Below are 57,671 nucleotides of genomic sequence, written 5' to 3'. Positions count from 1 at the left end.
AGCAGCGGCTGCGCTGCCCCGTGACGGCCTACTCCACCGGCGGCCCCGGCACCATCAGCGTCCAGCGCCTGGACCGCGTGCAGGGCAAGGTGATGGGCACGTACCTGCTGGAGGCCCTGGGCCACCACATCCTCAAGGCGGGCGCGGACATCGAGCGGATGAGCTTCTACAACAACCGCGCGCGCACCGGCGGCACGCCCTGGCAGGAGTGCACCGGCGGCGACTGCTTCTTCAGCCTCAACCAGTACGGCTACCTGGCGGGCCCGGACCTGCCGGTGTTCCTGCCCAGCAAGGAGGGCACCTCCACGTCCACCACCGTGGGCGGCTTCCTCCAGGACAGCTGGTCCGTCATGGACAAGGTCACCGTCAACGTGGGCCTGCGCTACGACGTGCAGACCATCTACGGCCTGGACGGCGAGGTGGGCCTGCACCTGCCCAACCAGTGGTCCCCGCGCCTGGGCGTCATCTACGACCCGACGCAGAGTGGCCGCGCCAAGCTCTTCGCCAACTACGCGCGCTTCTTCGAGAACGTCCCCCTGGACATGGCGGACCTGTCCTTCCCGCAGCAGCAGCTGCTCTCCGCCACCTACGACTCGCCCCCGTGCGTGCCCTCCCGTGAGGATTCGCTGCTCGGGGACTGCACCCAGAACGCCAACCGCCAGCCCATTGGCAACCGCGAGAGCCCCAACCAGCTGTGGGACGCGCAGGGCGGCGACCGCGTGCCGGTGGACCCCCAGATTCGCGCGCAGTCCGCGGACGAGTTCGTGGTGGGCGGTGAGTACGAGCTCTTCGCCGCGAGCCGCCTGGGCGCCACGTACACCCGGCGCTACCTCAATGACGTCATCGAGGACATGAGCCGCGACGACGGCAGCACCTTCTTCCTGGGCAACCCGGGCAAGGGCTACTCCACGGACTTCCCGCTGGCCCGGCGCGAGTACGACGCGGTGAACCTCTACTTCCAGCGCGCCTTCACCAACGGGTGGCTGGCCCAGGCCAGCTACACCTGGGCCAACCTGCGCGGGAACTACTCCGGCCTGTTCCGCGCGGACACCGGCCAGCTGTCCCCCAACCTCACGCGCGACTTCGACCTGGTGTCGCTCACCGTCAACCGCGAGGGCCAGCTGCCCGGGGACCGCACGCATTCCTTCAAGGTGTTCGCCGCGAAGGAGCTGGTGCTGGGGCCTCGCACCAGCATCAACGTGGGCGGCAACTACCGGGCGCGCTCCGGCACGCCGCTCAACTACCTGGGCGCGCACCCGCGCCGCAGCGGCTCGGAGACGTTCATCCTGCCGCGCGGCAGCGCGGGCCGGCTGCCCTGGGTGCACGGCGTGGACGGGCACCTGGGCCTCAACCAGCGGCTGGTGAAGGACTACGTCCTCACGGTGTCCCTGGACGTGTTCAACCTCTTCAACTTCCAGCAGTACACGGACGTGGACCAGACCTTCACCACCACGCGCGTGTACGCCATCGAGCAGGGCGGCAAGCCGGACGACCTCACCGCCTGCCTCACCGCCGGCAACCCGAACTGCAAGGTCATCTCCACCGCCACGAACCAGCCCATTGGCGAGGCGGACATCAACCCCAACTTCAAGCGGCCCACCGCCTACCAGGCCCCGCGCTCCATCCGCCTGGGCGCGAAGCTCAGCTTCTAGGCCTTGAAGCCATGAGGACTCCCACGATGAAGCTTCGTTGGATGGCAGTGAGTGCAGGGCTCGCGGCGGCGGCCGTCGCCGTGGGTGCTTGCGGCAGTGAACCGGAGCCCGAGTGCGTCGTGGCTCGCGCCGTGTCGGACGGCTCCACCGGCTCGTTCGCCGCGACGTATCAGCTCAAGCCCGGGCAGAACCCGGACACCGTCTGCGCGCGGCTCAAGCCGGAGCCGCTGGGGCTGCAGAAGTTCTTCAGTGAAGACCCGGCCGCGCCCGACACCGTGGGCGTGCGCAGCGCGCGGCTGGGCAAGCTGCTGGAGGACTTCGCGTCCCGGCTGAGCGAGGACTCGAAGGCGTCCGCCACCGCGGTGGGCCCGTTCGCCTCCGCGACGCCGGGGGCGGACCACTTCTGCTCCGTGCCGACGCTGACGCCCACGCGGCTGGAGGTGCCCGCGTCCACGGCGCCGGACGGCGGCGCGCTGCCCGCGCAGGACTACGGCTACGCGTGGAGCAACCTGCGCATCTACAACACGCCGGAGATTCCGGGCACGCAGTTCACCGCGGACCTGGTCTACGCGGAGAACGGCTGCAGCGCCGAGTACACCGTCAAGGGCATCTGGCCGGTGGTGAAGTGCCAGAACAGCAAGACGAAGCTGCCGGACGACACGCTGTGCGACCCGTACGCGGACTACGACGCGGGGCGGCTGCGCGGCTCCGGCATCAACCCGCTGTTCCCCGTGAAGTGCGACCCGGACGCGCTCATCTGCGTGCTCACGGGTGAGGTGCCGTCGGCGCCGTGAGGCCGTGGCTTCCGGGACGCAGCGCCTGCGGCAGGTCCCGGAAGTCCTTCACCAGCCAGTCCGGCTGCTCACGCACCAGGACCTCGCGCGGGAACGACGTGGCGACGGCGACACACGCCGCGCCCGCCGCCCGCGCGGCCCTCAGCCCCGCCACCGCGTCCTCGAACACCACGCACGCGTGCGGCGCGACGCCCAGCGCGGCGGAGGCCTTGAGGTACACCTCGGGATCCGGCTTGCCCCGTGACACGTCCGTGGACGTCACCCGCACGGGGAACAGGTGCTCCAGCCCCACGCGCTCCAGGGCCCGCTCCGCGTTCTGGGCCAGGGCGCTCGTGCCCAGGGCCCAGGGCACGCCCGCCTGCTTGAGGGACATCAGGTAGGCGCCCACGCCCGGGACGGGCGACACCGGCTCGTGGTCGAGCAGCCGGTGGAAGGCCCGCTCCCGGTCGTCGGTGAGCACGGCCACCTGCTCGTCATCCAGCTCCGCGCCGAACCATGCGCGCAGCGTCTCCCCGGCCCGCCGGCCGTTGGTGGCGAGCAGCTGCTCGCGCGTGGGCACGTAGCCCCGCTCGCGGGCGAACTCCTCCCAGACACGGTAGTGCAGCTCGGTCGTGTCGATGACCACGCCATCCAGGTCGAAGAGGACGGCGCCGAAGGCGGTGATGTTCGAGGTCGATGGAGTCATGGAGGTCGCGCTCTCTCTCGAAAATCCACACGGGACGCGTCACAAACCTATTCATCGGATGGGGCGCGGGCGTGGCCTCCGCCCCTACCGCCAATGCCCACCGTGCGAGCAGCCGTGGGGACGGTTCCCAGAGAACGCCGCCTGCCAGGCCCCGGGGCAGCCAGCCCGTTGTAGGCTGCCGGGGACGTCCATGCCGCCCAAGAACCCCACGGATTTCTCCACCACCGCCGTCCGCACCCAGGGCACGCCGTCACAGGCCGCCCAGGTGATGCCGGCGTTGACGCTCATTGGCCACGCCCAGCCCCAGCGCATCGGGGAGCGGCTGCTGCTGGACGGGCTGCTGTCCGGAGAGCGCGCGGTGGCGCTGTCCCGCAACGCGCCGGACTTCAGCCGTCCGGGCGCGGTGCTGGCGCTGCCCCTGGGGGACCCCTTCCTCAGCCGGACCCCCGTGCGCTTCGAGGCGGGGACGGACGGGAGCGTGCGGCTGCGGGTGCCGGAGGGCGGGACGCCGGTGTGGGTGGGCAGCGAGCCGGTGCGCGGCGGGCGGGAGTTCCCCAAGGAGGCGCTGGTGGCGGGCGTGCCGCTGGTGCTCGCCGGGCGCGTGGCGCTGCTGCTGCACCAGGCCACCGTGCGCGGCGCGGGTGCCCAGGCGGAGCTGGCGGGGCTGGGCATGGTGGGCGACAGCGAGGGCATCGTCCGCGTGCGCGAGGACGTGCTGCGCGTGGCCGACCTCCAGGTCCCCGTGCTGGTGCGGGGCGAGACGGGCACGGGCAAGGAGCTGGTGGCCAGAGCGCTCCATGCGCGGAGCCCTCGCCGCGCGGGCCCCTTCGTCAGCGTCAACCTGGGCGCCCTGGCGAAGGACCTCATCGCCGCGGAGCTGTTCGGCGCCGTGCGGGGTGCGTTCACCGGCGCCGCGCGCGACCGGGAGGGCTTCTTCCGCGCCGCCCACGGCGGCACGCTCTTCCTGGATGAAGTGGCGGAGGCCCCTCCGGAGGTCCAGGCGGCGCTGCTGCGCGTGCTGGAGACGCAGGAGGTCTATCCCGTGGGCGCGCAGACCCCGGTGCGCGTGGACGTGCGGCTCGTCACCGCCACGGACGCGGACCTGGAGGCGCGCATCCACGACGGCCACTTCAAGGCCCCGCTGCTGCACCGGCTGGCGGGCTTCGAAATCACCGTGCCCCCGCTGCGCGAGCGCCGCGAGGACATCGCGACGCTGTTCCTCCACTTCGCGCGCCAGGAGCTGGAGTCCACGGGCGAGGCGGGGCGGCTGAGCTCCTCGGACGCGAGGGCGGAGCCGTGGATTCCCGCGGCGCTCGCCGCGCGGCTGGTGCGCTCCGCGTGGCCCGGCAACGTGCGCCAGCTTCGCAATGTCGCGCGGCAGCTCGTGATTGGGAGCCGGGGCCTGCCCGGGCTGCGCGTGGATGCGCGGCTGGAGCAGTCGCTGGACGCCGACGCGCTGCCCATCCCCGGGCACCCCCTGGGCGAGCACGCGCCCGCCCCTGCCTCGGAGGACACGCCCGTGCCTTCGGCGACGCGCGCACCCGCGCGGCGCAAGCCGTCGGAGGTGAGCGAGCAGGAGGTGCTGGAGGCCCTGCGCGCCTGCGCGTGGGACTTGAAGGCCACGGCGGACTGGCTGGGCATCCCGCGCTCCTCCGTGTACGTGCTCATCGACAAGAGCTCGCTCCTGCGGACCGCGCGCGACCTGAGCCCGGAGGAGATCACCCGCTGCTTCCATGAGTGCGAGGGCGACCTGGACCGCATGGTGCAGAAGCTGGAGGTCTCCCGCCGCGCGCTCCATCGCCGGGTGCGTGAGCTGGGATTGGACGCGAACTGAGCTGGTATGGCGTCTGCAATGGCGGCGGGCACCATGCCCACCATCACCATCGACGTCTCCACGACCCCTGTCACCTACAACCCCAGCCCCGAGGTGAAGCACGGCGACACGGTGGTCTTCACGTTGGGCAATGCGCTCAGCGCCACCGCCACCATCACGTTCCCCAACGGCACCTGCCTCACCACGTCTGGCCCGTACACGCTCGGGGGCCCCACGATGGCGACCGCGCCCCTGACCGTCGCCCTGACGGCGGCGCGCGGGGTCTATACCTTCGACGTGGACTTCAACAGCGGGCAGGAGTCCCTGGCCCGCAAGGGCCACGAGTGGGACCGGAAGAACGGCGGCATCGACGTGAACAACGACCCGCCGAAGGAGCTGCTCCGGTAGGCGCCGGACACGTCAGCTCCCGGCCCCGGACGTGTCATTGACGCGTCCGGGAAGGCGCGGCCGTGAAACATCCGGGCGCAGCTTCAAGACATGCATGTTGGTACAGGGGCTGCAATGCTATGCGGACCTATGGCCACCATCACAGTCGACCTCTCCACGGTTCCCATCAGCTACGACCCCGGCCCGGAAGTGAAACACGGCGACACGGTTGTCTTCTCGATGGGCAGCTACCCTGTCTCCTACACCGCCACCATCACGTTCCCCCACGGGAACTGCCTCACCGTCTCCGCCACGAATCCGTACCCGTACGAGCTCGGAGGGCTCCACGCGCTGGCGACCTCCCCGCTGACCGTCTCCATGACGGCGCCGAAGCGGGTCTACGAATTCGACGCCGTCATCGACGATGGGTCGAGCCCCCGGAGCGCGGACAAGGTCGGTCCGCCGCTCGACCTGGACCGGAAGAACGGCGGCATCGACGTGAACAACGACCCGCCGGAGACCGTCTGACCGACGGACACGTCAGCCCCGGACCGTGCCATTGACGCGTCCGGGGCCCTGTCCCGTGTCGCGGCCGTGAACCCTCCCAGGCTCCGCCGGTAGCGCCCTCAGGGCGTGGGGACGTCAGCCACGCTCTCCGGGCTCGGGACACGCGCTCCCGCGCGGAGGGCCAGCAGCCCCTCCCGCACCTCGCGCGCATGGGCCCACCGGGGACGGGCCGTCACCACCGCGTCGGCCAGCGCCAGTCCCCGCGTCAGCCCGGCCGCCGCGTCCTGCCCTTCACGGATGCGCCACCGCGCCCACGCGCCGTGGAGCTCCGCCGCCGCGAGCCGGTACTCCAGCCTGGGGTCGAGCTGCATCGCCTGCTCGAAGGCCTGCGCCGCGCGCGTGAACTCGCCCTCCGCCGCGCCGTGGCCCCGCGCCATCCAACGCGCCCGGACGCCGGAGGCCTCCGCCAGATAGCGCCAGGCATTGCCCAGGCGCGGGTTCTGCGCGCGCGCCCGGTCCAGCGCCGCCTCCGCCTTCGTCAGGTCCGCCGCCGGGTCTCGCGCCTGTGACAGCGTCCACGCCGCGCGGCGCACCCAGGCCTTGCCCAGGTTCGCCAGCAGGTCCGCGTCGTCCGGCAGCCGCTTCAGCGCCTCCGTGTAGTCCTCCACCGCGGCGCGCAGCGCGACGCTCGGGTCCTCGCCCTTCGCGAGCTGGAGCTCCGCGCGGAAGACCTCCCACTCGCCCAGGTTGTTGAAGGCGAAGCCTTGCGTGGGCGCCAGGGCGCGGGCCTTCTCGAACGACGCCTTCGCTTCGTCGAGCAGCGCCTTCGTGTCGCCGCCCTCCTCTGCCCGCAGCTCCGCCTGCCAGAACACCGCGGAGCCCAGCGCGTTGTGGAGCGCGGGCGGCTTCGCGTTGAGCGCCAGCCCCTGCCGGTACAGCGTCAGGGCGCGCTCCAGGTCCACGCTGACGTCCTCGCCCTTCAGGTAGCGGGCTCGCGCGAGCTGCTCCGCCACCTCCGCGCCGTTGAAGCACGCGACGAAGTTGTCCGGGTTGAGGGACAGGGCCCGCGTGAGCGCGCTGTTCGCGCGGCGCAGGTCGCCCGTCGCGTCCGGCGCACCCGGGGCGCCCGCCCGCTTGCGGTACGCGACGCCCAGGTTGATCCACGACAACGGCTGCTGCTCGCTCAGCTGGAGCGCCGCCTGGTACCCGGCGATGGCCTTGTCCAACAGCGGCAGCGGGTCCCCGCCGCGCGCGGCCTCCGCGTCCGCCTGTCCCTGCCAGGTCAGGCCCAGGTTGTCGTGGAACGCGAAGTCGCGGTCCTCCGGACGCAGCTGTTCGAAGGAGGCAATCGCGAGCTGCAGCTGTCCGCGCGGGTCCTCCCCGTGCAGCTGCTGGTGGCGCGCCCACTGGCGATGCGTGAGGGCCCGCTCCAGCGGGATGCGGTCGCTCGGCGTGGCCACGGACTCCGCGGTGCGCAGCGCGGCCAGGGACTTCTCCAGCAGCGGAGCCACGCCTTCGCCGCCCTGGTTCGCGCGATGCTGCGCGAGCCGGCGGTGGAAGCGCGCCACCAGCACCAGCGAGCGGGCATGGTCCGGAGCCGCGGCGAGCGCGTGCGACAGCGCCTCCAGGCCTCGCTCGTAGTGCGGCAGCACGTTGCCCTCGCCGTACAGCTCCATCACCAGCGCGGCCAGCTCCAGCCGCCCCAGCACCGAGTGCACCCCGGGCTGACTCTCCGCCGTGGCGACGGCGGCGGTATATGCCTCGCGGCTCAGCGCCAGGTCCGCCTGCGAACCCGCGCGGTCCCCGCCGCTCCAGCGCCGCGTGGCCCGCGCGAGCAGGATGTCGCCACGCAAGAGCGGCGCCTCGTAGAACCACGGCGACGCCATGCCCGGCGCGTCCAGCAGCGCCAGCGCGTCCTCCGGCCGGTCCTCGTAGAAGGCGAACAGGGCCTTCACGAACGACGGCGGCGCGGGGACATCCGGCCCTTCCGCCTGGCGCAGGTACGCGAGCGCCGGGTCGCGGTAGCGCCCGTTCAGCTCCTTGAGCCGGGCCTCTCGCTGCGCGGGGGCGCGGCGCTCCACGTCCAGCAGCAGCTGCTCGCGGTACAGGTGGCCCAGCGTCTGCGCCAGCGCCCACGCCACGCGCGGCTCGCGGTAGCCGTGCGCCCACGCGGACTCCAGCTTCGCGCGCGCGCCGTCCAGGTCGTCCAGCGCGAACAGGGCGCGGCCCAGCGCGTACTCACCGGGGCCCACCGCCTGCGCGCCCGCGCGGGAAATCTCCTGCTCCAGCGCGGCCATGCTCGCGCGCAAGGCCTCGCGGTCCTTGCGCGTGTCGTGCAGGCGCGACAGGGCGGAGTAGCGCGCCGAGGACTCGATGCGCTCCACGCGCTCGGTGAAGGCGCGGGCCAGCCGCTCGCGTTCAGCCACCTCGCCGCGCGCGAGCCGAGCCTGCGTGAGCGCGCCGGCCACCACCGCCACCACCGTGCCGCCCAGCGCCAGCGCCGCGCGGTGCTTGCGGACCTTCTTGCCCAGCCAGTAGCGCGCGCCGTGGCGGGCCCTCACCGGCTCGCCGGCCAGGAAGCGCTCCAGGTCGTCCGTGAAGGAGCGCACGGAGTCGTAGCGGAGCGGCCGCTCCTTCTCCAGGCACTTGAGGACGACGGCCTCCAGGTCCTCCGGGATGTCCGGCTCCAGCGCGCGCGGACGCGGCGGCGGCTCCGCCTGGAGCTTCGCGAGCACCTCCTTCTCCGTGCCGCCGGTGAAGGGAGGCTGCCCGGTGAGCAGCGCATATAATGTCGCGCCCAGCGCGTAGACGTCCGCGCGGCGGTCCAGGCGGTGGCCCTCGCCGCGGGCCTGCTCGGGCGGCATGTAGTGCGGCGTGCCCAGCACCGCGTTCGGGGTGGTGCTGTCCTCTCGCCAGTCCCGCGCCAGGCCAAAGTCCATCACGAAGGGGTTGAAGCCTCCGTCCTCCGTGCGCTCCACCAGGATGTTGCCGGGCTTCAGGTCGCGGTGGACCAGCCCCACGCGGTGCGCGGCGTGCACGCCCTCCGCGGCCTGGCACAGCACCCAGACGCGCTGCTCCAGCGTGAGCGAGTGGGAGAGCTGCCCCAGCGACGGGCCCTCCACGTAGCGCATGGCGATGAAGGCGTGCCCGCGCACCTCGCCCACTTCGTAGACCTCGCACACGCGCTCGTGGCGCACGCGGGCCTGGGCGCGGGCCTCCGACAGGAAGCGGCGGGCCAGCTCCGGGTCCCCGTCCCGCACGAACTTGAGGGCCACGTTGCGGCGCAGCAGCGGGTCATAGGCCAGGAACACCTGCCCCATGCCGCCCTGCCCCAGGAAGCGCACGGGTTCGTAGCGGTCCCAGCCGGGCACCGGAAAGGAGGGCACGCCCTCCACGGCCAGCGAGGACGGAATCGCCGTGCCCAGCGTGGCGGCCTCCTGGATGGGGACTTCCCCCCGGTCCGTGCAGCCGCGAGCCAGGTCCTGCCGCAAGAGGTCCAGGGTGTCCTCCGTCAGCCGGCCCCGGTCCTTCAACAGCTCCAGGGGCCCGCGGTGCAGGCGGAGGGCCTCCTCGCGCAGGGCGGCCGCCTCCTCGGAGGACAGCAGCCCCTCGTCCAGCGCGAGCAGGACCTCCTCCTCGTAAGACTCTTGCGGACCTGCCCCGGGCACGGACGAAGCATACGGGGAAGGCCGGGGGACGCGGGAGCGCCGCCGGAAGGGCGCCATGAGAGGGAGCGAGGGGGCGCTCCCGGGAAGGGGGAAGGCCGGCCCCTCCGGCGGGCTCCGCGAGGCTGCTATGCGGCGCGGCGCTGACGGCGGCGCAGCCCCGGCACTCCCATCAGGCCCAGCAGGGCCAGCCAGGAGGCATCCGGCGCGGTGCTGCACCCGCCGCCCGCGAAGGCGCGCGTGTTCACCACCGTCCAGGTGTACTCCGCCGGGGTCGCATCCGTGTTGCCGCTGCCGTCCACCGCGCGGACGCGCAGGACGTGGTCCCCGCTGCCGACGGTGTAGCTGCCCTGGCACGGGCCCCAGGCGCCGCCGTCGAGGCTGCACTCGAACGTGGAGCCCTCTTCCGTGGAGGCGTACTCGAAGTCCGCCGTGCGGCTGGAGGTGGTCGGCTCCGGGCCCTTCACGATGGAGGTGTCCGGGGCCTGGTTGTCCGGAACCACGCTGTCCACCACGAAGGGGACCGCGGTGGACGGGGGGCTGGTGACGCCCGCGGGAGACTCGGCCGTGGCCGTCACGCTGTGCGGGCCATCCGTCAGCGGCGCGGTGGGCACGCAGCTCCACTTGCCGGCCGCGTCCACGGTGGCGGTGCACAGGACGGTGGTGCCCTCGCGCACCGTCACCGTCGCGCCGGGCTCGCCGGTGCCGGTGATGGCGGGCGTGCCGGTGGTGACGGTGGTGTTCGCCTCCGGGCCGGTGATGACCGGGGCCGGGACCTCGGTGTCCACGATGAAGGGGACGGCGTTGGACGCGGGGCTGGGGCTGCTCGTGGGCGTCTGGGCCGTGGCCGTCACGGTGTGCGGGCCATCCACCAGCGGCGTCGTGGGCGTGCAGGTCCAGTTGCGGCTCGCGTCGACGGTGGCCGTGCAGACCACGGTGGTGCCCTCTCGCACCGTCACCTGCGCGCCGGGCTCACCGGTGCCGGAGATGGGAGGCGTGCCGGTGGTCACGGTGGAGTTCGCCGCGGGGCCGGTGATGACCGGGGCCGGCGTCACGGGCCCGGGCTCCTGCGCCACGCACTTCTGGGAGACCGGGTCGCAGTACGCCTCGCAGACGTTGGACGCGGTGCACGTCTGGCCCACCTCCAGCAGGCAGCGCGGCGAGCAGGTGTCGCCGCCCACCAGGTTGCCGTCGTCGCATACCTCGGCGCCCGCGCGGATGCCGTCGCCGCACGTGGTGCCGCAGGTGCTGGGCGCGCCGTTGCAGCTGTAGCCCGGCTCCACGGCGCAGGTGGCGTTGCAGCCGTCGCCCGTCACCGTATTGCCGTCGTCGCACTGCTCACCGGCCTCCAGCGTGCCGCTGCCGCAGGTGTTGAGGCACGCGGTGCCAGGGACGGGGCAGCTGTAGCCCGGCTCCACGGCGCAGGTGGCGTCGCAGCCATCGCCCGACACGGAATTGCCGTCGTCGCACGACTCGGCGCCCGCGCGGATGCCGTCGCCACAGAGGGTGACGCAGGCGCTGGGCTGACCCGAGCAGCTGTAGCCCGTCTCCACGCGGCAGCCATTGGAGCAGCCGTCGCCGGACGCCTCGTCCGCGTCGTCGCAGGTCTCGTTCGGATCCAGGGCGCCGTTGCCGCACGACTGGACGCACACGGAGGGGCCGTTGGACGGCGTGGAGCAGGCATAGCCGCCCTCCACCCGGCACTCGGTGGCGCAGCCGTCACCGGAGGTCAGGTTGCCGTCGTCGCACTGCTCGCCCGGGTCCATGTTGCCGTTGCCGCACGTCTTCGCGCAGGGCTGGCCCGGCGTGGCGCACGCGTAGCCCAGCTCCAGGGTGCAGGCGTTGGAGCAGCCGTCGTTCAGGTTCGTGTTGCCGTCGTCGCACAGCTCGCCGGCGTTGAGCACGCCGTTGCCGCACAGCGGGGCGCAGACGGACGGGGCGCCGTTGCAGGAGTAGCCCGTCTCGATGCGGCACGCCGCGGAGCAGCCGTCGGAGCTGAACACGTTGCCGTCGTCGCACTGCTCTCCCGCGTTGATGACGCCGTTGCCGCAGGAGGCCACGCAGGCCTGGCCCGGCGCGGGGCAGGCGTAGCCGTCCTCCACGCGGCAGCTGGCGTTGCAGCCGTCGTTGGCGGTGGTGTTGCCGTCGTCGCACTGCTCGCCGGGGTTCAGGTTGCCGTTGCCGCACGTCTTGGCGCAGGTGCTGGGCGCACCGGCGCAGCCGAAGCCGGGCTCGATGCCGCAGGTGGCGCTGCAGCCGTCGCCGTTGCCGGTGTTGCCGTCGTCGCACTCTTCGCGCGGGGAGATGGCGCCGTCACCGCAGCGGTCGTCGTAGGCGTCCACGAAGAGGTAGCGGAAGGCGTTCGGCGGGCTGGCGGCGTTCTCGTTGCACAGCTCGATGCGGTTGAGGCCGGGGCGCCAGGCCGCCTGGGTGCCGAACTCGCGGAAGATGTTCTTCTGCCAGGGCTGGCCGGGCGGGTCGTTCACGGTGACGGGCGTGATGGCCACGCCGTTCACGCTCGCGCCGTCGAACTGGTTGTCATTGAAGGTGGCCAGGCGCAGGCGGAACTGGCCGATGTTCGTCGTCGAGGGGATGAGGAAGTCCTGGTACACGCACGTCTGCGCGCCCTGGGGCGCCATGAAGCGCGCGGTCTGCATCTCCAGCGGCCAGTCGTTCGCGTTGCGCACGCCGGTGTCCGCGCCGGTGGTGGTGCCGGCGTAGAACCAGTGCGGATCCACCGCGCCCGTGGGCAGGCGGCGGTTCTGCGCGTCCACGCCGGTGTTGAACACCGCCACGCCCGCCTTCACGCAGCGGCTGGGGCTGCCCGCGCAGGCGAAGCCGGGCTCCACCTCGCACTGGCGGCTGCACCCGTCGCCCTCGAAGCGGTTGCCGTCGTCGCAGACCTCCTGCGCGTAGGACGGGTACTGCCGGTTGTCGAACGCGCCGTTGCCACACAGCGACAAGTCACACGTGGCCGAACAGCCGTTGCCGTCGTTGGTGGTGTTGCCGTCGTCGCACAGCTCGCCGGGGTTCACCGTGTTGTTGCCGCACAGGCTGGCCAGCGAGCACGCGTTGCCGGGCACGTGGCACAGGTAGCCCGCCTCCACGGTGCCGGTGGCCGAACAGCCGTCGCCGCTCACCGTGTTGCCGTCGTCGCACTGCTCGCCGGGCTGGAGCCGGCCGTCCCCCACGAGCGCGGACGACTGGCTCGTGAGCACGGGTTCGGGAGTGGAGGAGCGCGCTTCGCAGCCGGCGAGGAGGAACAGCGAACACAGGGCCAGCATGTGCAGGCCCGTGCGCAGGGCCATGCGGGATGAATCTCCCCGGAGGGAATGCATCAGGGTCTTGAGCATGAACGGTCTGCCTTACTTCTGAAGGGTGTCGGGGGAAGAGGAGGAGGCCGGCGCCGTCTGCACGCCATCGGCCTCTCCGACGATCTTGAACTCGACGCGGCGGTTCTTCGCGCGGCCGTCCGCCTTCGCGTTGTCCGCGATGGGCTGCTCGGGGCCGAAGCCCTGCGCCACCAACCGCTCGCGCTGCACGCCCTTGCTCACGAGGTAGTCCACCACCGCCTCGGCGCGCCGCTGGGACAGGTCCCGGTTGTAGTCGGCCTTGCCGGTGTTGTCGGTGTGGCCCTCCACGCGGACCTTCTCGATGTCCGGGTGGGACACGAGGATGGCCGCGACCTTGTCGAGCACCGCGTTGCTGCGCTTCTGGATGACGGCCTGGTTGTTCTCGAAGAACACGGCCTCCATGATGCGGATGCTGCCGGAGTCGATGCGCGCGACAGGCGCCTCCTTGCAGCCGCCGTTGGCCTCGGTGCCGGGCTCGTCGGGGCAGTTGTCCAGGCGGTCCACGATGCCGTCACCGTCGCGGTCGGGCTCCACGTCCGGGCAGCCGTCCTGGTCCTTGTAGCGGTTGAACGTCTCCGGCTCCTTCGGGCACTGGTCCTTGGAGTCCACGATGCCGTCCCCGTCGGAGTCGGGGTCGTCCGGGCAGCCGTCCTCGTCCTGGAAGCCGTTCTTGTTCTCCGCCTGGGTGGGGCACTGGTCCGCCAGGTTGGGGATGCCGTCCTGGTCGTCGTCCTTGTCCGGGCAGCCCTGGAGCTGCGCCAGGCCCGCCGTCGTGGGGCACTGGTCATCGCGGTTCTTCACGCCGTCGCCGTCGGCATCCAGGTCGGGACACTCGGCGGCCACGTGGGGCTGGCCCGCGATACAGACGGGGCCCTTGGGCGCGGGCGGCGTGCCGAAGGACACCCCGGCGAGCAGGCGGAAGCGCGGCGTGCCAGGCGTCTGGCCAAAGCCCGGGCCGCCCATGACGTACACCTCGGTGCCGTCCGCGGTGGGGACGCGCAGGCCCAGGAGCGCCTCCAGCGAGCTGGGCGAGTCCTGCGTGGGGATGATGCCGCGCACGATGACCTCTTCGCGCAGGCCCCAGAGGCCGGCGGACAGGTTGACGCCGCCGTTGAGCTCCACGCCCATCTCGTCGAGGTAGGGCTGCGTCTGCGGCGTCAGCGCGTACGTCTTCGTGCGCACGAGCGCGCCGACGTCCGCGCCCACGCGGAAGGTGCCGCCCAGCTGCTTGCCGGCGCCCAGGCGAGGGGAGAAGGTGAAGCCCTCGTCGCGGGTGAGGGCGGCCTTGCTGCCCAGGGGAAGGGCCACGCCCAGGTGCAGCCCCAAATCCAGCGGTCCGCCCCGGCTCTCGGAGAGGAAGCCCACGCGGGCCTGGACCCACGGCGTGCCGAGCGCGCTGGTGGTGGGACGGGACACGCCATTCGACGCGGTCTCCGGGCCCCACTGGGCGACGATGGGCACCTGCGCGCCCAGCTCCAGCCAGTTCGTGAGGGAGTACGCCGCGCTGATGTGCGCCGTCACGCGGTTGGAGATGATGTCGGCCTGCCGCTCGTCGTTCTCCACCAGGACGAGGGGCCGGTTCTCGTAGTGCGCCGTCAACCCGATGCGGTACTGGCCCGCGGGGAGCAGGTCACCGGTGGACAGCACGAGGCTGTCACGCATGCCGGGGTTGAGCTGCAGGCGCTCCAGTTCGATGCCCGGGATGCTGCTCTGGGCCTGGGCGCTGAAGGCGCAGAGGACAGCCAGCCCTCCGAGCCCCAGGTGATGCCTTCGTGCGAACAAGCGTTCCTCCACATGCACACACGGGCGTGAGAGGTGCCCGCGGCCCTTCGCCAGGCGAGGGGTACGCAGGCGATTGCACGCCCGGGGCCAGGAGGTGTCCGGAAGACAACGTCGAACAATCGCGCGGGGATGCGGCGGGGGCTGGCATTCCCGGGGTGGGCATGACGCGTCAGCGAGGAACGCGGACACGGCGCTGACGCGTCATGGGAGGACGCTGGGCCTACAGGTGGAAGTGGCCCGCGGCCTCCGGCTGGTAGGGCACGGCGACGATGCGCAGGCGGCGGGTGCGGCCATGGGGGAGGGGCCACTCCACGGTCTGGCCCACGGACAGGCCCAGGAGGGCGCTGCCCACGGGGGCGAGGATGGAGATGCGGCCGGCGTCGCTGTTGGCGTCCTTGGGATAGACGAGCGTGACTTCGCGCGTCTCGCCGGCCTCCCCGTCTTCAAAGACGACGGTGCTGTTCATGGTGACGACGTCGCGGGGAATGGAGTCGGAGGACGTGACGACGGCGCGGGCGAGCTCGGACTCCAGCTGCTCCACGAGCTCCGCGTTGCGGGCGTTGCCGTACTGTTCGACGACGCGCTCCAGGCGCTGGAGGTCGGTGTCGGTGACGATGAGGGGGTGGTCGTGGGTCATGGCGATTGCCTCCGGTGGGAAGGGGATGGGGACGGCACGCACACCTGGAAAGGTGGGGGTGCGTGGCGCGAAGGTTCAGTGGGGGTGGAGCGGACGCCGTCCGTCGTGAGCTACGCGAGACGGGCGGCGTGGGTGACAAGCCAGGCGGTGGCTCGGCCGTGCGCGGGCAGCGTCCGGCGCACGGAAATCCGGCGCGGAGCACGCTGCAGGCAGGCTGTGAGCGAAACCGTCATCTGACGAGGGACCCGGGGGTTGCGGCTGCGGTGAAGTGCTGAATGTAGCCGGGCCCACCCTGATTGCAACCCGGCGCACGGGAACAAGCAGCCTGGCGGACAGACGCCGTGACGCACGGAGGCGGGGAAATCAGCGGAGCGGGGACACGTCCTGGAACCACACGCCCGTGGCGCCGATGGCTTCCAGCGCGAGTTTGATGTCCTCGGAGACGATGAGCGCGATGAGCCAGCCCCAGGTGCGGAAGACCTTCGCGTCCCCGGTCCTGGTCGGGTCGATGCGCAGCCGATGAACCGCTTGGTAGGTGCCGACCCGCTCGGGCCGTCCATCCTCCGGCGCCCAGTAGCGCACCTCGCCCGAGGCGGTGTCGTCGATGCACTTCACGACGCGCACGACGTTGACGAGGAAGTATGTGTCCGGGGAGTCGTCCATCGTAACGGGGAACAGCTCCACGTCCCCCGGAGCCAGTCGGGACAGCACCTCCGCGACCCGTTGGGAGACGACAGGGACAGCGCCCGCATCCGCGAGCGAGAAGTCGAGCGCCCTTCCCCGCGAGTAGGACGGAACGCGCAGCGCGCTCTCCACCCGCGCGGGAGTCCCCTGCATGAACAGCCACGAGCCGTGCTCCTGCCCCTGGGCGTCCACGGGCGTTCCAAGCTCCCATCGGCCGGGCAGTGTCACGTCGTCGGTGAGCTTGAAGTACCGGGGCGTCACGCAGGCATCCTGCCTCATCCACCACTCCGGGTGACCAGCTTGTTGAGCCAGGTGTTCTCCGTCGCGAGTTCCTTCGCGAGGATCCGCAGCGCCTGTGTCAGGTCGACCCGGCACTGCTGAATTGTCCGGCATGTGCTGGTCGCGAGCCTCAACCGCTCAAAGACCTCCGCGTGGTACTCCTGCGGATGCGGCCCCTTGTGCCCCGGAACGTGGACCTGGTTCTCCGGATCGTTCAGGGACATGCCTGCCTTGTCGAAGAGTTGTTGATAACGCGGCGTCCACGGGCCTCCGTTCGCGGTGGACGTACTGAACTTGTCGGAAGCGATGTGGTGCTTGGGTCCTGGCACCTCCACGGGCCCGCCCGTCGCCACCGCGCCCGGCGCCAGGGTGATCAGGATGTCACCCGTCGTGGACACGGCGACGGACTCCACCTGAGCGACCGCGCCCAGCCGGAAGCCGCCCTCCGCCGCGGCCACGAGTGACGCCTGCGCCGAACCGGGCAGCGTGGGCACCTTCGCCGCGAACGTCTCCGCCGTACTGCCCAGCGCCGCCGTGGCCAGCATCACGAAGGCCCGCGCGGCGTTCTGGCCCATCACCTCGCCGTACTGCTCGCCCGCGTCCCGGAGCTCATCGAAGGTCGTGGCCTCCGCCACCGCATCCGCGAGCCGCATCCATCCGTGGATGAGGCTCCACACCGTGTCGATGCCCAGGTAGGCGATGAGCACCGCCGTCATCGTCGCCGCGACGCCCTTCGACACAGGCTCGGGCAACAGCCACAGGCCCAGATACAGGGCGCTCGTCGTGACGATCATGGAGAGCACGGCCTCGCGATCCGTCATGCCGCGCAGCGCGTCCTCCGTCTCGTCCCACACCGAGTCCAACGCGATGGAGAAGGCCAGCGTCCGCTTGCCGTCCTCGTCCAGCGTGGGCCCGCGCTCCAACAGGTGGAGACAATCCCCAGTGAGCGCCTTGCGCTTGCACCACCGGCCATACGCCGCCGCCAGCTCCGCATCCGGTGCATCGTTGAGCCGGAGGTGTCCACGCCCAGGCTCCTGCACGGAGACGAGCCCCAGATGCCCACGCACGTGGGCATAGGGCCGTGACGGAAGCGAGGCCGCCAGCAGCCGGCGGGCCGCCTCCATGGAGTGCGAGGAGACAGCTGCGGTGCGTGCGAGCCCCGCGACCGTGGCCGCGAAGGCGTCTTCGTCCAGCTCCACGGGCCGGAGGTCCCGTTGCGGCGTGTGGACACGGGTGGGTCCCCGGCCCGTACCGAGCCGCACGTTTCGGGACGCCGCGCAGCCGGTCCCCACGAGCAGCATCCACGCGATGACGGCCATGTGCGTCATCCGGACAGTGACACTGGATCCGAAAGAGCGGTGCGGTTTACCCGGGGCGTGGGGCTGTGGCATGGGGGAAGAGAGTCTACCCGCCATGAAACGCCGCCCTGAGTTCGACAGCCTGCGCGGAGTGCTGCTCATCCTGATGACGCTGACGCACCTGCCCACCCGGCTGAGTGTCCTTGGCAATCAGCCGTTCGGCTTCGTGTCCGCCGCCGAGGGCTTCGTGTTCCTCTCCGCGTTCCTCGTGGGCGTGGTGCACGCGAAGAAGGCGGGCACGGCCGCGATGTTCAAGAGCCTCTGGAGCCGCGCCCTCAAGGTGTACGGCTACCACGTCGCCCTGCTCTTCTTCGCGTTCACCATCATCGCCGCGCTGGGCGTCGCCGCGCGCAGGCCCGCCATCCACAACCTGATTGGCTTCTTCCATCAGGATCCGTTCACCGCCCTGTGGAGCAGCCTGTTCCTCCTCTACTGTCCCCCGCTGCTCGACATCCTTCCGCTCTATGTCGTGCTGCTGCTGCTCACCCCCGCCGTGCTGCTCGGTGCGCGGAAGGAGGGCTGGTCGCGGGTGCTGGGGCTGAGCGCTCTCATCTGGGTCTGGGCGCAGGTGGGCCTCAAGCGCGCCATCTACGACCTGCTCGTCGCCATCCCCGTGCTGCCCTGGCCGCCGTTGAGCATCGACCTGTCGGGCGCGTTCGACCTGTTCGCGTGGCAGTTCCTCTGGGTGCTCGGAGTGTGGATGGGTGTGGCCCGAGCCACCGCGCCGGAGCAGCGCGAGCCCGTGTCCCGCCGGCTCCTCACGGGCGCCATCGTCGTCAGCCTGGGGTTCTTCGTCGTGCGCCACCTCGATGTGGACCTGGGCGCCGCGGGGGTGCTGTTCGACAAGTGGTCGCTCGCGCCGCTGCGGCTCGTGAACTTCCTGGCCGTGGCCCTCTTGGCGAGCTGGCTCGCGCCCCGCCTGTTCCAGTGGCTGCGTCCCAAGGTGCTGGAGGCGCTGGGACAGGCGTCGCTGCCCGTGTTCGCCGTGCACGTGGTGCTGTGCCTGCTCAGCCTATCGCTGCTGGATGAGAACGAGGACCCGCTGGACTACTGGGATGAAGTCGCGGTCCTCGTGGCCACGTTCTGCAGCATGTACTTCGTGGCGCTGCGCCAGCGCATCGCGGGCCGGAGCATGGGCCCGCCGTCGACGTCCTGAGTCAGCCGCGCACGGCGGACAGCGCGGCGCCGGTCTCCGCCACCAGGGCGCGCACCAGGTCCGCCGCCGGGCCCTCTCGCGAGAGGCCAATGCCCTGCCCTGCCCACAGGGCCATGAAGCGCGTGTCGTTCTGCTTCGACGACGCGGCCCTCAGCGTGCGAGTGGCCCCGTGCTGCTGCGGGAACGGCAGGATGGCACCGGCCTCCTCCAGCGTGGTCGTCAGCTCGTTGGGGATCGCGCGGGCCGGGCGACCAGAGAAGGCGCGGGTGATGCGTGACGACTCATCCCGGGCCTCGCGCAACAGCGCCTTGTGGGCCGCCGCGGCGCTGGACTCCTGGCACCGCAGGAACGCCGTGCCCAGCTGCACGGCCGCCGCGCCCAGCATCCGGGCCGCCGCGATGCCGCGTCCGTCCATGATGCCGCCGCTGGCGATGACCGGCACCCGCACGGCGTCCACCATCTGCGGCACGAGCGCCATCGTGCCCACCATGCCTGCATCAAACGAACCGCCGAAGGAGCCCCGGTGGCCCCCCGCCTCCGAGCCCTGCGCGACAATCGCATCCACGCCCGCGGCCTCCAGTGCCTGGGCCTCACGCACGTTCGTCGCCGTGCCCACGACGAGGATGCCGCGCGACCGGAACGCCTCCAGCACCGGCGCGGGCGGAATGCCGAAGGTGAAGCTGAACACCGTGGGCGCCGCGTCGAGCACGGCCTCCACCTGCTTCGAGAAGTCCGGCATCGCCGCCGCCGGAATCACGGGAGGGGTCAGCCCCAGCGCGGCATGGAAGCGCTCGAGGATGGCGAGCGTGGGCCCCGGATCCGCCGGGGCCACCGAGGGCTGTGGAGCAAAGAGGTTGATGGCGTAGGGCCGCGAGGTGAGCGAACGCACCGCGCGGGCCTGTTGGACGATGTCCTCCGGCTGTACGTACGCGGCGCCCAGTGAGCCCAGACCGCCGGCTTCCGACACCGCCGCGACCAGCTCCGGCGGCGTCAGGCCCCCTGCCATCGGCGCCTGGATGATCGAATGCTCCACCCGGAGCCGCTCCGAGAACCTGCGCCACGCCTGCGGATCCATCATGGCTGCACCTCCCCGTGATTCACGTCGGACAGCATTAACGGCCCGGCTTCACATGGGAGCGCCGCGCGCTCCGGAGGCATCAGTCCTACTTTCACGCTCCATGCCAGGCACGAGGCGCCATGTCCGCCCGCGTCAGTCCAAGAGGGTTCCGGCATGACAGCCACCTCCCGGCCGGGCCGGTCCCAAACCTGTCCGACAGTCGGACAGGTTTCCGCCGTCCGAACCTGTCCGCCTGTCGGACAGCCTTCCGCCATGTGCCATCCGGTCAGGCTGTCGGACAGGTTTTCGTCGCGCGGTCCCGATGGGTCCGACTGTCCGACAGGTTCCCATTGCCCGAACCGGTCCGACTGTCCGACAGGTTTCCGCCGCGCGGCCCCGGCCTGTCCGACTGTCCGACAGGTCTTCGCCATCAGGACCTGTCCGACAGTCGGACAGGTTTTCGCGGTCCGCCTCCGGCGGGGAGCCCTGACGGGTTTCTCACCTTCTCATTCGCAGTCGTAGTTCGGCGCGGGGGCCCCGGGTTCCAACACGATGGGAGCAGGGCCGCCTGCCCGGGCCAGGGCCTCTCCGCAGTCCAGCGCCGCGTCCTTCGCCAGGTGCCGGTACAGGACACACGACGCGCGCTCCACGAAGAACGCCTGCTTCGGCCAGTCCGGTCCTCGCGAGGCCAGGATGGCCACTGCGTACCGGCCTCCGTCCGGCAGCGTCACCAGCCCCACCTCGTTGAGCACGTTGTAGCGCGCGTCATCCCCACAGCATCCCGGCGGCAGCCACCCGCCCTTGTGCTGGAGCGACGCGCGGGCGCTCACCGGCAGGCGCGTTCCCAGCCAACCACCGCAGCCCTCCCGAGGCGTCAACTCCATCCACTTCAGCAGTTGCGCAGTGGGCTCCGGCTCCAACAACTCCCGCCGGTCCAACCGCGCCAGGAACGACACCATGTCGTCCGCGCAGAAGTAGTTGTCCCGCCCCATCACCCGCGGAGAGTTCGTCGCCCAGCGCTCCCGGCCGTAGTTCCACTTCGTCAGCGCCGTGTGCTCCAGGCCCAGGCCGCGAAGATAGACATTGATGGCATCCGGCCCGCCCACCAGGTCGATCACCTCGCCGGAGGCCTCGTTGTCCGACGTGCGGAACACCTTCTCCGCGAGCGGTGTCACCGTCGCCAGATCCCGCTGCCCCAACGCCGCCGCCACCCAGAACACCTTCGCGGAGCTGGCGGAGATGTGCGGCTCCAGGCCGGAGACGCTCGCCGTCTCCCCCGTGCGCAGGTCCATCACCGCGAGCGACAGGTCCGTCCCCGGCGACAGGCGCGTGGCCTCGCCCGCCAGCGACTCCACCACCGCCTTCAGGGACTCACGTGGAGGCGCGCCCGCCTCCGGCTTCGTCGCGCAACCACTCATCGCCAACAGCCCCGCCCAGAGCAGCACCGTCCGCATCCGCGACTCCCCTCAGTGAATCAGCTGGTGCACCTGCTCCAGCATCAGCGCCGTCACCAGCCCGCAGTACGTCCCCAGCACGTACCCCAGCACCGCGAGCAGCACGCCCACCGGCGCGAGCGCGGGATGGAAGGCCGCCGCCACCACGGACGCGGAGGCCGTGCCGCCCACGTTCGCCTGCGACCCCACCGCCGCGAAGAACACCGGCGCCTTCAGCCACCGCCGAGCGCCCATCGTCACCGCCGCGTGGATGCACATCCACAGCGCCCCCACCGCCACCAGCGCGGGCGCGTCCCACAGCCGCCGGAACTCCGCCTGCGCGCCAATCGTCGCCACCAGCAGGTACAGGAACAGCGAGCCCAGCCGGCTCGCCCCCGCGCCCTCCAGCCTGCGCACCGGCGTGAACGACAGCACCACGCCCACCGTCGTCACCAGCAGCACCACCCACGTGAAGCCCGTCACCACGTTGCCCAGGTCCGGCAGCAGCTTCGCCAGCGCCGTGCACACCACCGTCACGCCGAACGCCACCGCCAGCATCGACAACAAATCCGACAGGCTCGCGGGCCGGGCGGACGCCGCCTGGATGCGCGCGGACTCCTCGCGCACGTGGTCCAGCGCGGTCCGGTCCGCGCCGATGCTCGCGTCCATCGCCTTCTCCCGCCCGGCGAAGGACAGCAGCACCGCCGTCCACACGTTGGACACGCCCACGTCCACCACCACCATCATGCTCAAGGTGCTGTCCAGCGTGCCCACGCTCTGGCCAATGGCCACGAAGTTCGCGCTGCCGCCAATCCACGACCCGCTGAGCGCCGCCAACCCCTTCCACGCCTGGTCCCCCAGCTCCGCCGGCACCAGCCACCCCAGCGCCAGGTACGCGAGCGGCCCGCCCACCATGATGCCCACCGTGCCCGCCAGGAACACGCCCACCGCGCTGCGCCCCAGCCTCGCGATGGCCGGCAGGTCCACCGACAGCACCAGCAACACCAGGCTCGCGGGCAGCAGGTACACGCGCGTGAAGCGGTACAGCTCCGACTGCGTAGGGATGACTCCCGTGTTCGACAGCAGCGTCGGCACGAAGTACGCGAACACCAGCAGCGGCACCACGTTGAAGAACCGCGCCACCACCGGGTAGCGCTGCAACGCATACAACCCCGCCAGCACCGCGAGCAGCACGGCGAGCACCGCCATGGGGTCCTGGATGAGCGGTGGCGTCACCGGGGCTCCACGCCCAGGCCCGCGCCCGCGCCCAGCTGGATGCGCCCCTGCACCACCGGGTGCGCGCGGTACGGGTCCTCCGCGAGCAGCAGGTTGCCATCCAGGTCCACCCAGTCCACCAGCGGCGCCAGGTGCGCTCCCGCCGCGATGCCCAGCCCCGTCTCCACCATGCAGCCCAGCATCACCTTCAGGCCGCACGCTCGCGCCGTCTCGATGATGCGCAGTGCCTCTCGGATGCCGCCGCTCTTCTGGAGCTTCACGTTGATGCCGTGGAAGCCCTCCGCCAGCTTCGGCACGTCCGACGCCTTCGTCAGCGACTCGTCCGCCACCAGCGGCAGCGGCGAGCGCGCGCGCAGCCACTTCGCGCCCTCCACGTCCGCCGCGGGCAGCGGCTGCTCCACCAGCTCCACGCCCTGCGTGGACAGCCACTGGATGTGGGCCAGCGCCTCGTCCGGCTTCCACGCCTCGTTCGCGTCCACGCGGATGGTCTGCGCCGTCAGCGCGCGCACCGTGCCGAACACCTCCTGCACGCGGTCCGCGCCCAGCTTCACCTTCAGCACCGGGAAGTCCGCCGCCTCGCGCACCTTCACGGCCAGCGTCTCCGGCACGTCGATGCCAATGGACATGGACGTCACCGGCTGCCGCGCGGGGTCCACCCCCAGCATCCGGTACAGCGGCACGCCCATCACCTTGCCCGCCCAGTCATGCAGCGCCAGGTCCACCGCCGCCTTCGCCGCGGGGTTGTCCGGCAGCGCCGCGTCCACGGCCTCGGACACGTCGCGGAAGTGGCGCAGGTCGCGGCCCTCCAGCACGGGGGCCAACTGGTGGAGCGCGGCCTCCACCGTCTCCCATGACTCGCCGTAGCGCACGTTGGGCGCGGCCTCGCCGTAGCCCACGTGTCCTTCCGAGCGCACCTCCACGAACACGTTGCGCTTCACCGTGCTCGTGCCCCGGGCGATGGTCCAGGCGTGACGCAGCGGCAGTTCCACGGTGCGAAAGCTCAACGGCGAGGCCATGGCGGAATCCCTCCAGGGCCCTTCCCTTAACACGGCACTCCTCGCAACCACCGCTTCCGTTGCCTTCCCGGGCCGGAAGGCGCGAGCCTCTCCACCATGCGCCTTCTGCCCCTCGTCATCGCCTTGTTCGCGCTGGGTCCAAGCCACGCCGCGTCATCCCGTCCCGCGCCGAAGGACGAGCTGCGGACGCTGCTCGCGGAGCTCGTCGCCGCGGACACCTCCAACCCGCCCGGCAACGAGACGGCCGCGGCCCAGGTGGCTGCGAAGTGGCTGCGTGAGGCGGGTATCGAAGCGGAGCTCATCGAGCCCTCGCCCGGTCGCGGCAACCTGCTGGTGCGCTTGAAGGGCAGCGGCAAGGGCCGGCCGGTGCTCGTGCTCGCGCACCTGGACACGGTGCCCGCCGTGAAGGCCGAGTGGGTCAGCGACCCGTGGACGCTCACGGAGAGGGACGGCCTGCTCTACGGGCGCGGGGTGCAGGACAACAAGGGCATGGCGGCGGCGAGCATCCTCGCGCTGCGCCGGCTGAAGCGGGAGGGCGGCGCGCGCTCGCGCGACATCCTGCTGTACCTGGGCGCGGATGAAGAGGTGGGCTCCGGCCAGGGACTGGACTGGATGATGGAGCACCGTCCGGAGCTGAAGGAGGCGGAGTTCGCGCTCAACGAGGGCGGCCTCACGGAGCTGTCGCCGGACCGCGAGGAGGTGCGCTTCGTGGCGCTCCAGGCCGCGGAGCGCGTGTCCCGCAACGTGACGCTCAAGGCCACCGGCCCCGGAGGCCACTCCTCCGCGCCGCCCGTGGACGCGGGGCCGCTGGTGCGGGTGGCCGCGGCGGTGGCGCGCGTGGGCGCCCTCACCTTCCCCGCGCACCTGACGCCCGCCGCCCGGCTCCACGTGCAGGGCCGCGCACAGGCGACTCCCGGTGAGCTGGGTGAAGCGCTGCGCCGCATCGCCGCCTCACCAGACGCGCCACCCGAGGACGCGGTGTCCACCGTGGCACGGCTGGAGCCCGCGCTGGGCGCCGTGCTGCGCACCACCTGCGTGCCAACGGTGTTCAAGGCAGGCACGAAGTCCAACGTCATCCCCGCCACCGCCGAGGCCACCGTGAACTGCCGCCTGCTGCCGGACGCGGACCCGAAGGCCGTGCGCGAGCGCATCGTCGCGGCCGTGAACGACACGGAGGTCCAGGTGGAGATGGACGTGTCGCCGCCGGACTCGCCCATGTCCCCCGTGGGGGACAACGCCATGTTCCGCGCGGTGAAGGCCGCCTCGGCGAAGGTGTGGCCGAAGGCGCCGGTGATTCCGCGCATGTCCACCGGCACCACCGAGTCCGCCACGCTGCGCCGCGCGGGCATCCACGCCTACGGCATCGACCTCTTCGCGCTGACCCCGGACGACGCGCGCACCGCGCACGCCCCCAACGAGCGCGTGCCGGTGGCGTCCCTCCAGCCCGGCGCGGAGTTCGTCTATCTCACCCTGAAGCACTTGACGCGCTGACACCCCGGCACCACCTCCTCACGGGCCCAGGCGCCACGCCCTGGCGGTCCGCGCGGTTCCAGGATCGTCAAGCCGCTGTCACGGAGCTCCGCGGGCGCCCGGGCTATTTGCGCGTGAGTTCTTCGATTCGCTGAATGACCGCCGCGCGCATCTGGCTGGAGACCGAGCGGTGCTCGAGCATGTCCGACATCCACAACCCGTCGATCGCCAGACGGCAGAGCGTGAGCTCCGGCGACTCCTGCTCCTGGGGGCTGAGCTGCTCCTCCCGCGCCTCGTCCCAGATGGAGCTCCAGAGCTCCCGGACCTCCGGGTCGAAGAGCATGAGCCCGATGAGCGAGCGCATGACGTGGGCCTCGGCGTCATCGGCGGGAGCGGCGAGCGTCACCCGGAGGTACGCGCGGGTTCCCCTGCCGTTGGCGTCCGGGTCCTTCGCCATCTCGGCGGCGACGGCCCCGGCGAAGCGCTGGGTCACGTCGTCGAACAGCGCATCGAGCAGGATGGGCTTGGTCTGGAAGTGCTCCAGGAGCTCCCCCTTCGGGACGCCTGCCCGCCCGGCGATGGCGTCGAGCGTCACGGCCTGAAGCCCCTGAGCCAGGATGAGGTCCGCGGCCGCCCGAAGAAGCTTCTCGCGGGTCACGTCAGGCTCCTTGTTCCTCCACTGGTCCATCGCCATCACCTCTCGCAACGGGAACGCCGTCGCCCCTATTTCCCAGTTAATCACGAGTGACGCCGGGCAGGCTCGGAGTCGTATCCGACCTTCCCGTGTCAGGGGGATGCGATGGGACCTGGAAGGTATTGCTGGAGCCAGACCTTCTCGAGGCCCCAGGTGAAGAGCATCCAATGGCAGACATGGCCGCTGAAGCCTTCCGCCTGGATGGGACGGGTGACGGTGATGATGCGCGTGCCGGGGGCGCAGGTGCGCAGGTGCGCGACGAGCCGGGCCTTCGTCTCCGGACTGAACGCCACCCAGTTGCAGAAGATGTGGGTCGCGTCTCCCAGGGGCTCGCGGGTCATGTCGCCCACGGTGAACGTGACGCCCGCAGGCCCAAGCCAGGGTGCCACGCGCGTCACGTGGTCCGCGATCAGCTCCACGCCATGCGCCCCAGCGCCCCACCAGCGCGCGGCGAGCAGCACGCGCCCTCGCCCCGCGCCCAGGTCCACCACCCGGCTGCTTCGCCCCACGCCCGCCCTCTTGAGGAACCACAGCGCCGTCACCAGCGGCGTCTCGCCGTACATCAGCTCGCGGAACGACTGGCCCGTGGTCTGGAGCGCCCGCGTCATCTCGAAGGTGCGCCGCCAGCGGTAGGGCGTCCACAGGATGCGCTGCCACCACAGCCCCATGTACGGCTTCAGGAGCCGGGGGCGGAAGAGGAGCAGCAGCAGGTCGGTGCCGCGCAGCACGAACGCGATGACGACGCCCAGCAGCTGGAGCGACAGCCGCTGGAAGAACGGCAGGTCGAAGTCGCCCATCGTGTCGTCGCGGCGCGGTGGGGGCGCGGGAGGAGGAGCGGGAGCCGTCATGCGCCGCGGAGGCTGTCCGGATTCCGGACGCCACGCAATGGCTCCGCGTCGGACCGGGACGCGCCTGCCTCCCGTCCGGACGCGCGAGAGGACCCACCGCGGCAGGCCTCCGCGCAATCCCCTGGAATTTGGCGGGTTCCTGCTTTCGCCGGGTGTTGGTGCGCGACGTGCAATGGCATCCAGGCATCGTGGAACGCGCCCACCTTCGTGGGAGGAATTGGCTTCCACGCAGCGTGAGGACCGCCCATGTGCACCGACTTCCTGATCACCGGCGACAACACCCGCGTCGCCTCCGGGCCCATCGCCGTCAATGGCCGCAGCATGGAGTTCGGGCTGGAGCTGAACTCGCAGCTGATGGTCCACGCCGCGGGTGAGTCCTTCCAGTCCGTGGCCCCCACCGGCAAGCCCGGCCTGAAGTGGACGTCGACGTACGGCTTCGTCGGCCTCACCGCCCTCACGGACAAGATCATCGTGGACGGGCTCAACACGCAGGGCCTGTCCGTAGGCGCGCTGTGGCTGCCGGGCAGCAACTATCCCAAGGTGAGCCAGCCGTCGCAGGCCCTGGCGCTGGTGGACTTCGTGAGCTGGGCGCTGGGCACGTGCGGGAGCGTGGCGGACGTGCAGGCCGCGCTGACGAGCGGCAACGTGCAGGTCTGGGAGGGTGACCTGATGGCGAAGCTGCTCCCGCTGCACTTCCCCATCCACGACGCCAAGGGCAACAGCATCGTGGTGGAGTTCACCCACGGGCAGCTCAACGTCTACGAGAACCCGGTGGGAGTGTGCACCAACGACCCGCCGTTCCCCCAGCAGCTTCAGAACCTGGGCGGCTACGCCAACCTCACGCCCTGGGACGCGAAGCCCACGGAGCTGGGCTCCGGGTCGTTCGCGCCCGCCGGCCACGGCAGCGGCATGCGCGGCCTGCCGGGAGACTCGACGCCGCCCGCGCGCTTCGTGCGCGCCGCGTACCTCAAGCAGTACTCGCAGCCGCTCATCACGGCGGCGGACGCCACCACGCTCGCCTTCCACCTGCTCAACACGGTGGACATCCCGGCGGGCACCAGCCGCTCCGTGAGCAAGACGGGCAAGGACGAGCTGGACTACACGCAGTGGGTCGTCGTGAAGGACCTGGTCGCGCTCACCCTGTCCGTGCGCTTCTACGCCAACCCCCTGGTGTACTCGGTCAACCTGAAGACGCTCGACTTCAGCGGCGCGGCCGGGAAGCCCTTCCCCGTGCCGGCCTCGCCCACCAGCATCGACCTCACCGCGAAGCTGGCGAGCTGAGCGTCACAGGAGCTTCTTCGCCGCCTTGGCCAGGGCCCTGTCCCCGGCCACGGCGGGAAGCTCCATGAGGCGCGCGGCCACGACCTTGCCCACCGCGGGGTTCACGGCCGCGACCTTGAGGTACGCCTCCGCGCGCTTGAGCAGGTCCACGTGCATGCTGGACCTGACCACGCGGGCGAGCAGCTCCTTCGCCAGGAGGGACGGGTCGAAGGCCTCGAAGAGGCCGCGCAGCGCCTGCCGCTCCAACTGCTCCGGACGATCCTCCGCCAGGTTCAGCGCAGGCCGCAGCATCGCCAGCCCCAGCGTGCGCATGGCCTCCGCGACGACGCCGGGCTTCCACCCGTCCGCGAACGCCAGCAGCAGGGCCTCCGCGCCGCGCACGTCGCCCAGCATGCCCAGCGCGTACACGGCGTGCTTGGCCTCCACGTCGTCATGGCCGCGGCCCTGCACCATGTCGACGAACCGGCCGAGCACGTCCGCGTCCCCCATCCGCGCCAGCGCCTCCGCCGCCTCGCGCCGCACCTCGCGCGCCGGGTCCGTGTTCAGCACCTGGCGCAGCACGGGCATCGCCACGGTGCCCAGGTCCGCCAGCATGGCCACGGCCGCCCCGCGCGCGTCCTTCGTCGTCTCGGACAGCGCCGCCTGCATCAGCGGCACCGCCTTGTCCTTGCGGCGCCGCGCCAGCTCCGCCACGGCCTTCTCCCCCGCCTCCCGGGCCTGCACGTCCTCCAGCGTCTCCCGGGCGAACAGGCGCAGGCCCAGGTCGTGCCCCGCGCGCGTCAACGCGTCCAGCTCGCGCCGCGCCTGCACCCCGCCCATCGCGCCCAGCACGCGGATGGCGGTGCGGCGCACCATGCGGCTGTGGCGCTCGTTCAGCGCGCCCCGCACGACCCCCAGCGCTTCCTCACCGCGCGCCGCCACCGCGCGCGCCACGAAGGCGCTCGCCGAGCCGTCGCTCCACGCCGGGTAGAGTTCCCGCATCAGCGCGTCCGGCCCCAGGTCCGCGTAGTAGCGCGCCGCGTGCGCCGCCGCCTCGTAGCGCGTCAGCTCCCCGAGCGCCCGGCGCACCAGCGCCGTGCCCGGGCTCAGCACCTCCTCCGGGCGGTGCACGTGGATGCTGGGGTGCGTGGGCACGGACTCCAATCCGGCCATGTCCACCTGCACCGCGCCCGCCAGCCGCACCAGCGCGATGCCCAGCACCTGGTACACCTTGATGAAGTCGTCCAGCCGCTCCGCCGGATCCGCCCGCTGCGCCAGCGCCTCCAGCAGCGCGCCCGGCTTCTCCAGCCCCAGCTCCTTCAGCCGGGACACCAGCGGCTCCACCGCGCGGGGGCTCACCGCCGACAGGCCGCTGGCGAACGCGTCCGCCAGCTCGTCGCGCACCTCCGCGAGCGCGATGGCCGCCCGCGACGCACCCGCCGCCCGCGCCGCGTCCGCCCACCCGCTGCGGGGCAGCGCGCTCGGCGTCGCGGGGGCCCGGACCCGGCCGCGCCGCCGGGGCGACACGGGCACGTCCGAGGCGCGCGTCAGCGGACGCAGGTCCAACCCTTCCGGCGTCCGCACCACGACGGCCGAGGGGAACAACGTCGGCAGCGCCGCCTCCAGGCCCACGTCCCCCAGCACCGCCAGGAGCTTCGCGTCCTCCAGCGCGCTCGCCAGCGGCTCCTCCAGCGACGGGTCCGCGGGCAGGAAGAGTCCGCGCCCCGTGCCATCCACGAACCGCGAGCGGGCCCCGCTGGCGAGCAGCGTCTCCACCCGCACGGACACCGGCAGCAGGTCCGGCGCGAACACGTCCTTGCGGTGCTCCTGGAAGGCCGTCATCACCGCGCCCACGTCCGGCAGCGCCACCTCCACCAGCCGCTCCAGCGCCGCCCCGTCCACTGACGGCGCGTCCTTCCACGACTCCAGGTCCAGCCGGTGCGGCGCGAAGCCCGGGTACTGTCCGCCGTGCGCGCCCTGGAGCACCGCGCCCGCGTGGCTGTTCTTCGGCGCCACCGTCTTGAGGTTCGCGGGGAGGATCTGCTTCTCGCTGTAGTGCGTGCCCGACCCCAGGTCCACGAAGCGGCTCTCGCGGACCATGAACCGGTCCGGCGTCACCTTGGAGGAGAACGCGTACTCCACCAGTTCGAGCCCCTCGACGGGCGCGCGGTCCTTCTTCGTCCACGTCTTGCCGATGAGCTCCTCGACATGGCGGGGCTCCAGCGCCTCACCGCCCAGGTGCTTCTCCACCTTGCGCGCGGTGAGCAGCATGTCCGCCACCAGGTCCGCGTACGCCGGCGCCTCGAAGGTGCCCGTGCGAGCCGCCGCCGCGTCCAGCAGGCCCGCCAGCTCCACCGCCCGCGCGGACAACCGCCGCAGGCCGTTGGCCCGGAGCGCTTCCCCCAGCGCGCGCACCTGCTCCGGCCGCTCCGCGCCCAGCGACGCCACGCCGGACAGGCCCAGCTCGCGCACCAGCGTGGACACCTGCGCCACGCCCGCCTTCATCAGGTCGCCGGCTTCCGCCTTGCCCTTCTTCACGCTCTTCTTCGCGCCGCCAGAGCCCGCGGGCGCGGCCGGGGCCGACTCCGCCGTCACGAAGGCCTGCGGGGCCCGGGCCCACGCCACCAGCAGCGCCGCCGCGTGCTTGCAGAAGGGGCGCGAGCGCGCCGCCATGCACGAGCACCGCCCCTTCACGTCCGAGCGCGCCTCGCCGAACACCAGCGACACCTTGTACGGCGTCGCCCCGGAGCCCGCCGCGTCCGCGAAGAGCCGGTTCTCGAAGCGCGACAGGTTGCTGAGCTGCTTGCCGTCGAACAACTCCGCGCCCTTGGCCAGCTCCGCCTTGTCGCTGATGATCTCCGTCATTCCGCCCATCCCGATGACGGGCCGCACCTCAGCCATGACGCTCCCCCTTCTTGTCGCCGGACGCGAGCAGCGGCGCCAGGTCCTGGTTGCGCATCACCCGCTCCACCACGTCCACCAGCTTGCGGGGCGTGCACCCGAAGCACGGAATCCCCAGCGCGGTGAGCTGCTCCGCCATCGCGTGGTCATACGAAGGCCGCCCGCTGCCCGACAGCGCCAGCAGGCACAGCACCTTGGAGCGTGAGTCCACCAGCTGCCTCAAGCGGGCCACCAGCTCCTCGGCGTTGCCCCCCTCGTACAGGTCGGTGATGAGGATGAAGAGCGTCTTCTCCGGCCGGCGCACGTAGTGCTCCTGCGCGTACGCCACCGCCCGGTTGATGTCCGTGCCGCCGCCCAGCTGCGCGGAGAAGAGCACCTCCACCGGGTCCGCCAGCACGGGCGTCATGTCGACGATCTCCGTGTCGAACAGCACCAGGCTGGTCCTCAGCACGTCCAGCGACGCGAAGATGGCCGCCATCACGGAGCTGTACACCACGCTCTCCGCCATGGAGCCGGACTGGTCCACCACCAGCGTCACGTCCCACTCGTGGTGACGGCGCTGGTTGGGCCAGAAGTAGAAGCGCTCCGGGATGAGGCGCTTTCGCTCCGCGTCCCAGCCCTTCAGGTTGGAGCGGATGGTGCGGCGCCAGTCGATGTTGCGCGCGATGGGGATGGGGCTCGTCCTGTCGCGCCGGAGCGCCCCCAGCACCGCCGTGCGCAGCGGGGACTCCAGCTTCTTGCGCAGGTCCTCCACCACCTCGCGGATGATGGCGCGCGCGGTGTCCTTGGCCTGCTCCGGGATGAGCCCCCGGGCGCTCACCAGCGTCGTCACCAGCTCCAGGTTCTTGTCCAGGAAGGGCAGCGTCTCCGGCTCGAAGAGCAGCTGGGTGAGCCCCTTCTTCTCGATGGCGTCCTTCTGCACCAGCGCGATGACGTCGTCCTGGAAGAAGTCGCGCAGCGCGCCCAGCCACTTGGGCAGGTACGGCTTCGAACCGCCACGCCCCGCCGAGCGCTCGCCGTAGACGAAGGAGAGCGCGTCATCCAGGCCCTCCAGGTCGTCGCCCTTGAGGTCCACCGTGTCCGCGCTGGCGCCCAGCTCGCCCAGGGAAGGGCACGAGCCCGTCTTCTCCGCCTCCGGTCCCAGCGCCAGCCGCCAGCGCAGGAGCGCGTCGCGGTCCTTCGGGTCCAGGTCCTTGGGGTCCACGCTCATAGCAGGTCATCCAGGTCGTCGAGCGCCTTGCCCAGGTCCGCGCTCAGGTCCTTCAGCGTCGCCTTGTCCTTCTCCTCCAGCACCGCCTTCACCGCGCGGCCCTTGTCCTTCAGCTGGCGCACGCCCATCACGTTCTCCATCAGGTAGCGGCGCTCGGTGGCCCCCAGCGCGCCCAGCGCCCGGCGCAGCACCGGCAGCGTCTGCCGGAAGCGCTCCGGCTCCATGCTGGTGAGGAAGTCATCCAGCGCCTTCACCACGTCGCGGCTCTTCACCAGCACCAGCGCGTTCACCTGCAGGAAGCCCTCCAGGTACGCCGCCGCGTCCGAGGGCTCCACCGCCGCGGACAGCCGCCGCCCCACCTCCAGCGCCACCTCCGCCTCCGGCAGCTCGCGAGCCAGGTACAGCAGGCCCGTGGCCAGGCCCGACGTCGCCGGGTGCACCGCGTGGCTCTCCATCAACCCGCGCGCCTCCGCGAGCCAGCCCTCCTTGTCCGCGCGCGGCTGGGACAGCGCCACCTCGTGCAGCGTGCGCAGCGCCTCCAGCACCGAGGGCACGCCTTCCGGAGCGCAGGCGCTGGCCTCGCGCACGCGCAGGAGCGCCCGACCAAAGGTCTTCTCCCCCAGGGCCGCCACCGCCTCGTCGCCCACGGCCGAGTGCGCGCGAGAGGTGCCATAGGCCATCAACCCCGACAGCGCCCTAGCAGCGCTCGCCAGCGATGGCAGGTCCGCGTCCGTGGCCGCGTGCGCGTCACAGGCCTTGAGCGCCTGGGCCACCGTCTGGGAGCAGCCGGTGATGACGGACTCCAGGAGCACGTCCGCCGCCTCCGCCGTCGTCTTCGCCTGCGTCAGCCGCTCCTGGAGCACGCGCGTCGTCACGCCCTCCAGCGAGTCACCCAACACAATCTTCTCCACCAGCGCCACGTCCGTGGACGGCGTCCACTGCGCCTGCCAGGCCTCGCGCACGCGGGTGAGCGCCGCGTAGCCGCCGGCCTCCGCTTCCGCGCCCTGCTTGCGTGACGACCCCGTCCCGGACAGCGACGCGTACGGGATGCCCGCCACGCGCAGCCGGTGGAGGAACACGGAGGAGCCCACCTCCACCGGGTTGTTGAGGCGCAGCGTGAACGTCTCCGGGCTGTCCGTGCGCGGCAGCCGCCGCTCGCCCACCTCGCGCCAGAACTCCGCCTGGAGCGAGTTCTGCCCGATGCGGCTCGCCACCTGCCCCACTTCGTGGCCGATGACGCTCTTCCAAAGGAAGCTGTCCACGTGCGTCGCGTCTCCGCGGCACAGCGTGGCCACGGTGGCCTCGCGCAGCTCGTCCAGGCCCGGGGCGCTCTTCTCGCGCAGGTCCGACAGCGTCACCGCCAGCCGGTACGCCTCCAGCACGTCCGACAGCGACGCGGAGAAGCCGCGCATCCGCAGGTGAGCCGCGAAGTCCAGCAGCACCTCCAGCGTGGCCCGCCGGAAGTCGCAGTTCGCCTCGTGGGCCTTCTGGTAGAAGTGCGGCGCCCGGTTGCCCGCGCCGTACCCCAGCTGCTCCGCCAGGCGCGGGAAGCTGTACGGAATCACCGTCACCGCGCACGGCCCGGCTTCCGGCAGCTTCGCCTCCTCCTTCGGATCCACGTCCCCCGCGAGGAACGCCGCAGTGTGCGCCGCGCCCGCAACCACCGCCACCTTCTCCGGCGCCACGCCGCCCGCCACCACCTCCAGCACCTTGCGCGCCATGAAGGCGTCGCGCTGGCGGTGATAGGACAACCGGGGGCCCGCGTTGACCACGTCCGCCCAGGCGGTGAGCACCGGCCGGAACTGCTCCGGGCTCCAGTCCGGCGCCTCGAAGGACGCCTCCCAGAACTCCTCGAAGGAGCGGAAGCCCTGCGAGCGCGCGAACGCCTCCGTGAGCGGCACCGCCTCCTCGGGAACGGGCGCACCCTCCTCCGTGGCCTCCGACTCCACGCCCAGCCCGGGCGTGTGGCGGTCCACCGCGAGGCTGACGCCCACCGGGATGTCGATGAACTCCGCCCGCGCGCCGTTCGCCCGGGCCCACTTCAGCGCCTGGTACTCCGGCGAGTACGCCGCGAAGGGCCACAGCGACGAGGACGGGGTGCCGTCCGTGCGGTAGCCCAGGATGGCCACGGGCGGCCGCGTCTGCGCGTCGCACAGCACGTCCACCAGCGCCGTCGCGTCGCAGGGCCCCTCCACCAGGACGACGGCGGGCTTCACGCGCTCCAGCCACTTCAGGAGCACCGCGGTGGTGCGCGGCGAGTGGTGACGGACCGGGAAGTGCTGCACCCGGGAGAGCAGTGCCAGGTCCATCAGCCCCTCAAGAGCTTCTTGCTCGCGGTGTACAGCTCCTTCCACGGGCCCGTGCGCCCCTTGGCCACCGTCTCCATGTACTCGCGCAGCGCCTTCACGTCGTCCTCCTGCTCCTTCACCACCGCGCCCACCAGCGACGCCGCCAGCTCCTGCGACGTCACCGTCCCGGAGCCGAACTGCTGCGCGAGGATGGAGCTGTTGAACAGCACGCTGATGGCCTCCGCCGTGGACAGCACCGCGCCCGGCGTGCGCACCTTCGTCTTGCCGTCCTTCGTCACGCCCTTGCGCAGCTCGTGGAAGAGCGTCAGCAGCACGCGCGACAGCTCCTCCGGCGGCGGCACGCCCACCTGGTAGTCCGTGCGCAGCTCCGCCTCGCGCTTGGTGACGATTTGGATCTCCTGCTCCAGGTCCTCCACCACCGGCACGGTGACGAAGTTGAAGCGGCGCTTGAGCGCGGCGCTCATCTCGTTGACGCCCCGGTCGCGCGTGTTCGCGGTGGCGATGAGGTTGAAGCCGCGCTGCGCGCTCGTCACCTCTCCCAGCTCCGGCACCGACACCTGCTTCTCCGACAGGATGGAGATGAGCGAGTCCTGAATCTCCGGCGACGTGCGCGTGACTTCCTCGAAGCGGGCGAACTTGCCCGTGCGCATGGCGCGAAGGATGGGCGACGGCACCAGCGCTTCCGGCGTGGGCCCCTGCGCGAGCAGCAGCGCGTAGTTCCACGAGTACTTGATGTGGTCCTCGCTGGTCCCCGCCGTACCCTGGACGACGAGCGCGGACGTGCCGCTGACGGCCGCGGAGAGGTGCTCGGACAGCCAGCTCTTCGCGGTGCCCGGCTCGCCCACGAGCATCAGCGCGCGGTCCGACGCGAGCGTGGCGATGCACACCTGGATGAGCCCCTTGTCGCCCACGTACTTGGGCGTGATGGTCACGCCCCCCACGGGCTTGGGGCTGCCCAGGATGTACGTCTCCACGGCGCGAGGCGACAGCGCCCAACCCGGTGGGCGGGGCTTGTCGTCATGCGCGGCGAGTGCGTCCAGCTCGTTCTTGTACTTCGCTTCGGCAGGCAGGCGGATGTCCGGCATGAGCTGCACGCTATCCACTGGGTCTGACATCCGGCAAACGCTTCGGATGCCTCACAAGTCGGAGCCAGAGCCAGGGACAGACGACCTGCCTGGGAGCCTGGAGCTCAGGACGCCGTGGTGCCCGGCGTGTGCATCCACTGGACGAGCTGGACGATGACGCCGTTCGCGTCGGCGACCTGGAAGTAGCGCTCGCCCCAGGCCTCCGTCTCGATGGGCGTCAGGACCTTCACGCCCTCCGCCTGGATGCGTGCGTACTCCGCGTCGATGTCGTCCACGACGAACGCGACGATGAGCCCGTCCGCCCGGCGCGTCTTCAGGGACTCCGGTTTGAGCGACTTCAGGCCCGTGCGCAGGTAGATGACGTTGAAGCCCACGTCGGGCCGGGACAGGGACACGAAGCCGTCCGCGGCCATCGCCTCCGTGAAGCCGAAGTGGCGCTTCAGGAAGGAGGCAGAGGCCTCCACGTCATCGACATTCAGGGACACGGCGGAAGCGGTGACGCGCATGAACGGCTCCTCCCCACGGTTTCCAAATGACCCAATCTACGTACGACGTACGCAGTTGCACGTCAAGGGCGCGGCGTTGGAAGAATCCGGCGCATGGCATCGCATCGCAGCAGCATGGGAGACCCCACCCGGACGCTGGAGCTGCTGTGGCGGGACTCCCTCCCCGCCCAGGGCAAGCGGGGTCCGAAGCAGGCGCTCACCGTCACCGCCGTCGTCGAAGCGGCGGTGGCGCTGGCGGACGAGGAGGGGCTGGACGCGGTGACGATGCGGGCGCTCGCGGGGAGGCTCGGCATCGCGCCCATGGCGCTCTACACCTATGTGCCCGGGCGCGCGGAGCTCATCGACGTGATGCTCGACACCCTCTACGCGGGCATGGCCCGGCGCAAGCCGAAGGCCCGGGACTGGCGCTCGCGGCTGGAGGCCGTGGCCCACGACAACCGGGCCCTGTTCACCCGGCACCCCTGGCTCGCCAACGTGTCCACCACGCGCCCACCCCTGGGTCCGGGCCAGCTGGCCAAGTACGAGTACGAGCTCCAGGCGCTCGAAGGCGTGGGTCTGGATGACGTGGCGCAGGACGCGGCGTTGACATTCGTGCTGGGCTTCGTGGAGTCCTCCGCCCGGGCGGCCCTGGACCAGCGCGCCGCGCGGCTCGAGTCCCAGATGAGTGATGGGGCCTGGTGGGAGGCGAACGCGTCCCTGCTCGCGCGCATGTCCGACCCGGAGCGCTACCCCATCGCGTCCCGGGTGGGCTCCGCCGCGGGCAAGGCCCATGGCGCCGCGTACGACCCGGACCATGCGTATGCCTTTGGCCTGGAGCGCATCCTGGACGGGCTGGCCGTGCTCATCGAACGGCCGCGCGCGCCTCGGGGCCGGGCCCGGAAGCACGGCGCCTAGGCCTCGCCCCCCTCAACTTTCCAAGTCCTTCTCAGCTTTCCGAGCAGCGTGGAAGGGGGGCTTCACAGGGAAGCGGCCCTGGCATCCGCATTGCTTTGCCGCCCGGACACACACCATGCCTGGGAGTTGTCCATGAACATCCATCGACTGCGCCGTCTCTTCTCGCGGGCCCTGCCCCTGATGCTGGCGGGCTGTGGTGGACCGGAAGGCAGCGTGGACCTGACGGGCTACTCGGAGATCGCGTGCACGGGTCTGGGCATCTCCGTCAGCGACCTGAAGCTGACGCCGGCACCGGACTTCGTGCAGCTGCGCTCCTTCGACCCCGACCCCCTTGGAGACCCGACGCGCTCCCCCTCAGTCAGCGTGAGTTCCTCTGGCCAGCCCTGCGCGACGGCCACCGACGTCACCGCGTGTGAGACCGCACTGGAGGACGCGACCGTCACCTCCGGCTTCCACTACGACTGCACGGGCGAATGCCGCCAGCACTTCCTGGTGACGACCCTGGGTGACGAGGTGAAGACGTATTCGTCGCAGGCGGAGCTCCAGCAACTGCTGGGCACCATCGACACGGAACAGGAGGCGGTGCTCCAGGCCTTCGCCTCCAGCTACTCCTTCGTCTGCGGGACCAAGGAGCAGGGCGCGGTGAAGAAGAACGCGGATGGGAGCTTCAATGTCATCGGGACGAATGGCTACGCTTGCGGACCGGGCACGAACCTGACGCAGTACGTGCTGAAGGTGACCGCGTCCGGTACGGTCCAGAAGCTGGAGACGCGCGTCCTGGAGGAGGGAGACTCGGTCTGCCCCGACGGCCGGTAAGGCGCCCGGGTCCTGTCCCCCTCAACTTTCCGAGTCCATTCCGGCCTTCCCAGGGGAGCTTCCCAGGGAAGACGCCCTGGCATCCGCATTGCTCAGGGTCCCGGACACACTTCCCTTCCAGGAGCCTCCCTTGAACATCCATCGACTGCGCCGTCTCTTCTCGCGGGCCCTGCACGCCTCGCTCGCCACACCGCTGGTGCTGGCGGGCTGTGACGGCACGGAGGGCAGCGTGGACCTGAAGGACTACTCGGAGGTCGCGTGCTCGGTTCAGGGTCTGGCCGTGAGTGACCTGACGCTGACGCCGGAGCCGGACTTCGTGCAGCTGCGCTACATCAACTCCAACGGAGGCCAGCCGCCCGTCTCCTACGTCAACGTGAGTTCGTCCGGCGAGCCCTGCGCGACGGCCACGGACGTCCCCGCGTGCACGGCCGCGCTGGAGAACGCGAACGTCACCGCCGGCTTCCACCACGTCTGCGTGGACTTCTGCAGCGAGGCCTTCCTGGTGACGACCCTGGGCAACGAGGTGAAGACGCACTCGACGTTGGAGGAGCTCCAGCAGGTGCTGGGCACCATCGACACGGAGCAGGAGGCGGTGCTCAAGACCTTCGCGTCCGGCTACTCCCTGCTCTGCGGGGACAAGAAGTACGGGGCGGTGAAGAAGAACGAGGATGGCAGCTTCAACGTCATCGGGACGAAGGGCTACGCCTGCGGGCCGGGCACGGAGCTGACGCAGCACGTGGTGCGGGTCTCCGCTTCCGGCGAGCTCCAGGAGCAGGAGCAGCGCGTCCTGGAGAAGGGCGACCCCAACTGCAACATCGGCCGGCGGCCGGTGGGGCTCCAGGTCGCGGAGGCCTGCGAGAGCCCGGAGGCCCTGGGCCGCTACTTCGCGAACGCGGCGCATCTGGAGGCCGCGTCGGTGCACGCGTTCCTGCGGCTGCGGGATGAACTGGCGTTGCACGGCGCGGACGTGGGGCTCCAGGACGCGGCGCGCAGGAGCGCCATGGAGGAGGTCCAGCACGCCCAGGTGACGGACCGGCTCGCGCGCCGCTTCGGAGGCACGCCCCAGCGTCCGGTGGTGGAGGAGCTTCCGCCGCGCTCCCTGATGGACGTGGCGATGGAGAACGCCGTGGAGGGCTGCGTGCGAGAGACGTACGGCGCGCTGCTCGCGCACCATCAGGCGCTGCACGCACGCGACCTGGAGGTGCGCGAGGCCATGGTCCGCATCGCGGAGGACGAGACGCGGCACGCGGCGCTGTCATGGGACATCGACCAGTGGGCCCGGCCACGCCTGTCCGCGGAGGAGCGTCAGGCGCTGCGTGAGGCCCAGAAGCGCGCGGTGGCGGCCTTGCGCGAGGACGTCGCGGCGCCGCTCGACGCGAGCGTCATCACGATGGCGGGCATGCCCACGCCGGAGGCGGCGTTGGCGCTGCTGGACACGCTGGAGCAGGACCTCTGGGCGTGAGCCGCGTCTTCTCATGAGTCTCTGAGGCTCTGCCCTGGCTTCTTCCGCCGCATGGCCCGCTCCCGGGCCATGCGGAAGTGTTCGCGCACGGTGCCCTAGCAACCGCGTCTGACATTCCATCCCCTGGACCCGCATCTGTCCGCCCGGCTGGACTTTCCAGGAATCCGCCTTGAGGCGGCACGCCTGCCCTTGAGAGAATCCCGCGCGTGAACGCCCGCGCTCGCGTCCTCTCCGCCGTCCTGCTGGCCACCTGCATCTGGGCCTGCGCCTCCTCGCCGCCGTCACCGTCCTCGGATGCACCCCAAGAGGCCGGCTCGCCCGCGCGCCTGTGGCAGAAGACGTCCGTGTCAGGCGACCTGGCGCGCTTCTCCCGCGACGGCACTCGCGTCACCGCCGACGGCGCGCTGGAGCTGGACCCCTCCACCGCGAAGGACGGCACCGACCCGTTCCCCTCGGGCGGCTGGCTCGACGGCGGCAGCTTCTACAATGGCGGCACCTTCCGCTTCGGCACCGCCACCTCCGAGGTCCAGTCCGTCCCCGGCGGCTTCGACAGCGTGGTGCCCTCCTTCGACGCCCAGACGCCGCCCGGCACCTGGGTGAAGCTCACCGTCTCCGCCCGCATCGAAGGCACCTGGACCAAGGACTACGAGCTGGGCGTCTGGGCCTTCGACACCACCACCGTCGCGCGCCACAGCGTGGACGGCCAGGGCGACGCCGACGGCAACGTCCTCACCGACACCCTCAACCTCAAGCGCCGAGCGGACGCCCTGCGCGTCACCGTCCACCTCTTCTCTGAACGCGCGGACATCAGCCCCCGCGTCCGGGCGCTCGCCGCCGCCGTCACCGACACGCGCCTCAAGCCCCAGGACGCCACGTCGGACCGCACCGGGTGGGGCACCGTGCTCGACGTGCCGGGCTACTCGCAGATGATCTACCCCGACGGCGGCGAGGTCTGGTGCTCCCCCACGTCCACCACCATGCTGCTCGGCTACTGGAGCCGGAAGCTGGGCCGCGCGGACCTGGAACACCCCGTGCCCACCGCCGCCGCCCACACCTATGACTGGGTCTACAAGGGCACCGGCAACTGGGCCTTCAACACCGCCTACGCCTCCAGCATGTCCAACGGCGCCCTGCACGGACTCGTCGCCCGCTTCGACTCGTTCGCCCCCGTGGAGCGACTCGTCGCCGCCGGCATCCCCGTCAGCATCAGCATCGCCTACGAACCCGGCGAGCTCCCCGGCGGCGCCTCCCGCCGCACCGACGGCCACCTCATCGTCGTGAAGGGCTTCACCGACACCGGCGACGTCGTGGTCAACGACCCTGCTTTCGGCTCCAACGAGACCACCCACACCACCTACCCCCGCGCCGAGCTGTGGCGCGCCTGGCAGCACTCCCGGGGCGCCGCGTACGTGCTGTGGCCCGCCGGAACCGCCCTGCCCGAGCAGGGGCTCGTCCCCCTGCCGTAGCCCGCGCGTCCAAATGCGGACACGCGGCCAAAGCAGCGCGGCGCGCAGTGTCCACTGGCCGGGGCGTCAGACACCCCGTCCCTTGACGTTCGAGCGTCCGTGCACGACCTGACACGCGCTTTAGCCTTCAGTCCGCCGAAATTAGGCTTGATTTCGGGTCGCGGAATGTAAATACCTGCGCCCGTGCTTTTGATGTCTCCGCCGGTATTCCGGAACCGGGGACACGCCTGGAGGCAGGACCATGGAGCAGAAGCCGCTGCGGGACTTCCTGGAGATTCCCTACGACGAGCTGGAGGAGCTCAACCTCAAGGTGAAGAGCCAGCGCATCAAGCGCGAGTCGCCGGACAAGGTTCGCGAGGAGCGGATCAAGTACCTGACGGACGAGAAGCGCATCAAGGCCGTCACCGTGTGCTTCACCGACCTGGAAGGCCGGCTGCACATGCTGGACTACGACAAGAAGTTCCTCCTCAAGAGCGCGGACAACCTCACCTTCGACGGCTCCTCCATCCGCGGCTTCTCCGCGCAGGCGGAGAGCGACCTGCGCCTGAACGTGGACTGGAGCGCGTTCTACTGGCTGCCGTCCGACATCTTCGGCCCCGGCAAGGTGCTGGCGTTCTGCGAGGTGCTGGAGCGCGACGGCACGCCGTACCCCTCGGACATGCGCGGGCAGCTCAAGCGCGCCACCGAGCAGCTGTTCCAGAAGGACGGCACCGTGTTCCACGCGGCGCCGGAGATCGAAGGCTTCCTCTTCAAGAACCGTGACGCCGAGCGCCACTACCACGAAGAGGGCAAGTTCGAGTTCATCTCCATCGGCGGCTACTACCACGCGCTGCCGGGCGACGGGCTGCGCGCCTTCATCGACAAGGCGGCGGAAGCGCAGCGCGCCATGGGCTTCGAGAACGAGAAGGACCACCCGGAGGTGGCGCCCTCGCAGTTCGAGATGAACTTCTCCTACAGCGAGGCGCTGGTCGCCGCCGACCAGATCCAGCTCTACAAGCTGCTCTGCCGTCAGGTGGCCGCGCAGCAGGGGCTGACGGCCAGCTTCCTGCCCAAGCCCGTCACGGGCGTGAACGGCAACGGCATGCACATCAACATGTCGCTGTCGAAGAACAACAAGAACCTGTTCTACGACAAGGGCGGTCAGGACGGCCTGTCGGCCATGGGCTGGGAGTTCATCGACCGGATCCTGAACAACGCGAACGACATCTGCCTGGTGCTCAACTCCAGCGTGAACTCGTACCGCCGGTTGGATCCGCACTACGAGGCGCCCAACCAGATCAAGGCCTCCGCGAACAACCGCGGCGCCATGGTGCGCATCCCGTTCGGCAACGAGCGCAGCGCGCGCGTCGAGTGCCGCTCCGTGGCGCCGGACGCGAACCCGTACATGGTGCTCTTCACGCTCTTGAAGACCGGCCTGGAGGGCCCGCAGCCGCAGGAGGACGCGGAGACCAAGCGCAGCCGCACGCGCTTCCTGCCGGACAACATCTACGACGCGGTGCGCTTCTTCAAGGGCAGCCAGTTCATCGCGCAGACGCTGGGTGAGCAGGTGCAGGGCAAGTACGCGGAGCTGAAGGTGGCCTCCGCGGACCGCTGCCCCAAGCAGCTGGGCAACCGCGTGAAGGACGCGGAGATCCAGTTCCACCACGAGGTGACGAACCAGTACCTCTGGAACCTCTTCTAGAGTTCGCGGTAGCGCGCCTGGAGGAACAGGTAGGCGGCGTAGGCCACCAGGCCCGCCGCCACCACTCCCAGGAGCACGTCGCCCGCGGGTTGGCGGGCGACGACGGCCAGGGCCTCTCCCAGGCCCTTGGCCTCACCCGGGTTCGCGTCCACGCCCGCGAGCACCAGGAAGCCGCCGATGACGGTGAACACCACGCCCCGCGCGGCGATGCCGAACTGGCACACGCGCTCGACCCGGGATTGATGCGCCGCCGCCAGACCCGTGAGCGAGAGCTTCTCCCGGAACTTCGCCTTCCAGGCCGCGTGGAACTGCTTCAGCGCGAAGCCGATGATGCCCAGCCCCACCAGCACCACCAGGACGCGGCCGAAGGGCTGCTCCATCAGCGTCGCCGTCCAGCCCTGGGTGCCCTTGCCCTTCCCCTGTGACGCGCCCACCACGGTCTTCACGGCGAACAGCGCCAGCGAGCCGTAGATGACGCCGCTGATGAAGTACATGGCGCGCGCGGCGATCCCCTTCGCGTCCGAGCCCTTGTCCTCCGTGTCCGCGAACGCCTGCGCGAATCTCCAGATGACGTAGCCGGCGAGCCCCACCGCCAGCAGCGACAGGAGCACGATGCCGAAGGGCCCATGCGCCACGGTGGCGACAGCGCCGTGACTGTCGGTGGCGCGTCCGCCCTCGCCCGCCGCGAGCTTCAGCGCGAGCACGCCGATGATGGCGTAGACGCAGCCCTTGGCCGCGTAGCCCATGCGGCCGAGCTTCTTCGCCCAAGGGTGGTTCGCGGCTTCCTTCGCGCCGCGCGACAGCCGGTCCATGCCCGGCCCACGCATCACGTCCATCGTCGCCATGCGGTGTGCTCCTCCCGTCCTTCCAGACCGAAGGACAGGGTGCGCATCCGGCGGCGCGGACGGGCGCAAGGTGCTCCCCCCGGTTCCCATCCGGGCGGGGAACAGGGGGCCCGGCCGGCTGGCTGCTTTCGCCGGCCGCCGCGCCAGGACCTCACGACTGCCGGAACAGCTGCGTGCGCGCCGCGTTCGAGATGGCCACCGCCGCGGGGTGCCGCAGCCGCCGCTCGACGGTCAGGGCGTAGAAGTGCTCTCGCACCGCGTCCACGCGCCCCACCACCTCCACGTCATACTGGGCGCAGAGCTCCGCCTCGATGACGGAGGGGCCCGGGAACACGCCCTCCCCCGCCTGGCCGAAGGCCTTCATCAGCGCGCTGTCCTGGAACTCGCCCCTCACGCGGGGGCGCACCCCCCGGGCGTCCAGCCACTGCATGAGCGAGCGGCGCGACGGCGCGACCTCCGCCAGCACCAGGAAGGGGGCCCCGTCCAGCGACTCCGGGAAGCCGCGGCGCAACGACGATGCGAGCCTCGCGGTCGCGAACAGCGTCGTGCCGCACTCGCCCAGCAGGTGGTTGTAGGCGCGGATGCCGGACGCGGGCGGCACGGGCGAGCCCGACAGCACGAGGTCCAGCGCGTGCTGGGACAGGTCACTCAGCAGCTTCTCCGTCCGGTCCTCCGTGCAGATGAGTTGCACGTCGTCGGCCATGCGCATCGCGGGCTCCAGCAGGCGGTGCGCGATGAGCTTCGGCATCTCCTCCGCCACGCCCACCAGCAGCTTGCGCGGGCGCGCCGTGGGCAGCCCCTTCAGCCCGTTCTGCAGTTCGTTGCCCAGCGCGAAGATTTCATCCGCGTAGCGGTAGACGTAGCGGCCCACCTCCGTGAGCACGAGCTTGCGGCCGACGCGCTCGAACAGCTTCTCCCCCAGGGACTGCTCCAGCGCCCGCACCTGCCCCGTCACCGTGGGCTGGCTGAGCCGCAGCTTGCGCGCCGCCGCCACGACGCCGCCCTCGCGCGCGACCGTCCAGAAGTACAGCAAGTGGTGGTAATTGAGCCAATCCATCGCCCCATCGTATCGGCTTCCCCGATGAGACATCTCACCAATTACCTATTTGCCGATATTTCGGCGCTTCTTTAGGTTTTGGGACCGCACGATGAAGGGAGCCCTCTGCCTCTCTCGTCCGCGCGCAAGGAGGAAGTCCATGCACGGTGCCGGCAGGCAACCTTCCCCGGAGCCGGGGAGCGATGGGCGCGAAGCGCTTCGCGCCGTCAGGCCCTGGCGCGTCCCGTGCGCGGCCGCGCTGTGTGGGCTGGCATTGGCGTCGTGGAGTCCCCGGGCGCGCGCACAGGGTGCGCCGCCCCCGAGGCCGCTGATGCTGGAGGAGGTGCTCGACTCCACCGCGACGCACTTCCCCCTCATCGAGGCGGCCCGGCAGGACGCGGAGTCCGCGCGCATGGAGCTGCTCGCCGCGCAGGGTGGCTTCGACCCGGAGCTCAAGGCGCGCGCCGCGGCCTTCCCCCTGGGGCCCTATACGTATTCACGGCTGGAGGCGCTGGTGCAGCAGCCCACGCCCTACCACGGGGCCACCGTCTTCGGCGGCTGGCGCCGGGGCGACGGGGAGATCCCGCCGTACTACGGCAACCTGGAGACGCTGAGCGCGGGCGAGCTGCGCGCCGGGGTGACGGTGCCGCTGTGGCGCAACGGCCCGGTGGACCGGCGCCGGGCCACGCTGGAGCGGGCGCGGCTGGGGCGCACCGCGGCGGAGCTGTCCGTGCGGCAGGCCGTGCTCGAGTCCTCGCGGCAGGCGGCCCACCGCTACTGGGACTGGGTCGCGGCCGGACGCCGCCGGGCCATCGCCGTGGAGCTGCTGGAGTTCGCGCGCGTGCGCGACGCGCAGCTGGCGCAGCGCGTGCGCAAGGGGGACCTGGCGGCCTTCGAGCTGACGGACAACCAGCGGGCGCTCGCGCAGCGCGAGTCGCAGGTGGTGGCGGCGGAGCGGCTGTTGACGCAGGCGGCGCTGGAGCTGGCGCTGTACCTTCGCGACGCGGACGGCCGGCCGGTGCCCCTGCGCCCGGAGCAGCTGCCCGGGGGCTTCCCTTCCATCGACGCGCCGCCCCCCGCCACCGAGCCGCTCGACGACGTGCTGGAGCGGCGCCCGGACGTGTCGCGGCTGGAGGCCCAGGCCGCCCAGCAGCGGACGGAGGCGCGCTTCGCGGCCAACCAGCAGGCGCCCCTCATCGACGTGACGGTCGCGGCCGCGCAGGACCTGGGCTCGGGCCCGGCCAGGCTGCGCAAGACGGAGCTGGAGATGGGCGTGGTGCTGGAGGTGCCCGTGCTCAACCGGGTGGCCCAGGGACGCGACGGCAGCGCGCGCGCGGCCGTGGCCCGCGCGGAGGCCCAGCTGCGGCTGCAGCGCGAGCGGGCCGCCGTGGAGGTGGGGGACGCGCGCGCGGCCCTGGACGCGTCCCGCTCGCGGGTCCAGCTCGCACGGCGGGAAGCCGCCGCCGCGCGCGAGCTGGCGGTGGGCGAGCGCACGCGCCTGCTCCAGGGCGACAGCAGCCTGCTCATCGTGAACCTGCGCGAGCAGACGGCCGCCGAGGCCCAGGTGCGCGAGGTGGATGCGCTCTCGGAGTACTTCAAGGTCACGGCGACGCTGCGCGCCGCGCTGGCGCTGCCGGTCGCCGGGGCCGCGCCGGAGGGGAACTGAGCCCATGCACGCGGACACGCATCCTTCCCACATGACGCCCTGGGAGCGGCTGAAGGCCGTGCTCACCCCGGAGCGCGGCGACCTCTGGGTCCTCGTCATCTATGGCGCGGCGGTGGGGCTGCTCTCGCTCGTGGTGCCCGTCGCCGCGCAGGCGGTGGTGAACACCGCCGCCTTCGGCACCGTGCTCCAGCCCGTGGCGGTGCTGGGAATCATCGTCTTCGGCCTGCTCGTGCTGGCCGGCGGCCTGCGGGTGATGCAGGTCCTGGTCGCGGAGCGGCTCCAGCAGCGGCTCTTCGCGCGCATGGCGGTGGACCTCGCCTGGCGGCTGCCGCGCGTCAAGCAGCAGGCGCACGACACCTACCGCGTGTCGGAGCTGGTGAACCGCTTCATGGACGTGATGACCATCCAGAAGGCGACGGGCCTCATCCTGCTGGACGGGCTGGCGCTCGCGCTCCAGGCGCTCGTGGGGCTGGTGCTGCTCGCCTTCTACAGCCCGCTGCTGCTCGGCTTCGACCTGCTGCTGCTGGGCAGCATGGCGCTGGTGCTCTTCGGGCTCGGGCGGGGCGCGGTGCGCACCAGCGTCCGGGAGTCCTACCGCAAGTACGAGGTCGTGGGCTGGCTGACGGAGCTGGCTCGGGTGCCGCTCGCCTTCTGGGGCCCGGAGGGCGGGGCGCTGGCCCTGCGGCGCGCGGACGAGGCGACCCAGGCCTACCTGGAGGCGCGCAACGGCCACTTCCGCATCCTGCTGCGGCAGGTGCTGGGGACGCTCGCGGTCCAGGCGCTGGCGAGCGGGCTTTTGCTGGGCGTGGGAGGATGGCTCGTCACCCGCCAGCAGCTGAGCCTGGGCCAGCTCGTGGCCGCGGAGCTCATCGTCGCGCCGGTGGCGGCCAGCTTCGCCAAGTTCGGCAAGTACCTGGAGACCCTCTATGACCTGCTGGCCGCGGTGGACAAGGTGGGCCAGCTCTTCGACCTGCCCCTGCAGTCCGAGGCCGGCGAGCCCCTGGACCGCCGGGACGGGCGCGCCGCGGCCCTGCGCCTGCGGGACGTGAGCCTGCCGCCCTCCCCGCGGTCCAACGCGGCGCTGCGCGGCGTGGACCTCACGGTGGAGCCCGGCAGCCGCGTGGCCATCGTCGGCCCGTACAGCTCCGGCAAGCGCCTGCTGGTGGACGTGTCCGTGGGCCTGCGGGAGCCGTCCCAGGGCTTCGTGGAGCTGGACGGCATGGACCTGCGCGAGGTGTCCACCGACTCGCTGCGGGCCCAGGTGGCGCTGGTGCGCGGCATCCACCTCTTCGACGGCACGGTGCAGGAGAACGTGGCGGTGGGCCGCGCGGAGGTCTCGCTCCAGGAGGTGCGCCAGGCGCTGGACGCGGTGGGCCTGCTGGAGGAGCTGGTGCGGCTGCCGGACGGGCTGCGCACGCGCCTGACGGGCGGCCACACGCAGCTGTCGCCGGGGCAGGCCCAGCGGCTGATGCTCGCGCGCGCCCTGGTGGGGCGCCCGCGGCTGCTCGTGCTCGACGAGTCCCTGGACAGCCTGGACGCGGACGTGCGCGCGCGGGTGGTGGACCGGCTGCTGGCCCCCGGCTCGCCGTGGACGCTGCTGCTCACCACGCACCTGCCGGAGCTCGCGGCGCGCTGTGACCGCACGCTGCGCATGCAGGACAACACGCTGACGGAGGAGGAGCGGTCATGAGCATGCGCTATCGCGTGTCCTTCGAGGACGGCCGCGTCGGGTCCTTCGCGCGCGTGCGTCCGGTGGCCTCCGCCCGCGGGCTCGCCCGGTGGATGGTGGGCGCGAGCGTCGTGCTCGCGCTCTGCCTGGCCTGGGTCCCCTGGCAGCAGTCGGCCTTCGGCGACGGCCAGGTGGTGGCGTACTCGCCGGACGAGCGCCAGCAGCGCGTGGACGCCCCGCTGGAGGGATGGCTGGAGGAGTGGTTCGTCCAGGAGGGCTCGCACGTGGAGGAGGGGGCGCCCATCGCGCGCATCGTGGACAACGACCCGGAGCTGCTCCAGCGCCTGCGCTCCGAGCAGGAGGCGGCGCACGCGCGGCTCAAGGCGGCCGAGCGCGCGCTGGACACGGCGCTGCGCAACGTGCGGCGCCAATGGCAGCTCTTCAACCAGGGCCTCAGCTCGCGCAAGCAGTACGAGGAAGCGCAGCTCAAGGAGGCGGACGTGATGAAGGAGCTCACCAGCGCCCGGGCGGAGCTGGCGCGGGTGGACACGCGGCTGGCCCGCCAGGGGCGGCAGCTGGTGACGGCGCCGCGCGCGGGCGTCATCCTGCGCAGGAGCGCGGGCAACAACTCCGTGTACGTGAAGACGGGGGAGATGCTGGCGGTGCTCGTGCCGGAGACGCGCTCACGCGCGGTGGAGCTGTGGATGGATGGCAACGACCTGCCGCTGGTGACGCGCGGGCGGCAGGTGCGGCTGCAGTTCGAGGGCTGGCCCGCGGTCCAGGCCAGCGGCTGGCCCTCCGTGGCCGTGGGCACCTTCGGAGGCGAGGTGTCCGTCGTCGACGCTGCCGGGGGCGGCCAGCCGGGCCGCTTCCGCATCCTCGTCACGCCGCGGCCCGGCGAGCCCTGGCCGGCGAGCGAACTGCTGCGCCAGGGCGTGAGGGCCCACGGGTGGGTGATGCTCGAGCAGGTGCCGCTCGGCTACGAGCTGTGGCGCCGCTTCAACGCGTTCCCGCCCGCGCTGTCCAAGGCGCCGCCCGAAGAGGCGGCGTCCCAGAAGAAGTAGCCTCCGGTCGCGCTCGGGGCTGGCGGCTCAGCGCAGGTTCTTCACGGCCTGGACCACGCGGGGCCACTCCTTGGAGCGCGGGTCGATGAGCTCGAAGTGGCCCGCGCCCTTCAGCGGCACCAGGTGCACCGGGTCCTTCTGCTGGACGCCCCGGGCGTGGAAGCCCTCGCTGACCTTGAGGGGGACGGTGTCGTCCTCGGTGCCGTGGAGGAGGACCTGCGGCAGCTTCAGGGGCTGGAGCGCGGCGGGGGACGCCACGGCGTAGCGCTCCGGGACCTGCTCCGGGGTGCCGCCCATGAAGGTCTTCACGATGCCCTTGCCCAGGTCCAGCGCCGCGCCCTGCGCCAGGTCCAGCACGCCGGCCAGGGACACCACGCCCTTCAGCTTCAGCGGGGCGTCACGGTACAGCGGATGCTTCGGCGGGAGGCGGTGCCGCGCGGCCAGCCACATGGCCAGGTGTCCGCCCGCGGAGTGGCCCATGGCCACCACGTTGGAGAGGTCCAGCCCCAGCGACGGCGCCGCGCTCATCAGGTGGTCCGCCGCGGAGGCCACGTCCTCCAGGGTGCCGGGGAAGCCGCCGCCGTCCTGGCCCACGCGCCGGTACTCCAGGCTCCACGTCGCGAAGCCGCGCTTCGTCAGGTCCGCGCACAGGTGGCCCGCGTGCTCCAGGCCGTACTCGGCGCGCCAGAAGCCGCCGTGGACGAAGAGGACCACGGGGTGCGGGCCCTTGCCCTTGGGTTTGCGCAGCTCGGTGAACTGCTGCGGGGCTTCGCCATAGGCGATGCGCGCGTCCGGCGGCGGCTGAGGCGTTTCCAGGACCCACATGGAGCTCATGCCGCGCATCTTGGGAACGGGCGGCCGGACACCGCAAGCCGCGCAGCGCCGCCGTGCGTGGAGGATGGGGGCTCCGGTACGCTTCCGGCGTGCTCGAGGCGAACGAAGCGGAGCTGCGCATGGCCCTGGCCGAGGGACTGCTCTCCCGCGAGGACGTGGACACCCTGCGCGAGGAGGCGGCCCGGCGCGGCGTGTCCCCGTTGCGGCTCCTCGTGGAGCGGGGGCGGCTCACGGAGGATTCGCTCGTGTCGCTGCGCCGGAGCCTGGAGGCGGAAGCCGGAACACCGCCCGTGCCCGATGGCGCGCCCAAGCCGGGCACCGCTGACGACACGTTGCCTCCAGGGGCCGCACCCGCCACCGTGACGGACGGTCCCGCGTTCCCGGTGCCGCACTGGACGCTCTACCGGCCGCTCCGCTTCCTGGGCCAGGGCGGCATGGGCCGCGTCTTCCTGGCCCGGGACCTGCGGCTGCACCGCGACGTGGCGCTGAAGTTCGTTCGCGACGAGGACCCGGAGCTGTCCCGCCGCTTCATCTCCGAGGCCCGCGCCCAGGCCCGCGTGGACCACGAACGCGTCTGCCGCGTGTACGAAGTCGGTGAAGTCCAGGGCCGCGCGTACATCGCCATGCAGTACATCGCGGGGGCGCCGCTGCACACGCTCGCCGGCACGCTGTCCGTGGAGCAGAAGGCGCTCGTGCTTCGCGACGCCACGCTGGGCGTGCACGCGGCCCACCTGGCCGGGCTCGTGCACCGCGACCTCAAGCCGTCCAACATCCTGGTGGAGCGCGGCGAGGACGGCGCCCTGCGCCCCTACGTCATGGACTTTGGCCTGGCGCGAGACTGGACCAGCGACGATGCCGCCACCGCCACCGGCACCGTGCTGGGCACGCCCCAGTACATGGCCCCTGAACAGGCCCGGGGCGAGGTCACCCGGCTGGACCGGCGCGCGGACATCTACAGCCTGGGCGCCACGCTGTACCACCTGCTCACCGGCCAACCGCCTGTCACGGGTGCCAATGGATTGGAGGTGCTCGGACGCATCTCCACCCAGGAGCCGCGCCGTCCGCGTGAGCTGGACGCGGGGATTCCGGCGGACCTGGAGGCCATCGTCCTCAAGTGCCTGGAGAAGGACCGCTCGCGGCGCTACGGCTCCGCGCGGGCACTGGCGGACGACCTCACGCGGTTCCTCGAAGGGGAGCGGGTCCTCGCGCGCACCGGTCCTGCGTACCGCGTGCGCAAGTGGATGGTCCGTCACCGGGTCGCCGTCGTCGTCGCGAGCATCACCGGGCTCGCCGTGGTCGGCGCCGTGGGCCAGGGCGTGATGGCCCGGCGGGAGGTGGCTCGCCGCGAGGCCCTTGTCCGGCGATTCACCGAAGGCGTCGAACGCATCGAGGCCCAGGCCCGCTACTCCGGCCAGGCGCCCCTGCACGACACGCGGCTGGACCGCGAGGCGATGCGCGCCCGCATGCGCGACATCGAAGCCTCCATGCGAGACGCCGGTCCCGTCGCGGAAGGCCCGGGCCATTACGCATTGGGGCGCGGGTTCCTCGCGCTGGGGGACGAGGAGGCCGCGCTCACGCACCTGGAGGCCGCATGGGCGAAGGGCTTCCGCGAGCCCCGCGTGGCGTATGCGCTCGCGCTGGTGCTGGGCCACCGCTACCAGCGCGAACGGCTGGAGGCGGACCGCATCCCGGACGCGGCCAGCCGCGAGGCGAAGCGGCGCGAAGCCTGGGCGCACTCGCGAGACCCGGCGCTGGCCTTCCTGGAGCAGGGCCGGGGCGCGGAGGTGCCCGCCCCCGAATACGCGGAGGCCCTCCGTGCCTTCCATCAGGAGCGCTTCGAGGACGCGCTGAAGTCACTGGACTCGCTGGGCACGCGGCTGCCTTGGTTCCACGAAGCGCCGCGGCTCCGGGGCGACGTGCTGCTCGCTCGCGCCGTGCGCCATGCCCTGGCGAGTGAACGCGCCGCGGCCCTGGACGACCTGGAGGCCGGGCGGCGGGCCTACGGCGCGGCGGCGGACATTGGCCGCAGTGTGTCCGCCGTGCACCGCGCGAGGGCGGAGCTGGAGCAGGAGGCCCTCATCCTGGAGCTGTCCGGCACGGGCGACGTGCTGCCCGCGTACACGCGCGGCATGGAGGCGGTGTCACGCGCGCGCACGGCGGCTCCGGATGAAGCGGACACCTGGGTGCTGGAGGCCCGGCTCCACCGGCGCTTGGCCCAGGCGAGCCTCAGCAGTGGAGGCGACGTGGAGCCGCTCCTCACGCGCACGCTCGACGCGGCGAAGGAGGCGCTGAGGCTTGCTCCCGGCAAGGTGGAGGCGCGCCACGCGCTGGCCATGGGCTGGTGGCAGTGGGCCCGCTACCGTCAGGACCGGAGCGAGGATCCGCGCGAACAACTGAAGGCCGCCGTCGCCGCCTTCGAGTCCATTCCCGAGTCGGCGCGCGACTACGACTTCCACCTGGACCTGGGGCTCGTCTTCAAGGTGTGGGCGGATTCAGAGGATGGGCGCGGAGGGGATTCACTGCCCTTCCGGCAGCAGGCCATCACGTCCTATCGGCGGGCGTTGGCGCTGGATGAGCAGCGGCCGGATGCGTGGATCAACCTGGGCACGGCCTATGTGAACCGCGCCAATCATCCGCGTGCACCGTCGAAGGACGCGGACCTGGAAGAAGCCCGGACCGCGCTGGAGCGCGCGAGCACGCTCGACCCGGGACACGTCGTCGCGTGGTTCTACCTGGCGGAGGTGCACCGAGCGCTCGCCTTGCGCCTGCGGGACCACGGCGGCGACGCGGGGCCGGGACTTGCCCGAGCGCTGGAGGCCTACCGCCAGGGCGTCGCCATCAACGCGAAGCTGCCGCCGCTCCAGAACGGCGTGGGCACCATCCTGCTCGACCAGGCCCGCGAGGCGTGGGACCGGGGAGACGCACCGGAGCCCCTGTTGGATCAGGCGGAGCAGGCCTTCCTCCAGGCCATCGCCATCGCACCCCAGGTGGGCTTCGCGCACAACAACCTGGGCGAGGTGCGCATGTGGCGCGCGACCTGGCGCCTGCCGCGCGACAAGGATCCCACCGCGAGCGCGAAGGACGCACAGGCCGAACTCCAGCAGGCCACCACGTTGCTGCCAGGGCTCGCGGAGCCGTGGGCCAACCTGGGCCAGGTGCACCACACCGTGGCCGCCTACGCACTGAAGCAGGGGAAGGATCCACGGCCGGCGCTCGCCCAGGCCACGGAAGCGCTGGAGCGCGCGCTGAAGCTCAACCCCTCCCTCGCGCAGGCGTGGCGCTGGCGGGGAGAAGTGCGGGCACTCCAGGCGCGCGAGGAGGCCCGACGAGGCCAGAAGCCAGACGCGTCCTTCCAGGCCGCGGCGAGCGACTTCCAGAAGGCGCTGGAGCTGGATCCCGAGAACCTGGAGCCACGACTGGCCTACAGCGCGTTCCTTCGGGAATGGGGCGCGACAGCCTCCGGTCCAGACGCACGAGCCCATCTCCAGCAGGGACTGTCCCTCGTCGAAGTCGTGCACACCGCGCGCCCCCGGTGGAAGGACGCGAGCATCTTGCGCGATGACCTGCGTCGCGCACTCGCGAAGCTGCCGCCGGAATGACGACAACGGCTGTGCGCGAGGAAGCCTTGCTCGGGCCAGCTTGCACGACGGCCTGTCCCAGGTCGCGAAGCGCCACAGGAATGACGGCACCGGATGCATGCCACCAGGAGGCATTGCTCGGGCCACTGTGCATGGCGGCCTGATGCGGAGCATGGTGCGCGTCATCTTCGCCGTCACAGGCGTCGCCGCCCTGACGCAACGTACCTAGCGTCGGCGCATGCCGCTCGCCCTCTACGCAGGAATCGCCGTCTCGGACGACGCCACGGCTTGCGACTGGTACTCGAGACTGCTCGGAGGACCGCCCACGCTCGTCGCCACGCCCACGAAGGCGGTGTGGGATCTCGCGGAGCACCGGTCCATCTTCGCGGACACGGCCGCCCAAACCTGTCCGACTGTCCGACAGGCTTCCTCGGCCCGGACAGAGCAGCAGCTCTCGGTCCGGGTTCTCCTGAACCTGTCCGACTGTCCGACAGGTTTCCTCGGCCCGGCTGGAGCCGGGGCCCCGTTACGGTTCTTCCAATCGCGGTCCGACTGTCCGACAGGTTTCCGCGGCCCGACTGGAGCGGCGTGCCCCGCCGACGTGGTTGCCCAACCTGTCCGACTGTCCGACAGGTTTCCGCGGCTCGGCTGGGGCGGAGCCCTCGTCACGGTTCTCCCTATCGCGGTCCGACTGTCGGACAGGTTTCCGCGGTCCGGGTGAAACGGGCGCCCTTGCGGACCCGGCTGCTCAAACCTGTCCGACTGTCCGACAGGTTCGTGCGGTGCGCCGCGGACGGGGAGCCCCTGCTGGGTTCTCACCTTCTCATCCGTGCGGACGAGCAGACCTCACGTCCGATGGCCTGGTGCGGCGCGCGCCTTCCTCTCGCCACTCGGACGGCAGGATGCCGCCGGTCCAGCGGCTCCAGGCGGCCTTGTGTCAGACCTGGCGCGTAGACCCGAGGAGCCAGCGCTTCTCCATCGCGCTCACAGGAGCGTGCCCGCGTCCGGTGCGAAGTAGTGGTCGTCGTCGAGGTCCGCCAGGAGCCCGGGCCCTTCAGGCCGCCAGCCGAGCTGTTCGCGCGTGCGGGCGCTCGACGCAGGCGCATCGAGCGCGAAGAGCGCCCCCAGGAAGCCGAGGAAGTCACCGGCCTCTGCTGGCGTCTTCGATGCGACCGGCACTCCCACCCGGCGGCCGATGATGGTCGCGATGTCCCGGGTGGGCACGCCCTCGTCGGCGACGGCGTGGAGCCTTGAACCGGCGGGGACCCGCTCCAGCGCGAGCCGGAAGAGCCGGGCCGCGTCGGACCGGTGCACGGCGGGCCAGCGATTCGCCCCCTCCCCCACGTAGGCAGCCACGCCCGTCCGCCGCGCGGAGGCGATGAGGTGCGGCACGAAGCCGTGGTCACCCTTTCCATGAACCGACGGCGGAAGCCGCACGATGGACGTGCGCACGCCCTTCTCGGCCAGCGCGAGCATCATCGCCTCCGACGCGCCGCGCCCCGATGGAGCCGCCGCGTCGGTCTCCACGGCGACGCGTCCCGGCGCCAGGAACAGCAGCCCCGCCGCGATGACGAGAGGCCGCTGGGAGCCCTCCAGCGCCTTGCCCATGGCCTCAATCGCGCGCGCGTCGGCACGCACCGAGTCCTCGAAGCGGGAGAAGTCGTGGATGAACGCCAGATGGATGACCCCGTCCGCCTTCGCCGCCCCGGCGCGCAGGCTGTCCGGATCGTCCAGCGAACCGCGGTGCACCTCCGCCCCCGCCGCCTCCAGCGCCCGGGCCGAAGCCTCCGAGCGGGCGAGCCCCACCACCTGATGCCCCGCCCCCAGCAATTCAGGAACGACCGCCGAGCCAATGAAACCAGACGCACCCGTCACGAATACGCGCATGGAAAGCCCCTCGATGTCAGCTACTGACATCACTCCTAACAAGTGATGTCAGTGACTGCAATCAGGTTATGCTGGTGCCCATGGGCCGCTGGGAACCCAACGCACGAGACCGGCTCGCACAGGCCGCGATGACGCTGTTCCAGGAGCACGGGTACGACCGGACGACGGTGGAGGAGATCGCCGCGCGCGCGGGGCTCACGGAGCGGACGTTCTTTCGCTACTTCACCGACAAGAAGGAGGTCCTGTTCGGGGGCTCGGACGCGCTCCACGAGCGCATCGTCACCACCATCGCGGAGGCGCCCCAGGGGACCGCGCCGCTCGACGCGGTCTCCGCGGGCCTCGAGTCCCTTGCCCCCTTCTTCAAGGACCGCCGCGACCATGCCCGGGCGCGACAGGCGCTCCTCTCCGCGCACGCCGAGCTGCGGGAGCGCGAGCTGATCAAGCTGGCCTCGCTGGCCTCGGCCGCCGCGGACGCGCTTCGAAAGCGCGGCGTCACCGACCCCACCGCGAGCCTGGCAGCGGAGGCAGGCATCGCGGTGTTCAAGGTCGCGTTCGAGCGCTGGCTCGAGGACCCGAAGGCGCAGGACCTCTCACGGCACATCCAGCTCGGGCTCGAGGAGCTCAGGGCCGTCACCGCGAGCACCGGCGCCAACACGGCCCCCTCCGCGCCTCCGCGCCCGCCCGCCAGGGCCCGCAAGTCCTGACGGCGGCCCCAACCCGCTCCGGGAATGAACCTGACGGAGCGGGGCGACAGACAGGGACCGCGCGTTTCAGTCCTCGCCGCGCCCGGTGACCTCCAGCGTGCCGTTGATGGTCTGCCGGATACCCTCGGACTGCGTGGGCTGTGTGCACTTCGAGCAGTCGCTCGTGGGGCAGGACCAGAGGGACGTTCTCTTCCCCGGCTCGTCCCCGGACTTCAGCGTCCACGTCGCGCTCTTGCACGCGGGCACCAGCAGGGGGCTCTTCGAGCCATCCTCGAGGAGCCAGACTTTGTGCACGCCGATGCACCTGTCCTGCTGCACCTGGGACACGAAGCTCACCGTCTGCCCGGCCCGCACCTGCACCGTCGTGCTGCTGAAGTGCACCTTGCCGTCCGAACTGGCGGTGATGAGCACCGGGATGCTCCCCTCGGGAGGCGTCGGGTTCACCGCGCAGGGCTGCACCGGCCCGCTGTCGGACGACGCCGCTTCGGAGGAGGTGGAACGGGCGCCACCGCTGGCACAGGCCAGCAGCGCTCCGGTGAGGCACAGCGGAAAGAGGACGCGGCTTCGCATGGGGAACCCTCCAGGGGGATGGGGACGGACGACGCGACGGCTCAGCAGCAAGCGTGCCATGCGGCGTGGCCCTCCGCTCAGGTGGCCTTCGCCGTAAGCCCCAGCTCCTTCAACCGCCGCCCCAGCGCGCGCTTCGACACCTCCAGCGTGCGTACCATCGCGTCCAGGTCGCCGCCGCAGGCCTCGAAGCAGCGGGTGATTTCGTCCGCGCCCAGGTCCCCGGCGGTGCGCAGGTTCGGGCTGCGCTCGATGAGGTCGTAGACGGACGGGCGCGGAATGCCCAACGCGTCCGCCGCGGCCTTCAGGTCCCACGCGCTCGCCCGCAGCGCGGCCAGCAGCTCCGCCTCCGTCACCTGCGAGGGCTTGCGCCGGGGCACCGCCGCCTCGCGCGCCTCCGGAGCCACTGCGGCGCCAATCCCCACGTGGGCTCCTTGCGGCATCGGCGCGGTCGCCGCTCCCGCCGCCGTGCCCAGCGCTTCCTCCAGTTGGGGATCCAGCTGCAAGCGTGTCTGTCCCCGGCTCCCGATGACGAGCTGCCGCGTGAGGTTTCGCAGCTGCCGGATGTTCCCCGGCCACGCCGCCCGCACCAGCCGCGACGCCAGCGGCGCGGGCAGCCACGGCTCCGCGTGCGGGTCCTCCGAGTCCAGCCGTGTCGCATCGCCCAGCGCCGCCAGCTCCTCGCGCGCGAAGTGGAAGAACAACCGGCCCACGTCCTCGCGCCGTTCACGCAGCGCGGGCACGCGCAGGTCGTAGCCCGCCAGCCGGTGCAGGAGCGGCGCCTTGAAGCGCCCGTCGCGGATCTGCTCCTCCAGGTGCGCGTCCGTCGCGGCGATGAGCCGCACGTCCACCTTCACCGGCTGGCTGGCGCCCACGGGATACAGCTCCCCCGTCTCCAGCACGCGCAGGAGCATCACCTGCACCTCCGGCGGCGCCTCGCCCACCTCGTCCAGGAACAGCGTGCCCCCGTGCGCGGCGCGGAAGAAGCCCTCGCGGTCCTGCGTGGCCCCGGAGTACGCGCCCTTCTTCGAACCGAACAGCTCCGCCGCCGCCAGCTCCTTGGGGATGGCCCCCAGGTTGACGCTGACGAAGCGCCCCTCCCGGCGCGGTGACATCCGGTGGATGGCCTGCGCCACCAGCTCCTTGCCCGTGCCCGTCTCGCCCCGGATGAGCACCGACACGTCCAGGTCCGCCACCCGCTCGATGTGCTTGCGCAGCCGCCGCAGGCCCGCGCTCTCGCCCACCATGCCCGGCGTGTCCGCGGGGCCCTCGCCGTCCGGCTCCACCGTGTGCAAGAGCAGCACCACGCGGCCCGACAGCTCCAGCGCCACCCCGTCCAGCAGCTCCGCCGGCCCGAAGTCCCTCGCGCCCTGGAGCGGCACGCCCGCCGCGACCACGTGCGTGCCATCCTCCGGCGCCGCCAGGCGCACGCCCCCGGCCGGCAGGGCGGAGAGCTCCAGCGGCTTGCGGCTCACGAACGGATCCGCCAGCGGCAGCCCCAGCGAGCTGCCCGGCTTCGCGAAGTCCGGCGCGTTGCGCGACAGGGCCAGGGTCCGCCCCGCCACCACCGCGTCCAGCAGCAGCCGCTCCCCCACGCGCCGGGGCACCGGATGGGACACCACCGTCAGCGCGGGCACGGCGCGGGGGGTCCCCCGTGAACCTCCGCGCTCCTGCATCGCGGCCGTGGAGACATCTGCGAGGGCGTCATGCGGCATGGCCCCCGAC

Annotated in this window: 42 protein-coding genes (1 of these 42 running past the window's edge); 18 read left to right on the top strand and 24 right to left on the bottom strand. The window is 71.6% G+C overall.

Translation table 11 applies throughout. The features are described 5' to 3' along the window. Positions 1-1,652, top strand: the 3' portion of a protein-coding gene (locus tag D7W82_RS01690) for a TonB-dependent receptor domain-containing protein (RefSeq protein WP_370450921.1). The gene continues 1,510 nt to the left of window position 1, outside the view; only the last 1,652 of its 3,162 coding nucleotides appear in the window; its start codon lies off the left edge, out of view; the stop codon is at positions 1,650-1,652. A 41-nt stretch (positions 1,653-1,693) separates the two neighbouring features. Further along, positions 1,694-2,446, top strand: a complete 753-nt coding sequence (locus D7W82_RS01685) for a hypothetical protein (protein WP_233587239.1) — start codon at positions 1,694-1,696, stop codon at positions 2,444-2,446. On the opposite strand, the gene D7W82_RS01680 is transcribed toward D7W82_RS01685, so the two are convergent. Then, positions 2,418-3,131 carry an HAD family phosphatase gene (locus tag D7W82_RS01680; protein WP_120616629.1) on the bottom strand — a complete coding sequence of 238 codons (714 nt, stop codon included), beginning with the start codon at positions 3,129-3,131 and terminating at the stop codon, positions 2,418-2,420. The genes D7W82_RS01685 and D7W82_RS01680 overlap by 29 nt on opposite strands. Before the next feature lie 190 nt (positions 3,132-3,321). Between D7W82_RS01680 and D7W82_RS01675 the strand changes: the two genes are divergently transcribed. The 3 genes from D7W82_RS01675 (at position 3,322) to D7W82_RS01665 (ending at position 5,859) form a co-directional block, all read left to right on the top strand. Further along, entirely contained in the window at positions 3,322-4,965 is a 1,644-nt protein-coding gene (locus tag D7W82_RS01675) for a sigma 54-interacting transcriptional regulator (protein ID WP_120616628.1), read from the top strand. Between the two features lie 6 nt (positions 4,966-4,971). After that, on the top strand, positions 4,972-5,352 hold the full coding sequence (locus D7W82_RS01670; RefSeq protein ID WP_233587238.1) for a hypothetical protein: 381 nt from the start codon (positions 4,972-4,974) through the stop codon (positions 5,350-5,352). Between the two features lie 129 nt (positions 5,353-5,481). Beyond that, positions 5,482-5,859: a hypothetical protein gene (locus D7W82_RS01665; protein ID WP_233587237.1), complete on the top strand. Its 378-nt coding sequence runs from the start codon at positions 5,482-5,484 to the stop codon at positions 5,857-5,859. Positions 5,860-5,957: 98 nt separating this feature from the next. Here D7W82_RS01665 and D7W82_RS42260 read toward each other — a convergent pair whose 3' ends face one another. The 6 genes from D7W82_RS42260 to D7W82_RS01635 form a co-directional block, all read right to left on the bottom strand. After that, complete coding sequence (locus D7W82_RS42260) at positions 5,958-9,506, bottom strand: serine/threonine-protein kinase (protein WP_120616668.1); 3,549 nt, start codon at positions 9,504-9,506, stop codon at positions 5,958-5,960. Between the two features lie 125 nt (positions 9,507-9,631). Beyond that, the gene (locus D7W82_RS01655) at positions 9,632-12,856 is read right to left on the bottom strand and encodes a DUF4215 domain-containing protein (RefSeq protein ID WP_120616626.1); all 3,225 of its coding nucleotides are present in this window, start codon (positions 12,854-12,856) and stop codon (positions 9,632-9,634) included. A gap of 12 nt (positions 12,857-12,868) precedes the next feature. Further along, positions 12,869-14,638, bottom strand: coding sequence for an OmpA family protein (locus D7W82_RS01650; protein ID WP_120616625.1), 1,770 nt, complete (start codon positions 14,636-14,638; stop codon positions 12,869-12,871). A gap of 220 nt (positions 14,639-14,858) precedes the next feature. Further along, positions 14,859-15,275 (bottom strand): nucleoside diphosphate kinase regulator, encoded by a 417-nt coding sequence (rnk, locus tag D7W82_RS01645; RefSeq protein WP_120616624.1) that lies wholly within the window; start codon positions 15,273-15,275, stop codon positions 14,859-14,861. A gap of 363 nt (positions 15,276-15,638) precedes the next feature. Next, positions 15,639-16,238, bottom strand: coding sequence for an imm11 family protein (locus D7W82_RS01640; RefSeq protein ID WP_233587236.1), 600 nt, complete (start codon positions 16,236-16,238; stop codon positions 15,639-15,641). Further along, positions 16,235-17,557 (bottom strand): AHH domain-containing protein, encoded by a 1,323-nt coding sequence (locus tag D7W82_RS01635; RefSeq protein WP_120616623.1) that lies wholly within the window; start codon positions 17,555-17,557, stop codon positions 16,235-16,237. The genes D7W82_RS01640 and D7W82_RS01635 overlap by 4 nt, the downstream gene beginning before the upstream one ends. A 94-nt stretch (positions 17,558-17,651) precedes the next feature. Between D7W82_RS01635 and opgC the strand changes: the two genes are divergently transcribed. Then, on the top strand, positions 17,652-18,752 hold the full coding sequence (gene opgC / locus D7W82_RS01630) for an OpgC domain-containing protein (RefSeq protein ID WP_120616622.1): 1,101 nt from the start codon (positions 17,652-17,654) through the stop codon (positions 18,750-18,752). Position 18,753: 1 nt separating this feature from the next. On the opposite strand, the gene D7W82_RS01625 is transcribed toward opgC, so the two are convergent. The 4 genes from D7W82_RS01625 to D7W82_RS01610 form a co-directional block, all read right to left on the bottom strand. Next, positions 18,754-19,830 carry a nitronate monooxygenase family protein gene (locus D7W82_RS01625; protein ID WP_120616621.1) on the bottom strand — a complete coding sequence of 359 codons (1,077 nt, stop codon included), beginning with the start codon at positions 19,828-19,830 and terminating at the stop codon, positions 18,754-18,756. A gap of 485 nt (positions 19,831-20,315) precedes the next feature. Beyond that, positions 20,316-21,263: a serine hydrolase gene (locus D7W82_RS01620; protein WP_120616620.1), complete on the bottom strand. Its 948-nt coding sequence runs from the start codon at positions 21,261-21,263 to the stop codon at positions 20,316-20,318. Positions 21,264-21,275: 12 nt separating this feature from the next. After that, complete coding sequence (locus tag D7W82_RS01615; protein ID WP_233587235.1) at positions 21,276-22,478, bottom strand: DUF819 domain-containing protein; 1,203 nt, start codon at positions 22,476-22,478, stop codon at positions 21,276-21,278. Next, the gene (locus tag D7W82_RS01610; RefSeq protein ID WP_120616619.1) at positions 22,475-23,494 is read right to left on the bottom strand and encodes a dipeptide epimerase; all 1,020 of its coding nucleotides are present in this window, start codon (positions 23,492-23,494) and stop codon (positions 22,475-22,477) included. The genes D7W82_RS01615 and D7W82_RS01610 overlap by 4 nt, the downstream gene beginning before the upstream one ends. 96 nt (positions 23,495-23,590) lie before the next feature. Here D7W82_RS01610 and D7W82_RS01605 point away from each other — a divergent pair, with 96 nt between their 5' ends. Then, a complete protein-coding gene (locus D7W82_RS01605; protein WP_120616618.1) occupies positions 23,591-24,985 on the top strand; it encodes a M20/M25/M40 family metallo-hydrolase in 1,395 nt (464 codons plus the stop codon). Positions 24,986-25,088: 103 nt separating this feature from the next. Here the strand turns inward: D7W82_RS01605 and D7W82_RS01600 are convergent, their stop codons facing one another. Both D7W82_RS01600 and D7W82_RS01595 read right to left on the bottom strand, forming a co-directional pair. After that, positions 25,089-25,622 (bottom strand): TetR/AcrR family transcriptional regulator, encoded by a 534-nt coding sequence (locus D7W82_RS01600; RefSeq protein WP_158617556.1) that lies wholly within the window; start codon positions 25,620-25,622, stop codon positions 25,089-25,091. A gap of 128 nt (positions 25,623-25,750) precedes the next feature. After that, positions 25,751-26,506 carry a class I SAM-dependent methyltransferase gene (locus D7W82_RS01595; protein WP_233587234.1) on the bottom strand — a complete coding sequence of 252 codons (756 nt, stop codon included), beginning with the start codon at positions 26,504-26,506 and terminating at the stop codon, positions 25,751-25,753. A gap of 246 nt (positions 26,507-26,752) precedes the next feature. On the opposite strand from D7W82_RS01595, the gene D7W82_RS01590 reads away from it, so the two are divergent. After that, positions 26,753-27,787, top strand: a complete 1,035-nt coding sequence (locus D7W82_RS01590; protein WP_120616616.1) for a linear amide C-N hydrolase — start codon at positions 26,753-26,755, stop codon at positions 27,785-27,787. A 3-nt stretch (positions 27,788-27,790) separates the two neighbouring features. Here the strand turns inward: D7W82_RS01590 and D7W82_RS01585 are convergent, their stop codons facing one another. The 5 genes from D7W82_RS01585 to D7W82_RS01565 form a co-directional block, all read right to left on the bottom strand. Next, complete coding sequence (locus D7W82_RS01585; protein WP_120616615.1) at positions 27,791-30,667, bottom strand: HEAT repeat domain-containing protein; 2,877 nt, start codon at positions 30,665-30,667, stop codon at positions 27,791-27,793. Next, positions 30,660-31,877 (bottom strand): VWA domain-containing protein, encoded by a 1,218-nt coding sequence (locus D7W82_RS01580; protein ID WP_120616614.1) that lies wholly within the window; start codon positions 31,875-31,877, stop codon positions 30,660-30,662. The genes D7W82_RS01585 and D7W82_RS01580 overlap by 8 nt, the downstream gene beginning before the upstream one ends. Next, positions 31,874-34,186, bottom strand: coding sequence for a DUF5682 family protein (locus D7W82_RS01575; protein ID WP_120616613.1), 2,313 nt, complete (start codon positions 34,184-34,186; stop codon positions 31,874-31,876). The genes D7W82_RS01580 and D7W82_RS01575 overlap by 4 nt, the downstream gene beginning before the upstream one ends. After that, entirely contained in the window at positions 34,186-35,271 is a 1,086-nt protein-coding gene (locus D7W82_RS01570) for an AAA family ATPase (RefSeq protein ID WP_120562601.1), read from the bottom strand. Before D7W82_RS01570 ends, D7W82_RS01575 begins: the two co-directional genes overlap by 1 nt. A 104-nt stretch (positions 35,272-35,375) precedes the next feature. Next, entirely contained in the window at positions 35,376-35,777 is a 402-nt protein-coding gene (locus D7W82_RS01565; RefSeq protein ID WP_120616612.1) for a VOC family protein, read from the bottom strand. 93 nt (positions 35,778-35,870) lie between these two features. On the opposite strand from D7W82_RS01565, the gene D7W82_RS01560 reads away from it, so the two are divergent. From D7W82_RS01560 to D7W82_RS01540, 5 genes are all read left to right on the top strand, one after another. Continuing rightward, entirely contained in the window at positions 35,871-36,671 is an 801-nt protein-coding gene (locus tag D7W82_RS01560; protein WP_120616611.1) for a TetR/AcrR family transcriptional regulator C-terminal domain-containing protein, read from the top strand. A gap of 132 nt (positions 36,672-36,803) precedes the next feature. Further along, positions 36,804-37,487, top strand: a complete 684-nt coding sequence (locus tag D7W82_RS01555) for a hypothetical protein (RefSeq protein ID WP_120616610.1) — start codon at positions 36,804-36,806, stop codon at positions 37,485-37,487. A 130-nt stretch (positions 37,488-37,617) separates the two neighbouring features. Next, positions 37,618-38,949, top strand: coding sequence for a ferritin-like domain-containing protein (locus D7W82_RS01550; RefSeq protein WP_120616609.1), 1,332 nt, complete (start codon positions 37,618-37,620; stop codon positions 38,947-38,949). A 206-nt stretch (positions 38,950-39,155) separates the two neighbouring features. Then, positions 39,156-40,415 (top strand): C39 family peptidase, encoded by a 1,260-nt coding sequence (locus D7W82_RS01545; protein ID WP_120616608.1) that lies wholly within the window; start codon positions 39,156-39,158, stop codon positions 40,413-40,415. 241 nt (positions 40,416-40,656) lie between these two features. Then, the gene (locus D7W82_RS01540) at positions 40,657-42,096 is read left to right on the top strand and encodes a glutamine synthetase family protein (protein WP_120616607.1); all 1,440 of its coding nucleotides are present in this window, start codon (positions 40,657-40,659) and stop codon (positions 42,094-42,096) included. On the opposite strand, the gene D7W82_RS01535 is transcribed toward D7W82_RS01540, so the two are convergent. Continuing rightward, a complete protein-coding gene (locus D7W82_RS01535; RefSeq protein ID WP_120616606.1) occupies positions 42,093-42,941 on the bottom strand; it encodes a DUF1206 domain-containing protein in 849 nt (282 codons plus the stop codon). The two genes, D7W82_RS01540 and D7W82_RS01535, sit on opposite strands and share 4 nt — an antisense overlap. 151 nt (positions 42,942-43,092) lie before the next feature. Continuing rightward, a complete protein-coding gene (nhaR, locus tag D7W82_RS01530) occupies positions 43,093-43,998 on the bottom strand; it encodes a transcriptional activator NhaR (RefSeq protein ID WP_120616605.1) in 906 nt (301 codons plus the stop codon). 310 nt (positions 43,999-44,308) lie between these two features. Here nhaR and D7W82_RS01525 point away from each other — a divergent pair, with 310 nt between their 5' ends. From D7W82_RS01525 to D7W82_RS01515, 3 genes are read left to right on the top strand one after another with little or no spacing between them, the layout of a single operon-like run. Continuing rightward, on the top strand, positions 44,309-45,643 hold the full coding sequence (locus D7W82_RS01525) for a TolC family protein (protein WP_158617555.1): 1,335 nt from the start codon (positions 44,309-44,311) through the stop codon (positions 45,641-45,643). Positions 45,644-45,647: 4 nt separating this feature from the next. After that, a complete protein-coding gene (locus D7W82_RS01520) occupies positions 45,648-47,333 on the top strand; it encodes a peptidase domain-containing ABC transporter (RefSeq protein WP_199727660.1) in 1,686 nt (561 codons plus the stop codon). Further along, a complete protein-coding gene (locus tag D7W82_RS01515; protein WP_120616603.1) occupies positions 47,330-48,376 on the top strand; it encodes an HlyD family secretion protein in 1,047 nt (348 codons plus the stop codon). Before D7W82_RS01520 ends, D7W82_RS01515 begins: the two co-directional genes overlap by 4 nt. Before the next feature lie 27 nt (positions 48,377-48,403). Here D7W82_RS01515 and D7W82_RS01510 read toward each other — a convergent pair whose 3' ends face one another. Then, on the bottom strand, positions 48,404-49,210 hold the full coding sequence (locus tag D7W82_RS01510; protein ID WP_120616602.1) for a S9 family peptidase: 807 nt from the start codon (positions 49,208-49,210) through the stop codon (positions 48,404-48,406). Between the two features lie 89 nt (positions 49,211-49,299). Here D7W82_RS01510 and D7W82_RS01505 point away from each other — a divergent pair, with 89 nt between their 5' ends. Next, positions 49,300-52,809, top strand: coding sequence for a serine/threonine-protein kinase (locus tag D7W82_RS01505; RefSeq protein ID WP_233587233.1), 3,510 nt, complete (start codon positions 49,300-49,302; stop codon positions 52,807-52,809). 963 nt (positions 52,810-53,772) lie between these two features. Here the strand turns inward: D7W82_RS01505 and D7W82_RS01495 are convergent. Continuing rightward, entirely contained in the window at positions 53,773-54,675 is a 903-nt protein-coding gene (locus tag D7W82_RS01495; protein ID WP_120616601.1) for an SDR family oxidoreductase, read from the bottom strand. A gap of 80 nt (positions 54,676-54,755) precedes the next feature. Between D7W82_RS01495 and D7W82_RS01490 the strand changes: the two genes are divergently transcribed. Continuing rightward, entirely contained in the window at positions 54,756-55,379 is a 624-nt protein-coding gene (locus D7W82_RS01490; protein WP_120616662.1) for a TetR family transcriptional regulator, read from the top strand. A gap of 66 nt (positions 55,380-55,445) precedes the next feature. Here D7W82_RS01490 and D7W82_RS01485 read toward each other — a convergent pair whose 3' ends face one another. Continuing rightward, positions 55,446-55,949, bottom strand: a complete 504-nt coding sequence (locus tag D7W82_RS01485; protein WP_120616600.1) for a hypothetical protein — start codon at positions 55,947-55,949, stop codon at positions 55,446-55,448. Between the two features lie 77 nt (positions 55,950-56,026). Beyond that, positions 56,027-57,661: a sigma 54-interacting transcriptional regulator gene (locus D7W82_RS01480; RefSeq protein ID WP_120616599.1), complete on the bottom strand. Its 1,635-nt coding sequence runs from the start codon at positions 57,659-57,661 to the stop codon at positions 56,027-56,029. Positions 57,662-57,671 lie beyond the last annotated feature (10 nt).

This window comes from Corallococcus sp. CA049B (genome assembly GCF_003611685.1).
Classification (GTDB): Bacteria; Myxococcota; Myxococcia; order Myxococcales; family Myxococcaceae; genus Corallococcus; species Corallococcus coralloides.
This window is presented reverse-complemented; position numbering and strand designations above follow the sequence as displayed.

What these genes read in the sequence shown, in the direction of transcription:
- D7W82_RS01670 (WP_233587238.1), top strand. Translation starts at nt 4,972, where the DNA reads ATGGCGTCTGCAATGGCGGCGGGCACCATGCCCACCATCACCATCGAC.
- D7W82_RS01565 (WP_120616612.1), bottom strand. Translation starts at nt 35,777, where the DNA reads ATGCGCGTCACCGCTTCCGCCGTGTCCCTGAATGTCGATGACGTGGAG.
- D7W82_RS01665 (WP_233587237.1), top strand. Translation starts at nt 5,482, where the DNA reads ATGGCCACCATCACAGTCGACCTCTCCACGGTTCCCATCAGCTACGAC.
- D7W82_RS01535 (WP_120616606.1), bottom strand. Translation starts at nt 42,941, where the DNA reads ATGGCGACGATGGACGTGATGCGTGGGCCGGGCATGGACCGGCTGTCG.
- D7W82_RS01515 (WP_120616603.1), top strand. Translation starts at nt 47,330, where the DNA reads ATGAGCATGCGCTATCGCGTGTCCTTCGAGGACGGCCGCGTCGGGTCC.
- D7W82_RS01640 (WP_233587236.1), bottom strand. Translation starts at nt 16,238, where the DNA reads ATGAGGCAGGATGCCTGCGTGACGCCCCGGTACTTCAAGCTCACCGAC.
- D7W82_RS01685 (WP_233587239.1), top strand. Translation starts at nt 1,694, where the DNA reads ATGGCAGTGAGTGCAGGGCTCGCGGCGGCGGCCGTCGCCGTGGGTGCT.
- D7W82_RS01635 (WP_120616623.1), bottom strand. Translation starts at nt 17,557, where the DNA reads ATGGCCGTCATCGCGTGGATGCTGCTCGTGGGGACCGGCTGCGCGGCG.
- D7W82_RS01490 (WP_120616662.1), top strand. Translation starts at nt 54,756, where the DNA reads ATGGGCCGCTGGGAACCCAACGCACGAGACCGGCTCGCACAGGCCGCG.
- D7W82_RS01560 (WP_120616611.1), top strand. Translation starts at nt 35,871, where the DNA reads ATGGCATCGCATCGCAGCAGCATGGGAGACCCCACCCGGACGCTGGAG.
- D7W82_RS01485 (WP_120616600.1), bottom strand. Translation starts at nt 55,949, where the DNA reads ATGCGAAGCCGCGTCCTCTTTCCGCTGTGCCTCACCGGAGCGCTGCTG.
- D7W82_RS01540 (WP_120616607.1), top strand. Translation starts at nt 40,657, where the DNA reads ATGGAGCAGAAGCCGCTGCGGGACTTCCTGGAGATTCCCTACGACGAG.
- D7W82_RS01580 (WP_120616614.1), bottom strand. Translation starts at nt 31,877, where the DNA reads ATGAGCGTGGACCCCAAGGACCTGGACCCGAAGGACCGCGACGCGCTC.
- D7W82_RS01585 (WP_120616615.1), bottom strand. Translation starts at nt 30,667, where the DNA reads ATGGCTGAGGTGCGGCCCGTCATCGGGATGGGCGGAATGACGGAGATC.
- D7W82_RS01575 (WP_120616613.1), bottom strand. Translation starts at nt 34,186, where the DNA reads ATGGACCTGGCACTGCTCTCCCGGGTGCAGCACTTCCCGGTCCGTCAC.
- D7W82_RS01655 (WP_120616626.1), bottom strand. Translation starts at nt 12,856, where the DNA reads ATGCTCAAGACCCTGATGCATTCCCTCCGGGGAGATTCATCCCGCATG.
- D7W82_RS01605 (WP_120616618.1), top strand. Translation starts at nt 23,591, where the DNA reads ATGCGCCTTCTGCCCCTCGTCATCGCCTTGTTCGCGCTGGGTCCAAGC.
- D7W82_RS01675 (WP_120616628.1), top strand. Translation starts at nt 3,322, where the DNA reads ATGCCGCCCAAGAACCCCACGGATTTCTCCACCACCGCCGTCCGCACC.
- D7W82_RS01610 (WP_120616619.1), bottom strand. Translation starts at nt 23,494, where the DNA reads ATGGCCTCGCCGTTGAGCTTTCGCACCGTGGAACTGCCGCTGCGTCAC.
- D7W82_RS01555 (WP_120616610.1), top strand. Translation starts at nt 36,804, where the DNA reads ATGAACATCCATCGACTGCGCCGTCTCTTCTCGCGGGCCCTGCCCCTG.
- D7W82_RS01570 (WP_120562601.1), bottom strand. Translation starts at nt 35,271, where the DNA reads ATGCCGGACATCCGCCTGCCTGCCGAAGCGAAGTACAAGAACGAGCTG.
- nhaR (WP_120616605.1), bottom strand. Translation starts at nt 43,998, where the DNA reads ATGGATTGGCTCAATTACCACCACTTGCTGTACTTCTGGACGGTCGCG.
- D7W82_RS01510 (WP_120616602.1), bottom strand. Translation starts at nt 49,210, where the DNA reads ATGAGCTCCATGTGGGTCCTGGAAACGCCTCAGCCGCCGCCGGACGCG.
- D7W82_RS01590 (WP_120616616.1), top strand. Translation starts at nt 26,753, where the DNA reads ATGTGCACCGACTTCCTGATCACCGGCGACAACACCCGCGTCGCCTCC.
- D7W82_RS01495 (WP_120616601.1), bottom strand. Translation starts at nt 54,675, where the DNA reads ATGCGCGTATTCGTGACGGGTGCGTCTGGTTTCATTGGCTCGGCGGTC.
- D7W82_RS01680 (WP_120616629.1), bottom strand. Translation starts at nt 3,131, where the DNA reads ATGACTCCATCGACCTCGAACATCACCGCCTTCGGCGCCGTCCTCTTC.
- opgC (WP_120616622.1), top strand. Translation starts at nt 17,652, where the DNA reads ATGAAACGCCGCCCTGAGTTCGACAGCCTGCGCGGAGTGCTGCTCATC.
- D7W82_RS01625 (WP_120616621.1), bottom strand. Translation starts at nt 19,830, where the DNA reads ATGATGGATCCGCAGGCGTGGCGCAGGTTCTCGGAGCGGCTCCGGGTG.
- rnk (WP_120616624.1), bottom strand. Translation starts at nt 15,275, where the DNA reads ATGACCCACGACCACCCCCTCATCGTCACCGACACCGACCTCCAGCGC.
- D7W82_RS01525 (WP_158617555.1), top strand. Translation starts at nt 44,309, where the DNA reads ATGCTGGAGGAGGTGCTCGACTCCACCGCGACGCACTTCCCCCTCATC.
- D7W82_RS01595 (WP_233587234.1), bottom strand. Translation starts at nt 26,506, where the DNA reads ATGACGGCTCCCGCTCCTCCTCCCGCGCCCCCACCGCGCCGCGACGAC.
- D7W82_RS01620 (WP_120616620.1), bottom strand. Translation starts at nt 21,263, where the DNA reads ATGCGGACGGTGCTGCTCTGGGCGGGGCTGTTGGCGATGAGTGGTTGC.
- D7W82_RS01480 (WP_120616599.1), bottom strand. Translation starts at nt 57,661, where the DNA reads ATGCCGCATGACGCCCTCGCAGATGTCTCCACGGCCGCGATGCAGGAG.
- D7W82_RS01520 (WP_199727660.1), top strand. Translation starts at nt 45,648, where the DNA reads ATGCACGCGGACACGCATCCTTCCCACATGACGCCCTGGGAGCGGCTG.